The sequence below is a fragment of the Ezakiella massiliensis genome, assembly GCF_059862345.1.
In genome coordinates this window covers 57672-110511 of the sequence record NZ_JCBCEO010000005.1, presented here as the reverse complement: position 1 = coordinate 110511, position 52840 = coordinate 57672, and the positions used below count along the sequence as shown (strand labels likewise).

At 40.0% G+C, this 52840-nt stretch carries 45 protein-coding genes, 1 tRNA gene and 1 riboswitch (1 of these 47 running past the window's edge); of the genes, 19 read left to right on the top strand and 27 right to left on the bottom strand.

What is annotated here, in order from left to right:
• From AC6FXG_RS07585 to AC6FXG_RS07545, 9 genes are all read right to left on the bottom strand, one after another.
• On the bottom strand, positions 1 to 1095 hold a 1095-nt coding region (locus AC6FXG_RS07585), incomplete at its 3' end, for an ABC transporter transmembrane domain-containing protein (protein ID WP_500572208.1).
• A gap of 150 nt (positions 1096 to 1245) precedes the next feature.
• Positions 1246 to 1626, bottom strand: a complete 381-nt coding sequence (locus tag AC6FXG_RS07580) for a hypothetical protein (protein ID WP_500572207.1) — start codon at positions 1624 to 1626, stop codon at positions 1246 to 1248.
• Between the two features lie 48 nt (positions 1627 to 1674).
• Positions 1675 to 3276, bottom strand: a complete 1602-nt coding sequence (locus AC6FXG_RS07575) for an ATP-binding cassette domain-containing protein (RefSeq protein WP_500572206.1) — start codon at positions 3274 to 3276, stop codon at positions 1675 to 1677.
• Between the two features lie 258 nt (positions 3277 to 3534).
• Positions 3535 to 4881 (bottom strand): M56 family metallopeptidase, encoded by a 1347-nt coding sequence (locus tag AC6FXG_RS07570; protein ID WP_500572205.1) that lies wholly within the window; start codon positions 4879 to 4881, stop codon positions 3535 to 3537.
• A 45-nt stretch (positions 4882 to 4926) separates the two neighbouring features.
• Positions 4927 to 5295 carry a BlaI/MecI/CopY family transcriptional regulator gene (locus tag AC6FXG_RS07565; protein WP_500572204.1) on the bottom strand — a complete coding sequence of 123 codons (369 nt, stop codon included), beginning with the start codon at positions 5293 to 5295 and terminating at the stop codon, positions 4927 to 4929.
• 231 nt (positions 5296 to 5526) lie between these two features.
• The gene (locus tag AC6FXG_RS07560) at positions 5527 to 7074 is read right to left on the bottom strand and encodes an ATP-binding cassette domain-containing protein (RefSeq protein WP_500572203.1); all 1548 of its coding nucleotides are present in this window, start codon (positions 7072 to 7074) and stop codon (positions 5527 to 5529) included.
• Positions 7075 to 7195: 121 nt separating this feature from the next.
• Complete coding sequence (locus tag AC6FXG_RS07555) at positions 7196 to 7972, bottom strand: ABC transporter permease (protein WP_500572202.1); 777 nt, start codon at positions 7970 to 7972, stop codon at positions 7196 to 7198.
• A gap of 1 nt (position 7973) precedes the next feature.
• Complete coding sequence (locus AC6FXG_RS07550) at positions 7974 to 8765, bottom strand: ABC transporter permease (protein ID WP_500572201.1); 792 nt, start codon at positions 8763 to 8765, stop codon at positions 7974 to 7976.
• Positions 8746 to 9630, bottom strand: coding sequence for an ATP-binding cassette domain-containing protein (locus AC6FXG_RS07545; RefSeq protein ID WP_500572200.1), 885 nt, complete (start codon positions 9628 to 9630; stop codon positions 8746 to 8748). Before AC6FXG_RS07545 ends, AC6FXG_RS07550 begins: the two co-directional genes overlap by 20 nt.
• A gap of 538 nt (positions 9631 to 10168) precedes the next feature.
• Here AC6FXG_RS07545 and AC6FXG_RS07540 point away from each other — a divergent pair.
• The 3 genes from AC6FXG_RS07540 to AC6FXG_RS07530 all read left to right on the top strand — a co-directional run bounded on the left by AC6FXG_RS07540 (position 10169) and on the right by AC6FXG_RS07530 (position 15425).
• Entirely contained in the window at positions 10169 to 10846 is a 678-nt protein-coding gene (locus tag AC6FXG_RS07540; RefSeq protein WP_099951433.1) for a phosphoribosylaminoimidazolesuccinocarboxamide synthase, read from the top strand.
• 108 nt (positions 10847 to 10954) lie between these two features.
• Positions 10955 to 13378, top strand: a complete 2424-nt coding sequence (locus AC6FXG_RS07535) for an S-layer homology domain-containing protein (RefSeq protein WP_500572199.1) — start codon at positions 10955 to 10957, stop codon at positions 13376 to 13378.
• Between the two features lie 103 nt (positions 13379 to 13481).
• Positions 13482 to 15425, top strand: coding sequence for a YcdB/YcdC domain-containing protein (locus AC6FXG_RS07530; RefSeq protein ID WP_500572198.1), 1944 nt, complete (start codon positions 13482 to 13484; stop codon positions 15423 to 15425).
• Positions 15426 to 15477: 52 nt separating this feature from the next.
• Here the strand turns inward: AC6FXG_RS07530 and AC6FXG_RS07525 are convergent, their stop codons facing one another.
• From AC6FXG_RS07525 to mgtE (AC6FXG_RS07470), 12 genes are all read right to left on the bottom strand, one after another.
• Positions 15478 to 16806, bottom strand: coding sequence for an ATP-binding protein (locus AC6FXG_RS07525; RefSeq protein WP_500572197.1), 1329 nt, complete (start codon positions 16804 to 16806; stop codon positions 15478 to 15480).
• 511 nt (positions 16807 to 17317) lie between these two features.
• Positions 17318 to 18694, bottom strand: coding sequence for an MATE family efflux transporter (locus AC6FXG_RS07520; RefSeq protein WP_500572196.1), 1377 nt, complete (start codon positions 18692 to 18694; stop codon positions 17318 to 17320).
• Positions 18695 to 18936: 242 nt separating this feature from the next.
• Complete coding sequence (locus AC6FXG_RS07515; protein WP_500572195.1) at positions 18937 to 19785, bottom strand: transglutaminase domain-containing protein; 849 nt, start codon at positions 19783 to 19785, stop codon at positions 18937 to 18939.
• A gap of 970 nt (positions 19786 to 20755) precedes the next feature.
• On the bottom strand, positions 20756 to 23383 hold the full coding sequence (alaS, locus tag AC6FXG_RS07510; RefSeq protein WP_500572194.1) for an alanine--tRNA ligase: 2628 nt from the start codon (positions 23381 to 23383) through the stop codon (positions 20756 to 20758).
• Complete coding sequence (locus tag AC6FXG_RS07505; RefSeq protein WP_075574273.1) at positions 23370 to 24608, bottom strand: AI-2E family transporter; 1239 nt, start codon at positions 24606 to 24608, stop codon at positions 23370 to 23372. The genes alaS and AC6FXG_RS07505 overlap by 14 nt, the downstream gene beginning before the upstream one ends.
• Positions 24609 to 24841: 233 nt before the next feature.
• Positions 24842 to 25474, bottom strand: a complete 633-nt coding sequence (locus tag AC6FXG_RS07500; protein WP_500572193.1) for an HAD family hydrolase — start codon at positions 25472 to 25474, stop codon at positions 24842 to 24844.
• A 539-nt stretch (positions 25475 to 26013) separates the two neighbouring features.
• Positions 26014 to 26520 (bottom strand): NYN domain-containing protein, encoded by a 507-nt coding sequence (locus tag AC6FXG_RS07495; protein ID WP_500572192.1) that lies wholly within the window; start codon positions 26518 to 26520, stop codon positions 26014 to 26016.
• Between the two features lie 8 nt (positions 26521 to 26528).
• Positions 26529 to 27236: a 23S rRNA (guanosine(2251)-2'-O)-methyltransferase RlmB gene (rlmB, locus tag AC6FXG_RS07490; protein WP_500572191.1), complete on the bottom strand. Its 708-nt coding sequence runs from the start codon at positions 27234 to 27236 to the stop codon at positions 26529 to 26531.
• Positions 27236 to 27619 (bottom strand): Mini-ribonuclease 3, encoded by a 384-nt coding sequence (locus AC6FXG_RS07485; RefSeq protein WP_500572190.1) that lies wholly within the window; start codon positions 27617 to 27619, stop codon positions 27236 to 27238. The genes rlmB and AC6FXG_RS07485 overlap by 1 nt, the downstream gene beginning before the upstream one ends.
• Positions 27604 to 28992, bottom strand: coding sequence for a cysteine--tRNA ligase (cysS, locus tag AC6FXG_RS07480; protein ID WP_500572189.1), 1389 nt, complete (start codon positions 28990 to 28992; stop codon positions 27604 to 27606). The genes AC6FXG_RS07485 and cysS overlap by 16 nt, the downstream gene beginning before the upstream one ends.
• A gap of 8 nt (positions 28993 to 29000) precedes the next feature.
• Positions 29001 to 30374: a magnesium transporter gene (gene mgtE, locus AC6FXG_RS07475; RefSeq protein ID WP_075574279.1), complete on the bottom strand. Its 1374-nt coding sequence runs from the start codon at positions 30372 to 30374 to the stop codon at positions 29001 to 29003.
• Positions 30375 to 30382: 8 nt separating this feature from the next.
• Positions 30383 to 31750: a magnesium transporter gene (mgtE, locus tag AC6FXG_RS07470; protein ID WP_500572188.1), complete on the bottom strand. Its 1368-nt coding sequence runs from the start codon at positions 31748 to 31750 to the stop codon at positions 30383 to 30385.
• Positions 31751 to 32249: 499 nt separating this feature from the next.
• Between mgtE (AC6FXG_RS07470) and AC6FXG_RS07465 the strand changes: the two genes are divergently transcribed.
• From AC6FXG_RS07465 to AC6FXG_RS07455, 3 genes are all read left to right on the top strand, one after another.
• A tRNA-Pro gene (locus tag AC6FXG_RS07465) sits at positions 32250 to 32326 on the top strand.
• Between the two features lie 20 nt (positions 32327 to 32346).
• On the top strand, positions 32347 to 33162 hold the full coding sequence (locus AC6FXG_RS07460; protein WP_500572187.1) for a GDSL-type esterase/lipase family protein: 816 nt from the start codon (positions 32347 to 32349) through the stop codon (positions 33160 to 33162).
• Positions 33163 to 33666, top strand: a complete 504-nt coding sequence (locus AC6FXG_RS07455) for a DUF4358 domain-containing protein (RefSeq protein ID WP_500572186.1) — start codon at positions 33163 to 33165, stop codon at positions 33664 to 33666.
• A gap of 552 nt (positions 33667 to 34218) precedes the next feature.
• Here the strand turns inward: AC6FXG_RS07455 and AC6FXG_RS07450 are convergent.
• The 6 genes from AC6FXG_RS07450 to AC6FXG_RS07425 all read right to left on the bottom strand — a co-directional run bounded on the left by AC6FXG_RS07450 (position 34219) and on the right by AC6FXG_RS07425 (position 40458).
• The gene (locus AC6FXG_RS07450; protein WP_500572185.1) at positions 34219 to 35286 is read right to left on the bottom strand and encodes a methyltransferase domain-containing protein; all 1068 of its coding nucleotides are present in this window, start codon (positions 35284 to 35286) and stop codon (positions 34219 to 34221) included.
• A gap of 57 nt (positions 35287 to 35343) precedes the next feature.
• Positions 35344 to 35667, bottom strand: coding sequence for an ArsR/SmtB family transcription factor (locus AC6FXG_RS07445; protein ID WP_500572184.1), 324 nt, complete (start codon positions 35665 to 35667; stop codon positions 35344 to 35346).
• A 1146-nt stretch (positions 35668 to 36813) separates the two neighbouring features.
• On the bottom strand, positions 36814 to 37398 hold the full coding sequence (locus AC6FXG_RS07440) for a hypothetical protein (protein ID WP_500572183.1): 585 nt from the start codon (positions 37396 to 37398) through the stop codon (positions 36814 to 36816).
• Positions 37399 to 37471: 73 nt separating this feature from the next.
• Positions 37472 to 38236 carry an ABC transporter ATP-binding protein gene (locus tag AC6FXG_RS07435; protein WP_500572182.1) on the bottom strand — a complete coding sequence of 255 codons (765 nt, stop codon included), beginning with the start codon at positions 38234 to 38236 and terminating at the stop codon, positions 37472 to 37474.
• On the bottom strand, positions 38233 to 39252 hold the full coding sequence (locus AC6FXG_RS07430; protein WP_500572181.1) for a FecCD family ABC transporter permease: 1020 nt from the start codon (positions 39250 to 39252) through the stop codon (positions 38233 to 38235). The genes AC6FXG_RS07435 and AC6FXG_RS07430 overlap by 4 nt, the downstream gene beginning before the upstream one ends.
• 3 nt (positions 39253 to 39255) lie before the next feature.
• The gene (locus AC6FXG_RS07425) at positions 39256 to 40458 is read right to left on the bottom strand and encodes a helical backbone metal receptor (protein ID WP_500572180.1); all 1203 of its coding nucleotides are present in this window, start codon (positions 40456 to 40458) and stop codon (positions 39256 to 39258) included.
• 110 nt (positions 40459 to 40568) lie between these two features.
• Positions 40569 to 40750: riboswitch (cobalamin riboswitch) on the top strand.
• Between the two features lie 73 nt (positions 40751 to 40823).
• Here AC6FXG_RS07425 and AC6FXG_RS07420 point away from each other — a divergent pair.
• The 13 genes from AC6FXG_RS07420 to AC6FXG_RS07360 all read left to right on the top strand — a co-directional run.
• A complete protein-coding gene (locus AC6FXG_RS07420; RefSeq protein ID WP_500572179.1) occupies positions 40824 to 41549 on the top strand; it encodes an energy-coupling factor ABC transporter permease in 726 nt (241 codons plus the stop codon).
• Entirely contained in the window at positions 41533 to 41817 is a 285-nt protein-coding gene (locus AC6FXG_RS07415) for an energy-coupling factor ABC transporter substrate-binding protein (RefSeq protein WP_099951403.1), read from the top strand. The genes AC6FXG_RS07420 and AC6FXG_RS07415 overlap by 17 nt, the downstream gene beginning before the upstream one ends.
• Positions 41817 to 42494 carry a cobalt ECF transporter T component CbiQ gene (gene cbiQ / locus AC6FXG_RS07410; RefSeq protein ID WP_500572178.1) on the top strand — a complete coding sequence of 226 codons (678 nt, stop codon included), beginning with the start codon at positions 41817 to 41819 and terminating at the stop codon, positions 42492 to 42494. Before AC6FXG_RS07415 ends, cbiQ begins: the two co-directional genes overlap by 1 nt.
• Positions 42495 to 42501: 7 nt before the next feature.
• On the top strand, positions 42502 to 43299 hold the full coding sequence (locus AC6FXG_RS07405; RefSeq protein ID WP_500572177.1) for an energy-coupling factor ABC transporter ATP-binding protein: 798 nt from the start codon (positions 42502 to 42504) through the stop codon (positions 43297 to 43299).
• Positions 43300 to 44037: 738 nt separating this feature from the next.
• A complete protein-coding gene (locus tag AC6FXG_RS07400) occupies positions 44038 to 44802 on the top strand; it encodes a ParA family protein (protein ID WP_075574339.1) in 765 nt (254 codons plus the stop codon).
• 10 nt (positions 44803 to 44812) lie between these two features.
• A complete protein-coding gene (locus AC6FXG_RS07395; RefSeq protein ID WP_075574340.1) occupies positions 44813 to 45640 on the top strand; it encodes a ParB/RepB/Spo0J family partition protein in 828 nt (275 codons plus the stop codon).
• A 21-nt stretch (positions 45641 to 45661) separates the two neighbouring features.
• Positions 45662 to 46543, top strand: coding sequence for a PhzF family phenazine biosynthesis protein (locus tag AC6FXG_RS07390; RefSeq protein WP_500572176.1), 882 nt, complete (start codon positions 45662 to 45664; stop codon positions 46541 to 46543).
• A gap of 74 nt (positions 46544 to 46617) precedes the next feature.
• Positions 46618 to 47259: a cyclodeaminase/cyclohydrolase family protein gene (locus AC6FXG_RS07385; RefSeq protein WP_075574342.1), complete on the top strand. Its 642-nt coding sequence runs from the start codon at positions 46618 to 46620 to the stop codon at positions 47257 to 47259.
• 1 nt (position 47260) lies between these two features.
• Positions 47261 to 48382, top strand: coding sequence for an aminotransferase class V-fold PLP-dependent enzyme (locus AC6FXG_RS07380; protein WP_500572175.1), 1122 nt, complete (start codon positions 47261 to 47263; stop codon positions 48380 to 48382).
• 17 nt (positions 48383 to 48399) lie between these two features.
• The gene (locus AC6FXG_RS07375; RefSeq protein ID WP_500572174.1) at positions 48400 to 48900 is read left to right on the top strand and encodes a DUF4446 family protein; all 501 of its coding nucleotides are present in this window, start codon (positions 48400 to 48402) and stop codon (positions 48898 to 48900) included.
• A 13-nt stretch (positions 48901 to 48913) separates the two neighbouring features.
• A complete protein-coding gene (locus AC6FXG_RS07370) occupies positions 48914 to 49429 on the top strand; it encodes an adenine phosphoribosyltransferase (RefSeq protein WP_075574345.1) in 516 nt (171 codons plus the stop codon).
• A gap of 691 nt (positions 49430 to 50120) precedes the next feature.
• Positions 50121 to 50777, top strand: coding sequence for a hypothetical protein (locus AC6FXG_RS07365; RefSeq protein WP_500572173.1), 657 nt, complete (start codon positions 50121 to 50123; stop codon positions 50775 to 50777).
• Positions 50767 to 52840, top strand: partial view of a DUF3160 domain-containing protein gene (locus tag AC6FXG_RS07360; protein ID WP_500572172.1) — the 5' portion only. The gene runs 158 nt beyond the window's last position; only the first 2074 of its 2232 coding nucleotides appear in the window; the start codon lies at positions 50767 to 50769; its stop codon lies off the right edge, out of view. Before AC6FXG_RS07365 ends, AC6FXG_RS07360 begins: the two co-directional genes overlap by 11 nt.

Here is a 52840-nt window from a genome sequence, read left to right as displayed (position 1 = left end):
CTTGCCGGACTCGCCGACTATGGCATAGGTCTTGCCCTTTTCAAAAGAAAAGTTAAGGTCCTCCAAAATGGTTCTTTCGCCAAAGGAATATCCATCAGACGTGAAAGTAAGTTCTTTAAAGACTGGTCCACCTACTAGCATGTGCTTGTAATCGGCCTTGGGTTCTTGGGCTTCCAAGAGATTTTTGTCCTTAGAAAGCAGGCTATCGGCGACTTTCTTTTTGCTCAAGAGGTCACCAATGTAAGTGATCGGCTCTGTCAAGGCACCGGCTATGGATAGGATTGCAACCAATTGCCCAACTGTCATTTGCCCCTTGGTTACATAAATAAGTGAGATTAAAACAGTTGCAAAAGGCATAATGTTGCTTACAAACATAAAGACGTCAGCGTAAATTGCAACTTGAACGGCGAGTTTCTTTGAAACGCCAAGTTTTTCATCCAAGATTTCCTTGTAGTCCTTGTAGAAATATTTTTCTTTCTTCAATTGCTTGACAGTTCTAGCCCCATCCATAGTTTCAATTATTTGTGAGTTTTCAAGGCCAGCAACCCTTTGCAAGTCCACGCTGTATTTGGCAATCTTTTTGGATGTCATATTGGAAATCAAAGCACCAACCACCACGCAGGCCAAGGCAAAGATAGTAACATAAAAATTATAATAACTAATAAGCCCTAAGGTTACAAAAAACTGGGTCGCCATAATAAACAACTTCACCGTAGACTGAGCATACATATCGGAGATTCTCTCCGTATCGCTGGTAATTACCGTAAGTACATCGCCAGATTTAAATTTGGCTATATCCTTGTAGTCGTGGTTAAAAAGATTTGAAAAAATCGTCCTTCTAATTTGGAATGATCCAGTCTGAACGATCATCCTCACATAATATTGGAAGGCAAAAGTAACCAAGAGAAAGACTGCCAAGAGGATAGTAAATTGCATGGACAAATCCCACACCAAATCCAACTCATTGCTGATAACAGCATCCACAATCTTTTGAATCATTGCCGCACTCAAAACAGCGCAAACGGCATTGATCATACCCAGAATAATGGTTAAAATCTGCTGCTTCCTAATTTCTGAAAAGTGTTTGTTAAACATAAGTCCCTCCTTTTGTTTTGTTCATTATAACATATAGATAGTGGGATTACATGAGTAAATACTGCAAAAAATAAATCCCTCCTATTGTTCTACTTTATTCTACCATATATATCAACTGCGTACATAAAAGAGGCTTAATCCTCCTTCCTGTCACTCTTCTAAGTCAACGATAATCTCATATCCAAATGTTCTGATTACTTGCTCTTGTTTTCCATCATAGTCTGCCATTGACATTTTAGCTTTTCTTACCTCTTCGCCATCTACTCCAAGGATGCTTACATCTTTTGTATCTGAGTACTCATCTTCAGGCCTTTCTTCTAAAATCTGCTTTGATCCAGGTCTTGCTTTGATCTTTTGTCCATCTAAATTAATTGAATCCATGCGACCAATAATATCATTAAAAGCTGCAAATTTAGCAGTTTTAGAAAAGTGTTTGTCATATATAGTGACTTTAAATACTAAAACTAAAACAAGGGCAATGACTATCGCTAGAAAAATTTTATTTATTTTATTTTCGCTTTTTTCCCACATTCTACTAACCTCCTTATTAAAAACGCCTAATCCTCCTATTACTTTATTTTATTTCATCTCTTTAATTTTATTTAAATCCAAGACCTTATTACATATATCAATGAAGTTTTCATCATGGGATATAATAATTATTATCTTGTCCTTAGCCAGAGTTTTTAATTCTTTTTTTAGAATTTCCCTTGTCTGATGATCTAAGGCCGATGTCGGTTCATCCATAAATAAAATATCAGATTTTTTTAGCAAAGATTTCATAATATTAATTTTTTGCTTTTGTCCACCAGATAGCATGGACTGTGAAACTATTTTCCCATTATCAAAGCTAGCAATATCAAACAATTCATACAGTCGTTCATATTCTTTTTCTGAAAATCCATCTAGACCCAATTCTATATTTTCTCTAATTGTCATCCTCTCTATGATAGGCTCTTGCTCAACATACGCTATAATATTTCTTCTAATATTTAATGTGTCTAAAGTATTTATATCTTTATTCTCATATAAAATTGACCCTGATCCTGGTTGAATTAACCCCAACATTATGGTAGTAAGAGTTGTTTTTCCTGTACCATTGGTTCCCTTGATTTGGTAAATATTTCCTTTTTCAAATTCATAATTTAAATTGTCAAATAGCTTTTCATCTTTTGCATAAGCAAAGTCTAGATTTTGAATTTTAATATTATCTATATCATTTAAATATTCTGTCCCATTTATATCTTTTTCTACCTTGCAAAATTTATCCATTCTTTCATAGTTAACCCTTACATCTCTATATTCCTTGTTAAAACCAAGCAGAGAATTTAGTGATGGCATTAAAATATTTAATAACATAGCAATTGATACAAATTCGCCCACGCTTATATTTCCATTGCCAATTAAATTTACCGACTGTACGCATATAAACAGAATTACAATTCTAATGACAAAGAATGATATATTATTAATTCCAATTGTGGCTTTTTCATTTTTATCTAGTACTCTCAAAAAATTGTCATTAGCCTTATTAAAAAGGGTTCCCAATTCATCATAAAGACTATTAACTTTTATTGAAAAGATGTTTTCGAGCATAGAAAACATTGACCTAAAATAATCCGACTGCCTATCCCTAAACTCAGCATGAATTTTGGTAAGATATTGTCTTAAGAGGAAATACATTAAAGACAAGGAGGCTATACCAATAAAAAGTATTACAAATAATCTTGGACTTAATTTAAATATATATGCTGATATAAAAGCTACTACAATGGTATTATTAATTGCATTTGTAGCTTTCCCACATATAAAATTTGTAATTTCCCAAGAATCGATGTTAATAGTCTGAATAATATTATTTGTAGATTTATTTGAAAAATATAATATATCTGACTTCTGTAGCAATGTTAAAACTTCATAGTTAACATCATGCATCATCTGATTATTTTTATAAGTTTTTATCCTGTCCCTAATTGCAATAAATACAATCGTAATAATACTAACCATAATAAGATATTTTATAATCTTGTTTAAATCTCCACCAGATATTATCGCGTCTGCAATCTTTCCAAAGAGTATATTAAAAGCTATTTGCGAAATCCCAATGGCAACAGTAAGAATAGTAATAGGGATTAGTACACCCAGATCTTTCTTTAATATCCCTCTAATAATCTTCTTCATAATAATCCCCCTCAGTCAAATAATGGTAGATAGTATCTTTAAGCTCATCTTTATTTATATGATTGGTCTTTTTAAGCTTGTCTATGTATTCCTTTTCTAACATTCCAAGAGGACCTTTATAGATTGGACCAAAAGCTAATAATCGTCTAATAGTGAAGTTTTTCAATCATTAATCCGTACATCGCACTCATTATATAAAATATATCTAATTTAGATATGATGCAAAAAACTATTATTCTCATAATGAGTATATGCTCTTTATATGTTTTTGTCAAGTTTTTTTGTGTAACTTTTGATTTGGATTTTATATTTAAGTTTATGAGATGAGGCGTTTTGTATTAATAGTTCATAGCTGAGCTTTGGTCTAGTCTCTACTTTAAGATTTACTGAATCACTAAAAATTTCTCTATATATAGTTTTGCCAGTTTCTTTTAAAATAAGATTATAGTCTGCTCCTTTTGCAGGATATACATCAGATATTTTAATAACGAGTCCATCATGATTAGTCCCTTTACAGGTGCTCATATCAAAAGAGTATGTCTTATATCCATATCCATCTATGCTTTCTGATTCGTCAACATTTGCAGATCTAAGTCCAGTTTGCTTAAATTCCTGAAGATTTAGGCTTTCATAGTCTTCATCACTTATGATACTAACAATTGAATCATTTGCAAATTCTGCTCCTGCTTTTTCTACAATTAGATTTACCTCTTCATCTGCAACTAGCTCTGTACAAATTGCTAGCGATAAAAATATAGCTAGTATAAGAACAAGCACACCGCTTATCTTTTCTTTCCAATTTTTTATAATTAGCATTCTTTCCATGGTCGGCCTAAATTCTATATTTTGATTGAATTCACTTGTTCCTAACCCTAAGAGCTTACCCATTGATAGGCAATATTCCTTTCGATTTTCTATATTGTCACCAAGTTTATTGACAACAAGTTTGTCGCATAGGATTTCTATGTCATTTTGTATATATCTGGATGATATCCAAATAAAGGGATTGTACCAATGCAAGCATAATGCTAAATTCTTTATATAAGAGAAAACTATATCGTATTTTTTTATATGGGTCATCTCATGATAAATTGTGTGTTTTAACAAGGCATCATCTTTTAAAATTTTCTCCTGTAAAATTATTTTCGGCTTAAATAGACCATAGGTTGCAGGCACTTTTACCTTATCATTTAAATATACTCTAACCTTTCTTTTTATATTAAAGCTCTTAATATAGCCTTCTATTCTTTTATCCCCAGCAAGTAAAACAGAATCTTTCATCAGCTTGTTTAGTTTTATAACTTGTTTTATCAGGTAAATTAAAAATATTATTCCTATAATAACCCTATAATATTTCCAAAGATATTCACTAAAGCTATTATTTATCGCCCACAGCATTTGATCGAAATTAAATAGAGCCTTAAAAAATATATTATCTTTAATGGGCTCAGGTATTCTTATCATAAGGGTAAAAGGTATAATTAAATAGACAATCATTATCGTCCACAATATTTTATTAGCTCTTTTTATGCTATTTAAATTTAATTTTTTTCTTATTAGCAGTATTAATGCTAATAAAAATATGGCTTTCAAACTTCTTTGCATGCCATTAGATTTAATTATGCTTAAAATCATTTAAAAATATAAACCTTAAAAATTGTCAAGCAGGTCTTTTATAGCTTGAGCTTCGTCCTCATCAATTCCTTTAGTCTTTAAAAATGTCTGAGCTACATTTAATAAAGAGCCTTGAAATAATTTTTCTATAGCGCTTTGTCTTTCGCTTTCTAAACCTTCTTCTCTGGTCACTATGGGTTTTAATGTGTATTTTGGATATCTTCTACTGATAGCACCCTTATCCAAAAGTCTGCTTAAAAATGTGTAGCATGATGTCTTTGCCATTCCATGTTTTTTATTAAGTTCTTTCCATAACTCTAAGGCTTGAATTTCTCCATTTTCATCCAGGCATTCGCCATCCCATAACATTTCCATTACCATTAATTCTCCATCTGAAAATTCCATTTGATTCCCTCCTTTTATTGTTTTTTCATCATGAGTATATAATATTTTTGAATTTTAATCAAGAACCGAATTTATTTTTCTTTTTAATTTTGCTCAACATAAAATTAACCGCTTGGCTTGCGGTAATTCAGTTATGTCCGCGATTCTCCTTGTGGGGTAAGGGTTTGCGGAACAAATATATACACAAAAAAATTGTGGGTTTTTAGGCCCACAAATTATTTTTTATATTTTTTACAGATTGATTTCTTTATTGGATATTTCTCCCGGCAGGTCGTCGTGGGAGATTATAAAGGTTATCCTTTTGTTTCTCTCTTCATTTACCCGGGCGTAGATTTCACGGGCCGACTTGTCGTCTATGTTTGATGTAATTTCGTCTAGGATCAAGACATCTGGGTCTCGGTAGATGGCTCTGGCGAAAGCTATTCTTTGTTTTTCTCCGCCAGATAGGTTGGCGACTGCCGGATTTATAATTGTATCCACAGTTTTGTTTGCAAAGATTGGGGCCAGGAGTTTTTCATTTTCAATTTTATTTCTCATTTGCCCTTGCTTATTTTTATCTATAATTATATTGTCCAAGATGCTTGCGTTATAAATCGAAGATTGCTGGCTGAGGTAGATTACCCTTTCTCTCAAGTCCTCATTGGCAAGATCCATCATGTCCACGCCGTTGTATTTGATAGTTTCGATTGGCCTAAACTTGGTCAGGTATTTTACCAGAGTCGACTTGCCAGTTCCGCTGTCACCCTTGACCCAAACTATGTCGCCCTTGTTGAAAGTCTCGTTAATATTTACTCTTCTTAAAAATTCTCCGGCACCAATGTGGTCTAGGTCGATTTCCATGTTTTGAACTGGGTCTAAACTCTTTTTGCCATTGGCTTCTGCCAGGCTTTTGACCTCGTCAATAAATCCTGTGGCAACTTTGTAGTCTCTCTTGTTTAAATTTGAAGAGACGATTGACGAAACGGCTGAGAAATAAACCGGGATAAGGAATATAACTATCATAATAACCCCTGCTTGGTATTCGCCCTTGGTCGCCATAAAGAGCATGTAGAGCATGATTATAGACCTGACGACTTCGTTAAAGCCGTGGATTATATAGCTGACGCTTTGGGCGTAGACATTTACATCTGCCATTGATTTAAAAATCTTGTGGACGTCGTCATCGATTAAATTTTCTATATAGGAAAACTTGGATAGCTGTTTGAAATCATCCACATTGTCTATAAAGGACAAGACCTTTTGCCAGCCGGCGCTCGTCTGTTCTTGCATGACCTTGGATTTTTCAAAGAGTTTTTTGTTTAGGGCCTTGTAACCCAAGATATTTATGGGGAGAACCACAGCCATGGCAAGGGCGATGACCCAATTTACCTTAAATAAAATGGCGAGAGCTCCCAAAATTATAATTATATTTGACCAAATATTTATGTAGTCTCCGGTCATAAATGAATAAGTCGAGTTGACGCTCATTATAATTCTTTCAAGGACGTTTAATGGGCCACGATTGGTGAGTTCATCATATTGCATCTTGTGGGCTTGGCCAAGAGAATTAAAAAAATTATTTTTGTTAAACTCCAGGGCAAATTTCTCCCTAACATAAATCAAAAGCACCCTAATCAAATATGAGGCCACAATAATTCCTGCCAGAGTGTAGATCATAGCGTTGTCAATGTTGATATTATTGGCCTTCCAGTATTGGATAAGGGCTGGCGGCACCAAAGTAATTACCGCACCAATAATTGCAATCAAAAGCATGGTTATAAAAAATTTTTTATATTTCATGTTTTCCTCCTTTTGTTTTATTGTTTTATCCTATTATATCATAAAAAAAAAAAAAAAAAAATAAAGCTACATTTAAATTCTGCAAAAAATTGTGGGCTCTTAGGCCCACAACTTTAAATCTCTATCCTCCTTGGACGGTTTTATTTTTACCAAACTTATAGAGGGCTTGGCAAACAATATACAAGATTATAATCCAAATTATTTGAATGACTAATCCCTTGCCGTAATTTTGGTCCATGGCCCCTGACAAAATCTTGCTTGGCAGGTAATAGATATAGGCGAAGGGCGAATAGAGGGAAAGTTTTTGAATTAAATCCGGAAAGAAATCGATTGGCATGAGTGACCCGCCTAGGATTGCAAAGATTTCAAAGATCAGGTCCCTCATGGTGATGGTCTTTTTCACCCAAAAACTCAAAAGCCCTATTAGCATTTGGACCAAGAATAAAATTACATAGCCGGCCAGGGCTGACAAAATTCCAAAAAATATGTGCCTGATCTGACCCTTGTAAAAAATTGTGTAGATCAAAACATAGGCGGCCATGGGCAGGGCTGATGTCGTGATAAAGATGCCGAGCTTTTCAAAAAATTTCATCAATATATAGTTGACCGGGCGCGATATCCAGATAATTATCTCCCCTGAGTTTATGCTGGTCCAAGTTTCATAGCAGATGTACATGGCCGGGGTAAAGACGAGTGTCAATATGGACAGGGCCAAAAAATACATCATTATGCTGGATAAGGTAAAGTCGCTAGCCAGCTGGTCAATGTTTGCAAAGCGCCAAAAGTAAAAGCTAATAGCAATTTGGATTCCAATCGAAAGGTAGGAAAATTTGTAATTGTGGGCGAAGGCCTTGCGTTCCAGCTTGCCCATTTTAAAAAGTCTCAAATATTTTTTCATCTTAATTACCTGCCCCCGAGTATAGGCTCATTGCTTTTTTAGAAAAAATCTTAAATAAAATTTTCATCAATACAAAGGACAAAAAGCTGACCAGCAAATAAATTTTGTAATCCACCCTTGCAAAGGCAATCTTGGTCGGAAGAGTGCTCATAAGTGCCAGAGGAATTATATAAATAAAAAACTTGTAAAGGCCCTTGGGGAAAATATCCGTGGGATAGGACTTGGCCTTTAAAAATGAAAAAGTTAAGTCTCTGATATAATAAATTTCTCCTAATTTAAATGCTAATAAAGAAAAAGAATTGTACATAAATTGCAAGGTCAGGGTCGCAAAAATTGATATTGTTAAAGCGACCAAGACCAAGTATGCAGACAAGCCATAGGTTATAAACGAATAAATGATAATGGCGAGGCCAAGACCAGCGTTAAGTAAAATATAAATAAAATTCATCCGACTAAGGACCAAAATCGCAAAGGGACTCAGGCCCTTGGTCATCATAACATCAAATTCGCCAGAGATAATCTTGTATTCCAAGTCTCTAAAGCCAAAAAATATTTCGCTAACAGCCAGGGACACCATATTAAAACCGACCATAAGGCTGATTTCCTCTACTCCCCATCCGACGAATTTAACTCCCATGCCCTTGATGGATAGCCAAAAGACCAGGGTCGACATGATGGAAATAAAAAAATCGAAAACGCTTAAAATCGCATCGCTTTTAAAAACGGTCTTTTCCTTTATATATAATATAAAATACCTGCGTAAAATTTTTAGCCTATGGCTGATAGTAGTCATACAAAATATCCTCCAAGTCTGGCTTAGAAAAAGTGTAGGAGCCTATGTCAAAATGAGCGGACAAAAACTCGCCCGCGGATTTAGCTTGGTCAGCAGGCAAAATATACTTGTATTCGCCTTGGATTTCTTCCACAAAAGATTCTTTTAGGTCGTCCAATTTGATTTGAGATGTCAAAACCACCTTCTCAGCCAACTTTTCCTTGAGCTCGGTCCGAGTCAGGTCGATTAGCTTGTGGCCCCTGTTGATTAAAATAATTTTATCGCAAAGCTTCTCCACGTCAGTCAGATCGTGGGTGGTGATTAAAATCGTCTTGCCCTCAGTCCGGATGCTGGATAAAATTTCACGGAAGGCGAGCTTGGCCTGGATGTCGAGGCCTAAGGTCGGCTCGTCATAAATAAGTAAATCAGGTTCGTGGATCAGGCTGGTCAAAATTTCGATCTTAATCCTCTGACCCAAGGACATGGTCCTAACGGGCTTGTCTAGTAAATCGCCTGCGGATAAAATCTCCACGTACTTGTCCAGGGTCCGCTGATAATCTTTGTCGGAAACATTGTAAATGTCCTTCATCAAAAGCAGAGACTCCTTGGCCTTTAGATTAAACCAGAGGGATGACCGGTTGCCAAACATAAGTCCATAGTGCTTGGACAAGTCCTTGATGTCGGTGCTGGGTTTATAGCCCATTACGTCTAGGTGGCCAGAGTCCGGCGTCAGTATGCCAGCAATCATCTTTATAATTGTGGACTTGCCAGCCCCGTTTGGCCCAATCAGACCAGCAATGGATGCTTGGCCGACATCAAAAGAAATATCCTCCACGCCCAGCTTGCCCTTGTATAATTTTGTAACCCCGTCAAAAGAAATAACCATAAAGCCTCCTTGTTGAATTTATTATAGCATAAGTGGGGGAAATGTAAAAATGTTTTATATAATTAAAATTGACAATCGGCCTTGTAGCGTCCGATTTATTTCGGACAAACCGATTGTCAGTTTTTTTGCATGCAGGCGTCAAATTTTTTTCATCTTTTGCGGACAAGTGCAATTATTTTTTCATCTTTTGATAACGATCGCAATTATTTTTTCAAATTTTCCGTGCATAAAAATCGAAAAAAATTCCCCATTCGTAATTCAAATCACAAAAAATATTATCAGATTGACAATCGGCCCTGTAGCGTCCACTTTATCGTGGACAAACCGATTGTCAATCTTTTGTGCATAAATGATAAGCGATAAATTTCTTGGCGACCATTTGCGTACGAGGCGGAAGTTGTAGAGGTTACCTTTATGGTAACCACCGCCTCGTGTGCAAGGATCGCCGCTACAGGAAATTGACTGCTTGGAAAAATTGCACAAAAATTTTCTTGCATTTTTCGGGCTTTAGTATTAAAATATAGGCGAGGTGATATTGATGAAGAAGTTATACACTGGCAAGACCAAAGATGTATATGAAATTGATGACAAGACTGTTCTTTTAAAGTTTAAGGACGACGTAACTGGCAAGGATGGAGTTTTTGATCCGGGCGAAAATCACGTTGGCCTAACTATGGAAGGCGCTGGCAAGAGTGCTGTTACTATGACAAAATATTTTTATGAAAAGTTAAACGCTATGGGCGTTAACACTCACTTTGTTTCAGCTGATATTGACAAGAACGAAGCCGTTGTTAGAAAGGCTAAGGTTTTTGGCAAGGGCGTTGAAGTTATCGTTCGCTACAGGGCTGTGGGTTCTTTCATTAGACGTTACGGTCTCTATGCTGAATCTGGCGATAAGCTTCCTACTTATGTTGAAATTACTTTGAAGGACGACGATAGAAACGATCCTCTCATTACAAAAGATGCTCTAGCAATTTTGGGCATTATGTCTAATGACGAATACGAAGAGCTTGTTAAGCTTGCTGCAAAGACTGGCGATTTTGTTAAGGAAGAGCTGGCCAAGAAGGGTCTTGAACTTTACGATATCAAGTTTGAATTTGGTATGGTCGATGGCAAGGTTGCCTTGATCGACGAAATTTCAGGCGGCAATATGCGCGCTTACAAGGACGGAGAATACGTTGAACCTTTGAAACTCGAAAAGATTTTCTTGGGTTAATATTACATTTATATTAAGTAGATAAGACTAGCGTTTACGGACGCTAGTTTTTGGTTATATATGTATTATAAATACGAATATGTATTATAAGATACGAGGAGGTATATTATGAGAAAAACTTTAAGCATTATGCTGGTTAGTTTGCTTGCTATTTTTGCTTTTATGTCAACCGACGTTAAGGCAAATGATATGGTAGATTACCTAGTAGAAAAGAAAATCGTTGAAGGTGATGGAAGTGGCGATTTGAAATTGGATTCACCTATCGACAGGGCTTCATTTGCAAAGATCGTTGTCTATGCAATTGACCAAGTCGAACTTGCAGAAAAATTAAAACCTGCTGCTCCTATTTTTAAGGATATGAAGGCTGGCGGCTGGGCAAATGGTTATGCCAATGTTGCAGCTACCAAGGAAATCGTAAATGGTTACCCAGGAAATCTATTTGCTCCAAATGATTTCGTTACTTACGAACAAGCTATCAAAATGCTAGCAGTTGTTGCAAATGGTGCTGACCTTCCAAAGGTTGAAAAGGCTCCTGGTCAAACTTGGGCTACTCCTTATATTGAAAAGGCTAGCGAACTTGGAATTTTAAAACACTTAAATGTTACAGACTACAAGGCAAATGCAAAACGCGAAGACGTTTTCAACATGCTTTATGAAGTTTTACAACTTAAAAATCCTACACCACAAGCTTTAAATATCAGAGCTATTGTTAGCGAACTTACAGATGAAGGCGCTAAGCTCCACATTTTAAATGCTGGCGATGCCAAAGACTTAAAAGTTGGCGACGAAGTTGCCTTTAAATTTGCCAAGGAAATCAATCCTGCAAATTATTTGGGCAAAGCTATTGACTTCAAATTTGAAGGAAGCGAAGTCAAGGAAGTCAAAGTTGCCAAGGAATACGAAACTCTAACCGGTTCATTTACTATTGGCAAGGACGGCAGCCTCTACATGAACGGCGAAAAACGCGGCTATGTTATCGACGAAAAAGAAAATGCCGAAGACAGGCTACTAAACATTGTTTACAATGGAAAGAATTATTCACTTGCAAACTTTAGAGCTGATGCAAATGACAAGGCCGACTTTGGTCAAGTTACTGTTCACAACTCAAAGGTTGTATTTATCAACGCTTTTAACTTCAAAGAAGCTACACCTGTAGTAGATTTCAAGGGCAGAGATATCTATGTTGTTAGAGATGAAAATCCTAAGCAAAGAAAGAAATTAAACCTAAGCGAAATTTGGGTTTATGACCGCAACGAACTTACAAAGGGAACTGACACTTCAATTTCTATTGACGACGTTCTCCACTTCTATGACAATGACAAGGTTGTCGTTACCAAGAAGACTCTAAGGGATGTTGAATTTAGAATTCAAAACGGCATTATTATGGTTGACGGCAAAGAATTCCCACTTGCTGACAAGGATGGATTTAGAGCTGTTCTAAACCTACAAGACAACACTTATGACACAGTTGTTCCTACCAAGATTAATTCTATGCCAACACTGCTTTCAATGGCAGGTCAAAAGAACACAATCGCTGTTGATATTTTTGGCAATGTTCAACTTATCAGGGGCGACCTCTCACAAAAAGAAGAGTTCATGATCGTTGATGCTTTGACAGCTAGCGAAGTTCGTCTAAAAGATATGACCAACCGCACTATCGAAGTTAAAGACAGCCTAGGCATGTCAATCAAAGATAGCAACAGAGTTATCAAACTTTCAGACTTAAATGTAAATGACCTAGTTTACGTTTTCTCAGACAAAGATGGCGTTAAAAAGATTGCTAAGGTTTCAACTCTAGGCGAATCAGCCAAAGTTGACAAGGCTGGAGACAATTTCAAGATTGACCTTGCTCCAAGTCGTGGACGTTTTGCCCTAATCAATGTTGATGGCAAGACCTATGAACTCAGCAAAGACAGCTTTGTCCTAATTAAATCAGGCAACACTTACAAGTTTACAGACCTAGACTTTGTAAGCAAATACGCCAACAAGGACAAAGACCTAATGGCATCAATCGTTACAACTGCTGATTTCGAAGCAGCAAACACAGGAGTTAAGCTCCCACTATCAGCTCGTGATGATTTAATCTACGCTATCCTCTTTGACAACTTTGAAGAAACTCAAACTGTTAAAGAAGAAGTTGTTGTAAAAATGACAAACGGCTTTGACCAAAAGCTAGACAAGGCAATTATTGCTGAAGACATTAACGGCAATGCTGTTTCTTATGAAATTTTCAAAAACGCTAATATCGAAATGTTAAATCCAAACGACATCGTAAAGCTTTCACTTGGCGAAGATGGCAAGGTCGTAAAGGCTGAAAAGGCAATTACTCCAGATATGAGAGTTTACCTGATCAAATCTGTTTCAGAAAAAGACGGCATTACAACTGTTGAATTCACACGCGAAGAAACAAATGAAGAATTTACAAAAGTCTTGGCAAGAGATGCAAAAGTATTTGGTCGCCTCGAAGAAGGTGCCAAGATGCGTATGATGGTCGTAAACGACGACATCGCAGTTCTTGAAATCGTAAAATAAATCTAAGATAAAAAATATAAACGGGGCGAAATTTTAGGCCAGCTTTTCTGGCCTAGCCTCATTTTTTTGTCAGAAAAATTAAAACGCTTTAAAGGAGGAAATTATGAAAAAACTATTAGCCATAGCTCTAGCCAGCCTCATGGTCTTTAGCCTCATGATACCGGTCAAGGCTGCCAAAGAGGACTCGGCCAAGCTGGAAGAGTTAATGAAATTTACAAAAAAAATATTTTCTATCGCCAATGACTTTGACGATATATCGACAAGTGTAAAGGATGATTCCTATTCCATCGTTTGGGCTTACAAGGACGAGAAAAAATCCGAACGAGTCCGGGTTCAATACGACAAAAAGGGAAATCTCATAGACTTTTATAATTATATGAACACTGACGCCAAGACCAAGTCAGTCATAAATAGAACTGACGCGGAAAAACTGGCCACAAAAACCCTAAAGGCTCTTTATCCAAAGAAGGCCTACGATTTTTACCTGACTGACATCCAAGCGACTGGCGAGACTTTTACTTGTGAATTTGGCTACAAGTACAAGGACACTCCGATTTACATGGCCAAGATCTATGTGGAAGTCAACAGGAAAAACGGAAAAATCCGATCGGTCTACAGTCAGTCTCTGGGCCGCTTAGTAAATGATATTGACTTCAAGGACCTTGACTTTAAAAACCCTGCAGACAAGGCCTATGAAAAAATGTTGGAGGCAAATCCCCTTTATCTTTTCTTGGAAAGAAACGACGAAGACAAACTTTATCCTTACTACAGCTTTTTAAATACGACTCCAATTGTCGACGCAAATACTCTGGAACTTTTGGATATGCCAATGTACTTTGGCTATGGGGCAGCGGAAGGTGCAAAAGACATGAATGCTATGGATTCCCTTAACAAGGAAGAGGTTAAAGAGCTGGACAAAGTTAAAAATTTAAAATCCAAAGACCAGGCCATCAAAAAAGCCCAGGACTTCTTCAATATAAAATACGACAAGACCAAGTACCTGAACCTTTGGAAAAATGCTATATCAGATAAATATGAATACAATATCGAATTTGATACGGGCAAAGACTCCAAGGAATATATTTCCGCTGGCATCCGTGCAAACGATTTGTTGCCTCTAAGCTACCACAGAAATGTATACGAGGAGCCAGGCAAGTCAGCAAAAGTCGACAGCAAAAAAGCCGCAGATATTATTGAAAAGTTCAACAAAAAACTGGGATTAAATTATGACATGCTTATAGAAAACACAAGCGACTACAATGTCAGCCGTGAATACTACAAGAAACGTGACGAATACTATTTGAAGAACGAAAACTATACCCTCATGGCAAATGATAAGTTCCTGACCGACTACACTTTGAATTTGTCCAAGGACGACACGACTGCCCCTTACACCAAGAAAAAGATTGACCAAAAGGCAGCCGAAGCCGATATCAAGGACAAGGGCAAATGGCAAAAGGTCATATATGTAGAAACATATAGGGACGACGACCAAGGTCCAAACAACAAGGTCAAAGGCATCAAGGCAGCCTACGCTTTTATGGAAAAAATAAATCCATACGACGCAGTTACCGGAGACTTTAAGACTTACGAATACAAGAAACCTTTGAACGAGCCCAGTGGAGATGTGCCTAAAGACTTGGTCGACATCATCGACGCAGGTTTTGGGGTTGCCAGCGAAAAATCCTACGACGACTACTTCGATTACAAGGATTTGCTCTTAAATATCTATAAGCTCGCCAATGACTTTGTGCCTGACCTTGATAAAACCTTGGAAGACCTGGCCTTCACCAAGGTCTTTGACGAGAAAAAATTGGATGCAAATATACCATCAGGCGAAATCTTTAGGGCCTATTACAAGGCAAAACTAGATTTATCCGATGAGCTCGACCCATCCTACTTTGCAAAGACAAATGAAGACGCAAAGTTTGCTTCATATCTGCAAATCGCCCGAGCATCCAAAATCATCGATAAATCTTACAAGGCCACCGACAAAATCAAAGTCAAAGATGCATTAAAAATAATCTCAAAAATATATTTCAAATAAAAAAATAAAAGGAGGCGGAAAATAAAAACCGCCTCCTTTTTTGTGAAATTTGCTATAGAAATTGTGCCATATAAAATGGAATTTTAATAATATTTCCATCCTTCCTATAATCCTTGGTGTGAATTATATATTCTTTACCAATCCTATCTGAATATTTTTTTGAAAATTCATCCAGGGATCGGTGGGACCGATAATTTGACGACTTTACTTCTATAGGATTTATTTTATTTTTATCGGTCAAAAGAAAATCTACTTCAAAAGTTCGTTTTTGGTCTTTGTCATAATAGGAATTAAAATAAAGCTTATGCCTATTAAAAGCCAGGGTCTGGGCAATAACATTTTCGTAAACCATTCCCAAATTTTTTGATAAATTATTTGCCAAAAGTTTTTTATAAATAAGATTTTCTGTGAAATCCTTATCCTTAAACATAAGACTTACCATAAGGCCCGTATCTGCTAGGTAGATTTTAAACTTATCCAAATTTAAATTGCTGGACAGGCCTACATTTGGATCGTCAGCATTGTAGGCAAAGAGGACAGTTTTTGAGGCCTTAAGCTCAGCCAATTCCTCCATAATTGAACTGGCCCTATGGTTGTTAAGGACGCTTGATACCTGGTATCTAGAGGAATTTCTGGCGAGTTCAGCTGGTATGGACTCAAACAAAAGCGATATCTTACCTGTTGGATCAATCTTATAAAAATCCTCCAGATACAAATTCAAAATATCCCTTTTTACATCATCAACAATCCTAAAATTATTTTCTTCTACATAAGCCTTAACGGCCTGGGGCATTCCGCCCACCAAGATATAAAGCCTAAATTTTTTCATCATATTATGGTTTTGATCATCTCCCAAAGAAATCCCCTGGTCAAAGGCCTGCTTTAAGAGATTGTTGGTAGTCTCATCTCCAATGGCCCACAAAAATTCCTCAAAATCCATGGGAAACATTTCAATCCGCCTCTCCTCGCTAGGAATCAAAATATCCTGAACATTTTTCTTAATAGAAATCAAAGACCCCGTCTCAATGTAATCGTAACGTCCGTCTGCAACTAGTCTTTTAACAGCCTGTCTGGCCAAAGAATTAAATTGAACCTCATCAAAAATTATCAGAGAATCTCTCTCGTGCAAGTCTACACCATATTGCAATTGCAGTTGTAGAAAAAAATAATCCAAATCATGCAAATCATCAAACAAATCCTTGATAGCCTTTGGAGCAAAAGCAAAATCAATTAAAATATAAGACCTATATTCATTTTTTGCAAATTCTTCTACGATTGTGGACTTGCCAACCCGTCTGGCCCCCTCTACCAAGAGGGCAGTCTTGCCATTAGAGTTTGTTTTCCATTCCATCAGGTCTTTATAGATTTTTCTCTTAAACATGCGCCCTTCACCTCCATATACTAGAAAAAAACAAATCCGCACTTCATTTACCTACATTATACCACAAATCCGCATTATAATATAGGTCGTTTTACCACAAATCCGCATTATAATATGGCCCGTTTTACCACAAATCCACATTATAATTCTGTAATTTGCTGTCTAATTTGCGATATTCTTGGGAAATTGAATCGGTTTGTCTACCATAAAGGTAGACGCTACATGACCGATTCAATTTCCCCCTACGAATCTTATCAAATTTTCCTGCGAAATAACATTGTACATAAGAGTCTTTCACTCCACCATAATTTTGCTCTATGTTCTTTCCAAAAATTTCGCATTATAAAACCCCCAGGCATATTTTTTCCTGGGGGTGTTTTAAATTACCAATAATCTTCACTCATAATTCGCTCTGCGGGTAGCGGCGATCCTGAAATGGTCGCCATTCCACAAGCCTGATCCTCCTTGTGGGGTGAAGGTTTGTGGGTCATGCATACACAAATGTTTTTACCTAGTCTTCTCCATCCCAAGCTTCTTTTTGGTCCATCATTTGGAAAACTTTTTTGGCTAAAATTATGGCTAGTACAAATGATAAAAAGTCCGATATTGGTCCTGTGTAGACCAGGCCCATTATGCCAAAGAATTTTGGAAGTATTAGTGCCAATGGGATAAAAAATATTACCTGCCTGGTCAGGGACAAGAAGGCCCCCCACTTGGCTTCTCCAATTGAGGTTAAGAGATTTGTCGTGATAGGTTGGATTGGTATTAAAAAGGTCATCATTAGATTTATCCTAAAATAATATCTGCCGAATTTAAAATATTCTTCGCTGCCGTCTCCAAATAAATGTAAAATTTGATTTGGGGCAAATTGGAAGAGCAAAAATGCAAGAGTAAGGATCCCCATTGCCCACTTGGCACTTGTGAGATATGCTTCCTTTACCCTCTTATAGTTGCCGGCCCCGTAATTGTAAGACACAATTGGCTGCATGCCTTGGGAGATTCCAAGGGCAAAGGCAAAAAATATCATAAAGACCTTCATGCAAATTCCCACAACTGCAAGTGGAATTACAGGGCCAAATTCACTTTGGGCTCCGTAGTGGACCATGGAGTTGTTCATAATTATTTGCACGAAGAGCATGGAAACTTGGTTTATAAAGGGTGCAATGCCCAGCTTTAAAATATTTGCCATATAGTCCGGCCTAAATTTAAAATCATCTTTTGTTAAATCGACCGATTTAAAGTGGCGACTGTAGGAAATTACCATAAGGGCCGAGAGGACTTGGCCAATAACGGTTGCCCAAGCGGCTCCAGCCATACCCAAATCCAAGGCAAAGATAAAAATTGGATCCAAGATTATATTTGCAATGCAGCCCACAAGAATGGCATACATAGAATACTTTGGCGATCCGTCCGCCCTGATTAGGGCCGTGCCTGCATTAGTCAGGATTAAAAATAAAAATCCGTAGGAAGTTATGTCCGTATAGGTCTTGGCGTACTCATAATTTTCTGCTGTCGCCCCAAAAATTGTTAATAGAGTTGGCAAAAAAATTTTTACTAGAACAGTTAATAATAATCCTGAAATTATAATCATCAAAAAGCCAGACCCCATATACTTGCCTGCCTCTTCTTCTTTTTTCTCGCCCAAAGATAAATTAAATCTGGCCGCAGCCCCAATGCCAATCAAAAGCGACAGTCCAATGCACATGGTGGTTAAAGGAAAGGACACATTGGTCGCAGAATTTCCCACAACACCTACGCTGTTTCCTATGTAAATCTGATCGACGATATTATAAAAAGCCCCCACAATCATTGCAATGACAGATGGCAGAGCAAATTTAAAGAGCAGCTTTGAAATTGGCTCCGTGGCCAAAACATTTTCTTTTTTCATATTCGCCTCCGTGTAAGTATTATAGGAAGTATTATAACACAATTAGATCTTTTAAAAAAGTCATGTCCGCCTTTATATTTGCAGGATAAAAAAGATTATCCACACAGAGGCTCTGGCAAATTATTATCTAAAAAATCTTTATAATCTTTTCTATACTTTTATACTCAGCACATATTGTACAAGCAAAAATTTCCAACAAAAAAAGATGGCCGCTGCCATCTTTTGATTTACATTATTTGTTTTTATTTCAATGCTAGGTAGGTATTTCCTAGAGTATGGTTAAAGGCTGCTTGATTTAATTTAGCATCCATTTGATTTAACTCGTTAAAGTTAAGGTTAAAGTAGAGTTTTTCTTGATTTAGATAATCGTTCCAAGTTGTATCAAAGTGTCTCCATTCGCCATTAATCTTGACTACGTTCCAAGCGTGGATGTCATTGCTGACGACCTTGGATTCAAGGCCAGCGAGCTTTGCCATTAGGTCAAATAGTTCTGCATATCCGCTGCAAAGAGCTGTGTTCATTTCGTAGGCAGCTGGCCAAGTATTTTGCCAATAGCCAGATGGCGATTGCAACTTATAAACGTCTTGGGTTAATCCCACTTCGTTGTAGGTCAGCTTGTCAATTATAAAGCGATTAATTTTTTCTAGCTTTTGTAGGTCGGTTAAACCCTGTCCCCAAGAATTGATGACTGCTTGCATTTCTTTTTTGTAGCCCCTGGTTTGATTTTGCAGGGCCTTGGTCTTTTCTTCATCGTGAGGAGAGTGGAAGCAGTAGTAATAGTTTCCATTTTCTTCCCTAATGCTGTATGTTTTAAAGAGACCAGCTGAATCAACTTGGTTTAAATTTTCCTTAAGGCATTCAGCTATTTCTTTTTTATCTTTTTTATCTAGACTTACACAATGCATGTTGTCCTTTGATCCTATATAATACTTTTCAACATAAACGCCTTCAGGTTTGCCCTTTATATTGTATTCAACACCACACTCAACCTTGCCAGCCTTGGCTGTGTAATCTTTTATTACATTTTTATATGCAGTTTGACTAAAACTTAATAATATCGATGCATATAATAATACAAATTTGCCTAACATCCTTAACTCCTCCTTACTTAAACACTATATATTGTGCTTACCCTTTCTTTAGTTATTACTTTATTTCTTATAATATATATGTCGTCTGAATTTTGTAGTTATTGTTCATATTTTTTAGAAAATCCTTGTAAAGCTTTATTTATAGCTCTTTTATTAGTTTAATCTTACCCTTTTATTCTGGTAAAGTCAAACGATTTTTCTAATTTTTTCTTTAAAAAATTATATTTTCTATGGATAATCTCCTAACATTTGTCCCTAGATTAATTTTTTAGTAAGGAGATAATTAAGAACTAATTCTAGATATAGTACTATATATTGTGGTGAGTTTTTTAAAAAATACTTTCCTTTTATCTTAAAATACGGGATCCATTTCCCGATTTAGACTTGGTTTTTCTTCAAGTTTTCTTTAATATTTGATTTTTATTTCAAAAATCCTCTTGATTTTATGTAAATATAAATAGTTTTTAAGATTATCCTATGTTTTTGCCTAAAAATAAAATCATGTTAGCAGTTGAATAAATATTCGCCTAACATTTATTTTCCCAATAAAAAAGAGCCAGGGGATCCTGACTCTTGCCTATATATATTAAATTCAAAAAAACGAGGCGGTTTTTATTTTCCGCCTCCTTTTTTAATTGACCTCTTGGGCGTGGGTGCAAGAGGACGGTAATTACTACAAAAATATTCATAGGTTAAATAGATTCGATTTTAGATCGCTCTGCGGCTGTAGGGGCGACTTTATGTCGCCCAAAAGTCTAGCTCGAACATACATAAATTTTATTTTCTTAGGCAACATTTGCGGGAGTGAGCATACGCCAATCGGTCAATTTTTATCCGAGGCGGTGGTCACCATAAAGGTGACCGCTACAATTTTCCGCCTCGGTTTTAATTGACTTCGGTCGATTTTTCATACAAAAAAGGAGGCGTTTTTTATTTTCCGCCTCCTTTGTTTTTATATATTAAATTCTATTTATAAATAAGATGTGATGTCATCAAAGACGGATGATAATTTTTCTGTGTCCTTGGCGCCTGCCATGGCCATGTCTGGCTTACCGCCACCATTGCCGCTCAGGGCTTGGGCGATTTTCTTGACGATTTGTCCAGAATTTACCCCTTCCTTGACTAGCTTTTGAGTTGTTGAGACGAGGAGGTTGACCTTGTCGCCGTTTTTTGCGCCGAGGATTACCAGGATGTCGTCAAACTTGCCCTTCATTTCGTCGGAAATGCTTCTGAGCTCATTGGCATCCACATCTTCAAATGTTTCAGCAAGGAGTCTGTGGCCCTTGTAGTCGACAATCTTGGATTCCAAATCGCCTGCAGCTCCAGCTAAGAGCTCTGCCTTTAGGCTTTCAACTTCTTTTTTAAGTTCGCGATTTTCTCCGACCAGGTCTTCGGTCTTTTGCAAGATATCTGTAGGATTTGCCTTTAGCTTGCCTGCTATATCTTCGATTAGTTTTTCATTATTCAAGACATACTCATAGGCTGCGTGGCCTGTGATGGCCTCGATCCTGCGAACGCCTGCAGCTGTGCCCGTTTCCATTACGATTTTGAAGAGGCCGATTTCGGATGTATTTTTAACGTGGGTGCCTCCGCAGAGTTCCATAGAAAACTTGCCCATCTTTAAAACACGGACGATTTCCCCATACTTAGATTCAAAGAGACCCATAACGCCTTCTTCTTTGGCTTCCTTAAGAGATTTTTCTTCAGTTACAACTGGGATTGCTTCCAAGACTTTTTCGTTTACAATTCTTTCGACCTTGGCAATTTCTTCCTCAGTCATGGCTTGGTAATGGCTAAAGTCAAAACGCAAGCGGTCAGCTTCTACCAGTGATCCAGCTTGGTGGACGTGAGTGCCCAAGACTTGACGAAGGGCTGCGTGCAGCAAGTGGGTGGCAGAGTGGTTGCGTCTGATGTCTTCCCTGCGGAAATTGTCGATCTTTGCGAAGACCTTGTCTCCTACCTTGGCTGAACCTTCAGTAACTTTGACGCTGTGGAGGAAGAGGCCGCCCTTGGTCTTTTGTGTGTCTATAACGTCCATGGCAAAACCATCGCCTGTAATAGTACCCACATCGCCAACTTGGCCCCCGCTTTCCCCGTAGAAAGGAGTGTTTGCAAGGACAAGAAGTGCCTTGTCGCCAGATTTAATGGAGTCGACTTTTTTGTCATCCATAAAGATATTTGTAATCTCTGTATCGCCTTCAACTTCACTGTAACCAGAGAAATCGTTTGACAGGCCTTTGAAGATTTCGTCGTTACCATCCTTCTTCCAACCTGAGTCGGACTTGTCGATGGCTTCGCGTGCCCGAGTTTTTTGCTCTTCCATGGCGGTGTCGAATTCTTCCTTATTATAAGTTAATTTATTTTCGCTTAAAATTTCCTCAGTAATTTCAGCTGGGAAACCGTAAGTGTCGTAGAGTTCAAAGACGTCTGCCCCTGACATTTCAGTTTTATTTTGAGCTTTTAGGTCTTTCATCTTGGCATCTAGAAGTTCTGAGCCTGTAAAGATTGTGCGTTTAAATCTTTCTTCTTCAGTTTGGACAACTTCCAGGATAATTCTCCTGTTTTCGTCGAGTTCTGGATATGCTTCCTTCCAGTCATCGATGAATTTGTTGATAATTTCAACCAAGAACATATCCTTGATGCCAAGGAGCATGCCGTGTCTTACCGCCCTTCTCATAAGTTTGCGCAAGACATAGCCGCGGCCTTCGTTTGAAGGAACAACCCCGTCTGAGATGAGGAAGGTCATGGCCCTGGTATGGTCAGCGATGATCCTCATTGAGGTGTTGATCTTTTCTTCGACATCGTATTTTTTGCCCGACAGCCTTTCAACTTCGGTGATAATCTTTCTAATAGTAGAAATATCGTAGACTGATTCTACATTTTCCATTACGCAGGCAATTCTTTCAAGGCCCATGCCCGTATCGATATTTGGATTTGGGAGGGGATTGTAATTGCCATTAGCGTCCTTGTCAAATTGGGTGAAGACCAGGTTCCAAACTTCTAGAAAACGGTCACAGTCGCAGCCAGGTTTGCAGTTTGGATCTCCGCAACCAAATTCCACGCCCTTGTCGTAGTGGATTTCAGAGCAGGGACCGCTGGGTCCAACTTCTAGCTCCCAGAAGTTGTCTTCCTTGCCCAAGCGGACAATGCGTTCTTCCGGGATTCCGACCTTGTCCTTCCAAATGTTGAAAGCCTGGTCGTCGTCCTTGTAAACGCTAACCCAAAGTCTGTCCTTGTCAAGGCCCATAACCTCAGTCAAAAATTCCCAGGCCCAAGTGATGGCTTCTTCTTTGAAGTAATCGCCAAAGGAGAAGTTGCCCAACATTTCAAAAAATGTAAGGTGCCTGAGGGTCTTTCCAACGTTATCTATATCGCCAGTGCGAACGCACTTTTGCGAAGTGGTCATCCGTGAAGCTGGCGGTGTGGCCTCCTTGGTAAAATATTTTTTAAGTGGAGCCATACCAGCCCCGATCAATAATAAGCTCTTGTCGTCTTTTGGTATTAGTGAATATGATGGATGAACGAGATGGCCCTTGGATTCAAAAAATTTTAAAAATCTGCGTCTTATCTCGTGCATACCAATTTTATTTTCTGTCATTTTCTATCCTCGATTCTTCTTTAATTTTATTTTTCCTATAATCCTTGTATTCGTTGTAAACAACCTGGCCAATAATCACAATCGGCAGGGCAAAGATCATGCCCACAAAACCGAAGAGGAAGCCCCCAATCAGTATTGCTATAAGCACTGTAAAGGGGTGCATGCCCAAAGTGTCTGCAAAAATCTTTGGCATAATAATGTTGTTTTGTAGCCAGTTAGAAACTGGGAATATAATTATAACAGCCAGCGCCTTGGCAGGGCTGTCTATAATGGCAAATATAAAGGCTGGTATAAATCCAACCAGGGGTCCAATATAGGGAATAATATCCGCAAACATGGAGATAATCCCGATTACAAAGGCAAAGTCTACTCCAGCTATGGTTAAGAAAATGCTAATCATAATCCCTAGGGCCAGGCAAGACAGGAGTTTACCCTTTACATAATTGCCGACCTGTTTATCGATCTTGGATAAGACTTGCAGGGTCTTTTCCTTGCGTTTTTCTGGAATCAAAGCCTTGGCCTTTGCCACAAACAATTCCTTGTCCTTCAAAAGATAAAAGACAAATAGAGGAATCAAAACGATCATCAGGGTCTTGGAAACAGTTGTCTTAACCCCAGACAAAACTCCTCCCATGTTCTTCCTGGCCGTTTGAATCATATTTTGTATAAATTCTCCCCAATCAACCGTCTTGATATCAAAAAGCTCCTTGCCAGCAATTTTGACAGACAAGTCATTTACCAGCTGTTGGGCTTGGTTTACATATGAAGGTAGGTTATTTATAAGCTTTTTAAATTCTTGGACCGTCTTTGGCAAAATTGTAAGAGAAAAAATTACCAAGATAACCAAAACTATCAGATAAATAGCAGCAATAGCCCGGGTCCTATTCATATATTTTCTCTTCTCCAAGCGCCTAACCGCCGGATTTAATACATAGGCTATGATGAGCGATGCAATAAAGGTGTTAAATAAATACCTAAGGCTCGCATTGGTCTTTAAAATCAAATAAAAAATAAAAACTGCCAGGGCAATTAAAAACCATTTAAAAACCTTTTTTGTCGAGACCCTAATCTGCTTATCCTCATCAACGTGCTTGTTGGCAATCTGTATCAGATAATACAAACTTGTCAGCATCAAAATACCAAGGATAATCCAAATCGCCCTTTGGACCACAACGTCAAAGGTGAGTTTGTTAAGAGATTCTCTTATCAAATCCAAAGCGTCCATAACCGTTACCTCCTTAAACTCAATATATAGGTAAATTATACTCCATAAAAGGCTTTCCGTCAACAAAAAACCAATTGTCAATCGCATTTTGCCTTGCATTTAGTAAAAAAATTAGTAAAATAATTTACAAAAAATAAATCAAAAATAGTTTTAAAAATAAATCACAAAAATTTCCCAAAATTTTTCTCACAAAAAAATTGTGGTCGGTCCCACAATTTAAATTAAAATTAATTTTACTTTTCCAAGAGCTTTAAAATATCAGCCGGCTCCTTTAAAAGAATTTTATCGTGCTTTAAATATTCGTCCGTCCCCCACTCACATGCTCCGTAGGCTATGCCAGCGTCGATTGCAGCCAGGTGGTCGCTAAGGGCGTTTCCTATATAAATGGTCTGGTCGGGGTCTAAATTATTTTCTTTCATCAAAAGGACCAGCATGTCGCCACTGGGCTTGGGATTTTCGACATCGTCCTTGCAAACAAAAGTATCAAAAAATTTATCCATGCCATTTTGGTCCAAGACAATATGGCTTCCAGTTCGGTCCCGGTTGGTAGCAAAGCCCATAAAATTCGCCTTACTCTTAAGCTCTGTCAAGACCTGGTCCATGCCAGCGAACATTCCAATCCCGTGGGCCAGCTCGTCAAAATGCGCAAAAAGCTCACCCATATTCTCTGCATTTGCCTCGATTTTAAGGGCCGCCAAGACATCTATTACAGGCAAGTGAAGGGTAATAGCCTTCTCCTCTGCAGTCAAAGGCCGGCCGATCTTTTTCATAGTCATCCGCTCAAAGGCCTCAATGGTAGCAAAACGCGAATCCAAAATCGTCCCGTCTATATCAAAAATAAAATTCTTAAAAAATCTCTGGTCCATAAAAACTCCAAAATAAAAATTTCAGTAAAAATAAATTAACTGTAAAAAAATATTCTAAAAACATTCTATATGCTCTAATTATAGCTAAGTATAATAATGAATAAGTAAAAAAATTACAATTTAAGATAAAATATTCCTCTAATAAAAATTATAATTTAAAATGGTCCTAAAACTATCTTTATATACTCCTCAAATAATAATAAATAAAAAAAGATTTCTGCTAATCCAGCAATTGAAAACTTTTATCAATTGCCTTTCTAGAACTTTTTCATTTAATATTTGAACTCTTTTTTTACATGTTGATAGGAAGAATTTTTTAACATAAAAATAAAAAGTATTAAAAAGACTATAAATCTTGATAAATTATATCCGCTGATAGTAAGTCTTAAAAATATAGAAAATCAAACTGCAGATAAATTATACTTTTAAATAGTATTTCAAAAGAATTTAGGCGAGTTCAAAATCTTAAATCAACTTAAATTTTGCCTCTTTCACAAATAGCTGAGTTAAAATTTTTAAAAATAATAAAAAATTAACTCTTACTCGCCCTTGCCTTCCAGCCACTTTTTGAGTTCTCTTTCCATTTCGCTTTCCTCTACCAGGTGGTCGTTTTTGATTTTTTGCCTCTGGTGCATTTTTTTCTCCAGCTCTAAGCTGTCTTCGATCATGGCAAAAAAGGCTCTTGACCCCATCCGACTTGCGCCCTCATTAAAGGCAAGCGTAGACTCGGCCAGGTCATTGGTCACCACGACCATCTTGTAGCGGTCTGCGTACTTGTAGGTCGCGGCTTCTATAAAGGAGTCGGCGGTTTCGTTTTCACGTGTAAAGACAATAGTGAGGTCGTCCTTCTCGTAAGTTTCCCCCCGATTGTCCTTGACCATGTGGCCATCGTAGACCACGATAATCTTCTTGCCGATGTATTTGCCGTAGCCAGAGAGGATGGTCTCCAGCGACCGCCTGCTCTCTTCCAAAGATATTTCCAGGAGGTCTTTTAGGTGACTTGCGTGTATTAAATTGTAGCCATCAACTATAAAAATTTCCTTCATAAGCTATTTTAGATTTGTTTTTTGTGGTATTCGTAAAAAACTATTGAGGCGGCAACTGCAGCGTTTAAGGATCCAACACTCGATTTTTTATCCATGGGTATGGTTAAGATTTTGTCGCATTCCTTTTTTACGCCCGGTCTCATGCCTGAGTGCTCGCTGCCAATTACCATGACCACGTCTGAATCAAAGACTTCACCGACGTCGTCGCCCTCCATATCAGTGCCCAGAATAAAATAGCCTGCGTCCTTTAAATCTCTGAGGGCACGGGATAGATTAACTACCATTATAATAGGCAGGTCCTCAAGTCCCCCTTGGGCAGTCTTGATAACGGCCGGTGTAATGTGGGCCGACCTGTCCTTGGTAATAATAATTGCGCTTATGCCAAAGACCGATGCAGATCTAATTATAGATCCAAAGTTCCCCACGTCTTCAACTCCGTCAAGGGCAACTATAGCCTTTCTGTCTTCTTTTGGCCTTGACAAAAATTCGTCCAAGTCCATGTACTCGTATTCGGGCACTTCCAGGCAAACGCCTTGGTGAGAGGATTTGAACTTATAAAAATAATTCCTGTCTTCTCTTACTTCTATACCTTGGTCGTAGGCCAAATCCAAAATTTCCTTTAATTTTGGGGCTTTTTTATCTTGAACTATTAGGCGAATTTTTTTGCCATCTGCTTTCAAGGCTTCGCTAACGGCTCTAATTCCAATTATCTCCACTATCTTCTCCTTTTTATCTCCTCATAAAGATATTCCAGTCTATCTTTGGCCCCCGACAAATACAGGGCGCCAACTAATGCTTCAAAGCCAGTTGCAATTCTGTAGACCTGAATCTTGGTGTGCTTGGGCGGGTGCTGGCTCTTATTTCTGGCCCTTCTAACCAGGTCCAGCTCCTCTTCGGTCAAGAGCTCTTCGATGTTTTTAAAGTCTCTGCACTGGGCGTTGGCGGATACATAGCGAACGGCCTCCTTGTGAAGGTCGGCCACGTGCCGGTCCTCCTCGACCAAGTCCCGCCTAACCATGAGCTCATAGACAGCATCGCCCAAAAAAGCCAGGTTAAGAGCATCCATTTGTGCGTACTCTTTCTTTAAAGCCTCTGCCACTTAACACCGTCCTTGGTATCCTTGAGGACAATACCCTCAGCCTTGAGCTGGTCTCTGATCTCATCAGCCCTGGCGTAGTCCTTATTTTTCCTAGCCTCTTCTCGTTCTTGGATGAGGGCGTCTATGTCCGCATCAATCGTTGTTTCTTCGTCTTCAATAACGCCAAAGATCAAAACAAAATCGTCAAAGGCAGACTTTAGGTATTTTAAATCTTCAAGCGAAGTAGATTCATCCAAGCTTGTGTTTATTAATTTTGCCAAGCTGAGCCAGTCAGTCACAGCGTCTGGCGTATTTAAATCGTCGTCCATGTGGGTTCTTAAATCATTTTTAATTTGATCAACAGAAGCCCTTAGGTCCTTGTTTTCTGGTCCTTCACTTGCTTTTTCAATCAGGCCTTTTAGCCTGTCCTTGGCGTTTCTCAAACGACTTATCATGGCCCTTACAGAATCGATGGCCTCCTTGGAATAGTTGAGGGGCTTCCTGTATTGGGCGTTTAAAATGAAAAATCTGAGGAGCTCGGCCCCTTCTTTTTCTATAAATTCATGGGCGTAGAAAAAATTGCCCAGGGACTTACTCATCTTGACATCGTCGATATTTATCATACCGTTATGCATCCAGTAATGGGCCAGAGGCGCGTCGTTTAATGCCTCTGATTGGGCGATTTCGTTTTCGTGGTGGGGGAATTTCAAATCCTCTCCACCAGCGTGAATGTCAATGGTCGACCCAAAGCGAGACCGAATCATGGTCGAGCACTCTATGTGCCAGCCCGGCCTACCCTCAGACCAAGGGCTATCCCAATAGGGTTCGCCCTCCTTCTTTTCCTTCCACAGGGTAAAGTCGAGCGGATCTTCCTTCTCGGTGTTCTCCTCAATGCGGGCGCCGATTTCCAGGTCTTCGATATTGCGGTTGGACAAGCGGCCGTAGTCTTTGAGTTTGCGGACCCTAAAATAAACCGATCCATTGGCTTCATAAGCAAAGCCCTTGTCAATGAGCCCTTGGATAAAATCAATAATATCGTCCATGTGGTCCGTGCAAGTTGGGTGCTCGATTGGATATTCGTAAAGCCCTAAGTCCGTGTAATCGCGTTCGACCGATTTGATATAGCGGTCGGAAATAGTCTTGATATCAACGCCTTCTTCGTTGGCCTTATTTATAATCTTGTCATCCACGTCAGTAAAATTGGAAACATAAGTTACATCGTAGCCCTTGAAGATAAAATACCTTCTCAAAACATCAAAGGCAACTTGGGGTCTGACATTGCCCAAGTGCATGTCATTGTAGACGGTTGGCCCGCAAACATACATGGTCACTTGGCCTTCTTTTATGGGTTTAAAATCTTCTTTTTTTCCGCTATAAGAGTTGAAAATTTTCATAATTCCTCCTAAAATCCTATAATGTTAGATGCTAGGGTAAAGTAAACTACAAGGGTCGTCGCGTCTGCGATTGTCGTGATAAGAGGTGAGGCCATAATAGCCGGATCCATCTTTAGCTTGTAGGCTACAAGTGGCAAAAGGCCGCCCAAGAGCTTGGCCGCAGTCACTGATCCAATAAGTGTCAGGGAAACTGTGAGGGCAATATTTGCCGGGGCCCCGTCGATGTATATAATCTTGAAATAATTTACCACAGCTAGGGCCAGGCCACAGATTATGGCCACCTGGAGTTCCTTAAAAACGATTTTTAGCCAGTCTCTGGTTTCGATCTCCCCAGTTCCCAGGCCACGAATAACAAGGGTCGACGATTGTGAACCCGAGTTACCGCCGGCGCCCATTAGCATGGGTATAAAGCCGGATAAAAATGCAGTCGAGGCCAAAAGCCCTTCGTAGCCGTTGATAATCCTCTGGGTAATAGAAGCCGAAATCATGAGGACAAAGAGCCAAATAATCCTGTGCTTAGCGTGAGTGACGACCCCCGTTTCCAAATACTTATCGTCAGTTGGCGTAATAGCAGCCATGATTTGGAAGTCTTCATCAGCCAATTCTTGCATCAAATTAAGGATGTCATCAACGGTGATAATGCCGACGATCTTGTTTTCTTTATCGCAAACTGGCAGGGCCTCAAAGCCATATTTTCTAAAAGTCTCAGCAACCGTCTCTTCGCTGTCATGGGTATTTAAATAAATCACATCTGGATTCATCAGATCTTTGATATGTGTCTCTGGTGAGGCGACAATTAGCTCACGCAATGAAACAATTCCCTCTAGCTTGCGATTTTGGTCAGTAATATATAGAGTATAAACTGTTTCCTTCTTGATGCCCTCGGTCTTGATCTTGTGGAGGGCCTCCTTGACCGTCATTTCCTTCTTTAATGAAATATATTCTATTGTCATAATCGATCCTGCAGAATCTTCAGGATATTGCAAGAATTGATTTATAAGCTTGCGGTCTTCGGGTGATGAATACTTTAAAATCCTATCCACCAGATCAGAGTCAACCTCTTCCAAGAGGTCCACCTTGTCGTCCATGTACATGTCCTCGATAATGCTCTTGAGCTCAGTATCTGAAACAGTGCGGACAATTTCCTCCTGCTGGTCGTAGGACAGATTATAAAAAACCTCGCCAGCCATATCCTTGGGCAGGGTCCTATAAATAATTGCCCCCGTCTTGTCGTCCAAGGTGTCGATCAAATCTGCCACGTCAACCTCGTTTAAAACCGAAAGTAAAACGCGGACGCCTTTGAAATCCTTGGCCTCCACAAGCTCCTTCAATCTCTTCTCTATCCTGTCAAGCTCTACAGTTTTGTTGTGTAAGTTTGACATAAAAACTCCTATTTAATAATTATTTGAGCGAATATAAAATACGCAGTTAAACTCGTTGCGTCAGCAATAGTCGTAATAAGTGGCGAGGCCATAATAGCCGGGTCCAGCTTGAGGGCTGCAGCCGCTATAGGAAGTAGTCCTCCAACCAGCTTTGCACCAAGGACAGCCACCACCAGCGAACAAGAAACGGTCATGGCCACATCTGCCGGAACCCCGTCAAGGTAAATAACCTTAAAATAATTTACAATAGCCAGGGTGAGGCCACACAAAAGTGCAATCCGCATTTCCTTCCACAAAACCTTGAGCCAATCCTTGCCCCTGATGTCGCCAGTGGCCATACCGCGGATAACCAGAGTCGACGATTGGGACCCCGAGTTACCACCCGTATCCATTAGCATGGGGATAAAGCCAGCCAAAAACGGAATCGAAGACAAGAAATGCTCGTAGCCGTTAATAATATTTTGCGTAATAGTCGATGAAATCATCAGAACCAAAAGCCAGGGAATCCTGTGCTTGGCCAGGGTAAATGGCGAAGTCAAAAGGTATGGAGTCTCGTTTGGTGTGGTAGCAGCCATCTTTTGGAAGTCTTCCGTGGTCTCGCTTTCCATAACATCCATAATATCGTCAACAGTAACGATCCCAACCACCCTGCGTTCATTGTCTACAATAGGCAGGGCCTTGAAACCATACTTCCTAAAAAGATTAGCAACATCCTCCCTGTCGTCGTGGGTGTGGGCGTAAATAACATCCGACTCCATCAAGTCTTCAATCACATCGTCATCATTTGCCACCAAAAGCTCTCTTAAGGACAAAATCCCCTCTAAACGACGCTCCTTGTCAGTTACATAAAGAGTATAGACAGTCTCCTTATCAATACCCTCGCGGCGGATCTTTTCCAAAGCCTCGGCAACCGTCATCTTCTTCTTCAAAGACACATACTCAATAGTCATAATAGAACCCGCAGAATCCTGAGGGTACTTCAAAAACACATTAATCAGATTTCTCTCCTCTGGAGAAGTATATTTTAAAATCTTGTTGACAACAGAAGCCGGCATCTCTTCAAGCATATCGACCATATCGTCCATGTTTAAATCATCCAAAATATCCTTGATTTCAACATCGGTTGACACATCTATAATGGCCTTTTGTTGCTCAGAGTCGAAGTATGCAAAAACCTCAGCCGCCAAATCCTTGGGAAGCATCCTATATAAAACGGCACCCGAAACCGGGTCCATCTCGTCAATAAGATCAGCAATATCAATCTCATTTAGAGAAAGCAAAAGCTCACGGGCCGCCTTTAAGTCCTTCTTTTCAATCAAAGCCCGAAACTCATCTGAAAGCTTCTCTAACTCTAACATTCTCTTGTTTTCACTCATTGTGCACCTCCTTCTTATCCTATCATTATAACATATAGAAGAAAGGCATTCAATCAAAATAAAATTAAAAAAAGAGTTTATTTTCTCCTACGGATATTTATATAGCCATGTACCGTCCACTTTATTGTGGACACCTCGGTCACGGAGACTCGATGTCCCGTGACCGAGATTTGAACCTGCAAAAGCCATTTTTATTTCAAAATGTGCAGGCGGAGAATTTGAAAAATAAATTGCAATTTGAATTTCAAAAGTCGAAGGCGAAAATTTTAAAAAATAAAACGCAATTTTTATTTCAAAAGTTGAAGGCGAGAATTTTGAAAAAGAAAATATTTTTTATTCTTTGTAAAAACTGCTTGACAAAGACTAAATTCTTATGTATAATAGTTTTTGTTGGTTGGGAAAACTAACCAATGGCAATGAGACGAGCCGACAAAGGACAGAATTTCTTTACACCTGAGGTGTAAGGATTCTGAATTTGTCAAAATAAATATTAAACTATCGGGGTGTAGCGCAGTTTGGTAGCGCACGTGCTTTGGGAGCATGGGGCCGGGGGTTCAAATCCTCTCACCCCGACCATTTTTTTATAGGGGGTATTTATGAAAAAATTTCTAAAATTTGTTCCCCTATGTCTCTTGGTAATTTTAGGATTATTTATCCATAGTTCAAACACCCGCTTTGTGAATGAAGCACTTGCAAAAGGCCTTGAGGTTAAAAATAGCCTTGACCTTGAAAAGACTTACGGCATAGTTTTAAAAAAATCTGTGCAGGCAAGTCAAAGAGAGCAAAAATCCGCTGAACAAAGCGTAAAGAAAGCTAATATACTATTACAAGCTGAGGGTTCTGGTCCGAATTACGATGTAAATCCGTCAGATGGGACGGATTTCAAGGAGGTCTACAAGGACTCTTTATTTATTGGAGATAGCATTTCAAACGGTCTGATGTACTACAAGCATGTTAAGGCCGAAAATGTTTTAGCCGATATCGGACAAGACCTTAAAAAATCTTTAAGAAGTATAGATAAAATTACAAAGAAAAATCCCAAGTATATTTATATAATGCTTGGCATGAACGATTCAATTTACGTGGATGATGTAGATGTCTTTATCGAAAGGTACAGGAGCCTGATTAGTCAAATCAATGAAAAGCTCCCCAAGACCAAGGTTGCAATCACCAGCATCCTGCCAGCCGACAGCTCAAATAAAAAAGCTATGGCCAGGATCAACAACCAAAGGATCAGCGACTACAATGCGGGGCTAGCAAATTTGGCAAATGAATTTGGCATACCCTTTATCGACCTAAGACCCTACCTCAGAGCCCATCCCGACTTTTATGAGGGAGACGGCATCCATCTGAATAGAAATTTTTACCGCTATTGGTTGAAGTTTATCCAAGAAAATTACAAGGAGGCATAGGTGAGAAAAACAGCACTAATCTTGGCAATCCTGCTAGGACTATTCACACTTGGCTGCGGCAACAAGACCGCCAGCAATCCAGAAGATAAATCAGAAGACAAAGCAGAAGACAAGTCCGAAAAGCCTGCAAAAACACTCGATGAAATCTTTGAACTCGCCAAAGAAAATATGGACACAGCCACCATGGACGACAAGGATTCAGACATGTTATCCCTTGTTATTGGCTTGGACGAAAGCCTCTACAGCGAATACAAGTACATGTATCCAGAGACAAACTTAAACAACAACCAAATCCTGGTCATCAAAGGCTCAGACAAAAAAGCCCTCAAGGACGCCCTGGACAAATTTTTGAAAAACCAAATCGAACTCTACTCCAGTTACCTGGCAGCCGAAGCCGAAAAGCTAAAGGCAGCAGAAGTCTTCGAAGTAGACGACTACGTGGTCCTCTTGGTGGGCGACACAAAGGAAGAAGTTCAAAAAGCCAAAGCGGCAATAATAAAATAAAAAATATAATATATGTATTCAAACAGCCTGATAAGGGCTGTTTTTTTGTGGGATTTTCCTACGAATATGAATATAGCCATGTACCGTCCACTTGCAGCCCTGCCCAAGAGGTCAATTTCCTGTAGCGGCGATCCTTGCACACGAGGCGGTGGTTACCATAAAGGTAACCCCTACAACTTCCGCCTCGTACGCAAATGGTCGCCAAGAAATTGACCGATTGGTATGCAGCGACTCACGCAACCTCTTATTCAATCATTAGACCGAAGGGAAAAACGATTGAGGACAAGAGTCTGAGGAGAATCGTGGACACCTCGGTCACGGAGACTCGATGTCCCGCGACCGAGATTATGTGGACCGAATTTTTTCTGAGTGAGGACAAGAATCTCAAGGAAAATGTGGAGCGAATTTTTCCTAATTGCCTGCAACAATTCTAAAGGAGAATGTCGCCCAAGATTCTTGCCCCATATATTTTACAAATCACAAATTTAACTACAAAAAGGCGGTGGCTACAATAAATGTATCCACCGCCTCGGTTTTTCTTTTGTATTTACTTTAGCAGCAGCCTCCTCCACAGCAGCCGCCTTCTTCTTGGTCGGATGTTGATGGGGCTGTAGAGCATCCTTGGAAGGCTCCAAAGTGCTTGGTCCTGTCGCCAATAATGTCAAAGTATTTGGCCAGACGAGTGTTTTCAATCATGGCAGAGGTATTGCCACAGACGGCCAGGGGTAGGTCCTTGTAAAACCTGTGGTGGTCGTCCAAATCAAAGTAGTTTTCCATGCCGGTTATGCCGCCCCTGTAGATGGCGACTTGCCCGTAATTTTCGCAGATGTCTTCTATCAGGTCTGGGAGCTTGACAGCCTTAATGGTGTGTGAGTAAAATTCTACATTACCCACCATGTCTTCGATTTCTGGGTTGCCTATAATGGACTTAAAGGATTTGATATACCTAAAGTCTTCCCAGCCGATTTTTTTGAGCAGGCGCCTAAAGTCCTCTATATACATAGCTCCGCCCAGGCATTCGCCCCTGAGAATCAAATCCATAGAGATTTCTTCGCCAAAGCGTCTGTCGGCAAATATGTCTGAGAAGAAGAGCTCGCCACCCGGCTTTAAGACCCTCCAAATTTCCTTGAAGACTTGTTCCTTGTAAGGGCTGAGGTTGATAACGCAATTTGAGACTACAATATCCACGCTGGCGTCCTCTATGCCAAGAGATTTGAGGTCTTCGATATAGCCTTTTTTAAATTCCACATTGGATTTTTTGTAGGCCAATTTTTCTGCCATCTGGTCTTGGTATTTTCTGGCTATAGCAAGCTGGTCGTCGTTCATATCAACGCCAATTACCCGACCGTTTTCTCCTACCAATTTGGCCAAGGTGTAAACATCATAGCCTGTCCCGCATCCCAGGTCAAGGACGGTCATCCCTTCAAGGGCAGCTGGAATTGGCGAGCCGCAACCGTAGAAATGCTTGACAATTTCGTCAGGAACCAGGGCCCTGGCCTCGCTTACATACTTAGGTAGATCGTCCAAGGCGCAAGAGCAAATCTTGGTCTCCATTATACCGTCTTCTTCGCCAGTAATCTTTGAATAATACTTTCTAACCTCTTCTCTAATGTCTGTCATAATTTACCTCCTTATACATAGACATATTTAAATAATTCTATCTATTCTATAAAAAAATTAATAATCCATCCGCTCTTTTGAGTGGCAAATGCAATCGGGGCTGTCAGAAAAAATGCTTGTAAGCTGGTCCAGCAAATGGCCCAAAACCTTTTGATTTAAGCTGTAGTAGACATTTTTGCCCTCCCGCCTGCTCTTAACCAACTTGGCCTCTTCCAATTTTTTCATATCAAATGATAAGGTCGGCTGACTGATATCAAATTTTTCCAAAATCTCACAAGCGCATAGCTCGCCGCAAGAAAGCATGTCGACAATCTTCAAGCGTTTTTGATCAGAAATTGCCTTGAGCTTGGTGGATATATTTTCATAAATGTTCTCAGCCATTAAAAGTCACTCCTTTCTTAATCTAAATTTATTATAACATACATATAGAAAAAATTCAATATGTTTTTGCTAAATTTTTAAAAATTTTTTTCATAGCTAGGGCCATGACAGCCCAGCCATAAAACTAAAATCAAAATCATCCTTTAGAATTGCGTACACCTCAAACAGGAAGGTTCGATAACCCGCGCTTGACTTTCTAAATACCTCCTCGCCAGGCATATACATTTCGTTCATACACATACACAGCTCACCATACACAAGCCTTCATACACATACACATAATTTATACACATACGCAGCTCACCATACACATACTCAAGTCATCATACACATACACAACTCATCATACACATAAGCTATACACATACACACATCTTATACACATACACAGCTCATGGTACACACATTTCACACACTTACACATTGCTCACTCATACATATAGCACGCATATATTCACCCCATCCTAGTCCGCCGCCTGATAAAGCGTTACGCTTCACTGTGGATTGGAGTAGAAGAATGGTTATTATTATTAGTGATGAAGGAGCATTCTAATTGTACAGAGAAAGAGGAAATTTAAAAAGTGTAGGAATAGAGAAAATAGAATAAGAAGATAAAAGTAAAGAAAAATATATAGAAGGAGCTGCAATAGGAATAAAAAAGGTAAAGAAACATATATAGGAGGAGATGCAATAGGAAGAGACAAATAAAGAAAAGTGTTATTAGTAGAATGTTATTAAGAATATTTTCCACAAATAAAAAAGGCACTCTACTGTGCCTTAAGGATTCTCTGCGCTTTTTTATATTTTTCGACTCTTTCCAAGTCTTTGTCTGTGATCGTCTTTAATCTTTTTAAATTCATATTGTCTGCCAGGTCGGACAATTTTACCTGCCTGGCGATAGAGTTTTACCCTACGGATATGAATATAGCCATGTAGCGTCTGGTTTATCCCAGACATAAGGCGAATGTGATTGCCCCTTGTAGGCATGAACATTCGGCTCAAAACCCATTCTCCTACGAACATTTTTCAGCACGTATGTATGCACTATCCACCTAATGGCAGTGGCGTAACGGCGATCCTGAAATGGTCGCCACTCGTTCGTGCGGACTCGATGTCCCGCGAACGAGCCTTCTTCTTCGAATATTTTTATTCGCTTTCTTTGAACATTTTTTCCAGTCTTTCCCTCCGGCTTCTCATGTCCATGTTGTTTTTCATGAGGTGTTCGTTTTGTTTTTTCATTACAAAGGTCGAAGCGACTCTGACCACGTACATGAGGACGCTGTAGAGGACTGCCTTGAGGGCTGATGCAAATAGATAGGTGCCGGAAAATGTGTTTGCGTGGCGGGCTACTAATAATCCGTTCATTTCAAACATCCTGCCGATTGTATCTATTCCGGTAAAGGCCATCATGACTCCCAGGGCCACCATAATCACCGTAAAGATCAGGGGCGAGTAGGAGTGGTGAGAGGTCATAAAATCAAAGGCGTCGTAGACTCCAAGCGACGAGTAGAGCATAAAGTAGAGGCTGTAGACAAATACAAAGATGCTCATTAAATCCAGGTACTTGCCGACTTCGCTGGTCCTGAAGTTTAGATTATAAGTATGGAGGCTCTTGCTATCTATGATTTTGATTCCTATAAATATTACTATCATGGTAATTGCAGTGTATATTATCCTGCCCTTAAGACTGGTGTAGCCAAGGGCTTTTATTTTTTTCTTATCTTTTTTCATTGTAATCATCCTTTTTTAGAAAATTCTATATTTATTCTACCATAATTTAATAATTATTGCCAGAATTTATCTCTTATTTGTATTTTGGGATGATAAAGGGCCTGCCGTCTTTAATTATTACGTCCACTTGGACTTCGTAGACCTGACGGATGTTTTCCGCATTTATAACTTCCTCTGGCCTGCCAAGGGCGACTATCTGCCCGTCTTTCATAAGGGCAATCTTATCTGCAAAGGCCGAGGCTAGGTTGAGGTCATGGAGGACGATTATAAAGCTCTTGTCCGAGGTTTTTTCTATGGTCTTCATGAGCTTTATCTGGTGGTTTATGTCCATGGCTGCAATGGGTTCGTCCATTAGGATGAGCTTGGGCGATTGGGCAAAGGCCCTGGCCGTCATGGCCCTCCCCTTTTCTCCGCCGGAAGTTTCTAGGATGGATTTATTTTTTAAGTCTGCCAATTCCATTATATTTATTTGGTCGTCCACGATTTTTTGGTCGGTCTCGCTCAGTTTGCCCGTCCAAGATAAAAATGGATAGCGTCCCATCTCGACCACTTCTTCGACTGTAAAATCAAAAGAGCTGTTTGGATTTTGGTGTTGGACGGAAATAATTTTCGCCCGGTCTTTTATAGTATAAGAATCCAAGTCCCTGCCGTCCAAAGTTATTGAACCAGAATCTGCCTGTAAGTAGGCTGAGATGACCTTTAACAAGGTGGTCTTGCCGCAGCCGTTGGGGCCAATAATTATTAATTTGTCTCCTTCTTCAAGGGAAAGATTAATATTTTTTAAAACCTGATTTTTTCCATAGCTGAAGTTTAAATTCTTGATTTCTAGTATGCTCATTGGAGGCTCCTCTTGTGCTTGATAAGAAGGACCATAAATAGGGGCCCGCCAATTAGTGATGTGATAATGCCAACCGGGAGTTCAAAGCCTGAGATGAGCGACCTGGCCAAGGTATCGGCCAAGAGCATAAAGATTCCCCCCACTATCATGGAGGCCGGCATCAAAAACTTGTGGTCGCCGCCAAAGATTAGCCTGATAAAGTGTGGGACTATAAGGCCGACAAAGCCGATGATTCCGCTCACTGAAACCGCCAGTGATGTTAAAAGTGCAGATAGTAAAAGAAGATTTCGCTTTAATTTTTTTACATCCAGGCCCATGGATATGGCCTCTTCTTCGCCCATTACCAGGAGATTTAAATCCTTGCCGTGGTAAATTGTAACTATAAAGGCAATTAGGGTCGGTATAAAAATCGTTCCAACGTGGATCCAGCTCTTGGCGTTAAAAGACCCCATTGTCCAGGTGATAATGGCAATAGCCTCGTCCCTGTGGACCATCATTATAAGAGAGATGGCCGAGGAAAGAATAGCCGAGATGACAATACCTGTAAGTAAAACCGAGTAGTTGTCCACTCCCCTCTTGGTCCGCGAGACCGTGTAGACTATAAGCGATGTGATTATTGCGCAGGCAAAGGCCGATAGGCTCACAAGGGTGTGGCCAAAAAAGCTGGTGGCCGGCAAAAATACAATTGCCATTGTCGCACCAAAAGCCGCCCCTGATGACACGCCCATTACAAAGGGATCGGCCATGGGGTTTTGGAAGATGGCTTGATATGAAGCCCCTGCCATTGCGAGTAAGCCTCCTGTTAGAACCGACAAAATAATCCTAGGCAGCCTTACCTCAAATATGATAAAGTGGATGGGATCAGTAAAATCAATCCCATCCACCCCATTTCTTATTAGATTTTTTATGGCAGCAATTATGGTCGCAAAGCTAATATCAATCGAGCCAAAGCCGATTGCCAGTAGCATTAGGCCGATTAAAGCCGCCAAGGCCAATAAGAGAAAAGTTTTTTTCATAAATTAGAATTCCAAACTCTTTAGAACTTCTGGGTGGGCAATCTTTAAGAGAGCCTTGATTCCTTCATCAACCACGCGGGCTGATGGTCTAGAGAATACGTCTGCATCTATTTCTATTACCCTGCCTTCATTAACAGCTGATAGGCCCTTGTAAACCTTGTCTGTCTTGACTTGGTCGATAGCAAAAGCTGGCACTAACATGTAGTGTGGGTTTAGGGCGATTAATTTTTCCAAGGTATACTTAAAGCCTTCTGCATCCCTTGGGCCATTTGTAAGGCCGGCAATTCTTAGGATATCATCCATAAATGAATCCTTGCCGTGGGTGTATTCACCGTATTCACCTGTGCCTACTACTATATATGCAGTAGGAGCTGATAATTTTTTGGTGTATCTTTCAACGCTTTGGAGCTTTGCCTTCATGGTTGCAACTAGGGCTCTGGCTTCTGCATTTTTGCCTGTAATTAGGCCAATTGTTTCGATTGACTTGTAAGTTTCTTCCATTGACTTTGGTGTTTCCATGGCAAAGACCTTGATGCCAGCCTTTTGTAATTTGGCCAAAACTTCTTCCTTAAAGTGAGTTTGTGCAAGCACACAAGTTGGCTTCAAGCTAATCACTTTTTCAATGTCAGGTTCCATCATTGAGCCGACTGATGTTACTTTTTCAGCTTCCTTAGGGAAGTTGCAGTAGTCAGTTCTGCCTAAGGCCATGTCCCCTGCTCCGATTTCAAATAATGTTTCAGTTACTGATGGAGCGATTGATACAATCTTGGAATGAGTTTCTTTTATTTCGTACTTGTCGTTTTTGACAGGAAGTTTAGCTTCTGCTTTCTTGTCAAGAGTGACAGCTTTTGCAGCCTTGTCCCAGCCAACTTGGTAGTTTAAAGTTTCAAATAAAATCCTAAATGGAACATATACCTTGCCGTCCTTAGCGATTGTCTTGGTATCCATTGTAAAGTCAGTGCCGTTTACGGTCATGACATTGGATCCAGCTGTAAAGCTGATTTTGTCTTCCCCGTCAACGACGGTTAGAGTTTTTTCTTTGGCTTCAACTTCGAGGCCGTAAGTTTTAATTTGGTCGCCATCAATAAATGAGCGAGCATTTTGTGTTAATAGGTCCTTGGATTCGACCTTTTGTGGTGCAGCGCTTAATCCGATTGAGAAGATCATCATAAAGGCTAGCACTAATGCGAGTAGTCTTTGTTTCATTTCGAAACCTCCTTTTCAAATTTGCCTACATTGTAGCACAAGAGTTTTTTAATTGCAATTAATTTTTGCAGAAATTTTTACAAATAAATGATAATTCCCTATCAATTTGCTTGCAATAATTTATTTTTCGTGTTAGAATGAACTTGTTGATAGCTAATCGATATCAGGGAACCGGTAAATCCGGACAGCCCCCGCTACTGTATAGGCTGAGCGACCTCTTGCCACTTAAAGGGAAGGCAGGGTCAACGCTGTGACGCCGAGTCAGGATACCTGCGACTAGTTAGAGACGCTTCGGTGGGAAGGGTCTAATTTTTTTAGTACCCTCCATTATATCTGTCGGAGCAGAATATATAGGAGGTTTTTTTATGAAGAAAATTCAAAAGAGACTGGCAGCTTTTCTTCTCTTTGCAATGGCTATCATGGTCCCAAATACCACCCACGCCATGCACATAGCAGAAGGATTTTTGCCAAAGGTTCACGCGGCTATTTACTTTGTAATCGCTATCCCCTTTGTGATTTACGGGATTAAGTCAATTAAAGACATCACAGTAAATAAGCCTGAAAAGAAAATGCTCTTGGCCCTTGCTGGCGCATATGTATTTTTGCTATCATCGCTTAAATTACCAGCAATGACAGGATCATGCTCACACCCAACAGGTATTGGCCTTGGGGCAATATTGTTTGGCGCAGGCCCAATGTTTGTCCTTGGAACAATTGTTCTAATCTTCCAAGCCATCTTACTTGCACACGGTGGACTGACAACTCTAGGTGCTAACGCCCTATCAATGGCCATTATTGGTGCCTATATAGCTGTTGGTGTTTACAAGCTAATGAAGAAAATGAATGTAAGCGACCTAGTAGCTGTATTTTTAGCAGCATTCTTATCAGACTTAGGGACTTACATCGTAACCTCAATTGAGCTCGGTCTGGCCTTCCCTAATCCAACATTCGGTGCATCAGTCCTAAGCTATTTGGAAATTTTTGCAATCACCCAACTTCCAATTGCTGTAATGGAAGGTATCCTAACCGTCCTTATTTACAACGCAATTGTCAAGTACGAAGGAGGCATTTTATATGAAAAAGTCAACTAAGATAATCCTCATCATCTTAATGGTGGCTCTATTTGTAGTGCCTTTTATGATTCAAAAAGACGCAGAATTTGGCGGAGCTGATGACGCAGCCGAAGAAAGAATAGCCGAAGCAAACCCAGATTTCGAACCTTGGTTTGAAAGTATTTACGAACCAGCCTCAGGCGAAATCGAAAGCTTTTTGTTTGCCTTCCAAGCAGCTATCGGCGCAATTGTTATAGGCTATTACTTTGGCTATAACAAGGGCAAAAAACAAGGAGCAAATAAATAATGACGATTGACCAAATCGCATACAATAATAATTTTACCAAGAAAAACCCGAGAGTGAAAATGCTCTTGGGTTTTGCCTTACTTATTTTATCCCTGAGCATTAATAATCTCTATGCCCAGGCTCTAATCGCTATAGCCGTGGTTCTAGTCATGATTTTTGGGGCAAAAATTCCGGCCAGACCACTTTTTAAATTATATAAATTACCCCTTGGTTTTATTGTTATTTCATTAATCGCAATGGTCCTTACAATAGCAAAGATAAAGGAAAATGTCGAATACTATATTATAATAGGAAGACTTTACATCGGCACCAATTCCCAGGCCCTTACAAGTGCCTACCAGACCTTTGTGAGGAGCTTTGCATGTATAACTTGCACATACTTTATGGCCCTGACCATACCCATCAACCAAACCATTATGATCTTTAAGGACCTCCACCTACCCCGAGTTTTTGTGGAGCAGTTTATCCTTATGTACAGGTATATAAACTTTTTTATGATGGAATTTAAAGACATGCATGTGGCCATGGAATTAAAACACGCAAACGATACCAAGTGGATGATGATTAAATCCTCTGGCCTCATGGGGTCCAAGCTCTTTATAGACATGCTAAGTTCTTACGGCGAATGGGAAGATGCCCTTGACTTAAAACTCTTTGATGGAAATTTTTATTATTAGGTGAACAATGTTAGAAATCAAAAATTTAAACTACTCTTACCCCCAAAGCAAATTTGGGATAAAGGATATAAATTTAACAATTGAAAAATCAACAGTCCATGCTCTGGTGGGCGAAAACGGTGCGGGCAAATCCACGCTCTTCTTCAATATACTGGGATTAAATACGCCCGGCTCTGGACAAATTTTCTTGGAAGGCAAAGAAGTCATTTTCAAAAAGAAAGAGCTAAGGGACTATAGGACTAGGGTCAACCTTGTCATGCAAAATCCAGACAAGCAGATTTTTTACTCAAATGTCAGAGATGACATAGTATTCCCTCTTAGAAACCTTAAAAGGTCAGATGAATATATCGAGGCCAAACTAAAGGTTCTTGCAAACAAACTCGAGATAGAAGATCTGCTTGACCGCCCTGCCCACGCTCTTAGCTACGGGCAGAAAAAACGGGTGGCCATAGCAGGAGTCCTTGCCATGGAGCCCGACTATATACTATTTGATGAACCCACAGCGGGCCTGGACCCCCGACTAACGGAAAACATGACCCAGCTGATCAAAGCCTTGGCAAGTGAGGGCGTTGGCATTCTAATTTCTTCCCACGATATGGATTTTATCTACGACATATGCACCCATGCCAGCGTTCTCAGCCAGGGGCAAATAATCGCATCTGGGACAAAGGACCAAGTCTTCTGTCAAAAAGAACTTTTAGAAGAAGCCGGCCTCAGACAGCCGACAATAGCCAGGATAAAATCCGAGTGCAAGCTCCCAGATATAAATACAATTGAAGACCTTATTAAGATTTTAAACAAATAATGTTCCACGTGGAACATTATTTTTATTTATGTTTTATCTTGTGCTCTATCTTTTGTTGCAATTACCTTTGCTTATGTGTTTTATATTATTCATATCTTCCTTTGTTTTTATTTTTATCGCTCACTTGCATTTTTATTTCTAGTCGTGCTTGACGATTAGTTTTCTTTGTTTTTAACTTGCATTTAAAGTCTGACTTTTATTTGCATTCTTGTCTGCATTATAAGTTGTTACTTATTAATTGTTCCACGTGGAACATTTTTTATTTTATATGCTCTTGTGCTTGTACTTTTAATTTTAAATGGCAATTTGTTTTTCAAGTTTTGTCGCTTTTCATCTTTGTTTAATAATTAAAATTTTATTTCAACTTTCCTGCCCATACGCTTCTAATTTTAAATCACAGTTTATTTTTCCAATTCTGTTGATTTTCATCTTACATTTGAAATTGTTTTTTTATTCCTAATATGCTAGCAGCGTGCCTTCAATTGCAAATTGCGTTTTTCATTTAACTTTACACGGCCTTATGTTCATGATTTTTAATTAAAATTTCTTCTTTCAATTCTGTTGTCCCACATCTTTGATTTGCAAATCGCATTATTATTTCAAATTTCCTGGCCGTATGCTCGCAATTTTAAATCACAATTTATTTTTCGATTGTTCCACGTGGAACAATTTAAAAAATAAATCCCATTAGTCTTTTATTCTTGGTCCTTTTATGGTATTATAATTATAGGAGGGCTTATGGCAAATATTTTATCTTTTTTTAATCAAAAGGGCGGCGTTGGCAAGACTACAACGACCTTGAACTTAGCTGCAGCCTTGGTTGACAAAGGCCGCAAAGTTTTAGTTGTCGACGTGGACCCCCAGGCAAATTTATCCTCGGGTCTCACAGATGATTCCACGAAAATCGTGGGCAATATTTATGAGCTCATCATGGAGGATGCAGATATTTCTTCTGTGATTTCCGATACCACTCACAAGGGCCTAAAGCTCATTGCTGGGTCAAGTGATTCTGCAGGTATGGAAATCGAGCTAGCTGTAAATGGCAACTGGCATTATCTCCTCCGAAATAAATTGCAAGAGGTCAGTCCTCTTTACGACTACATTTTTATCGATTGTCCGCCAAGTCTGGGCATACTTTCGCTTATGAGCCTAAATGCTAGCGACGGGGTTATATCGACCATCCAGTCTGAATACTACGCGCTTGAAGGCGTGACCCAGCTGATGAAAACGGTTAACTTGGTCAAGGAAAATTATAATTCTGGCCTTGAGATCAAGGGCATCTTACTCACCATGCATGACACCAGAAACAATCTGGCCCAGGATGTAGAGGCAGAGGTCAGGGGATTTTTTAAGGACTTGGTCTTTAAAGCTTCCATCCCCAGAAATGTAACTCTGGCGGAGGCACCCAGCCACGGTCTATCCATTTTTGACTACGATAAAAGATCTGCCGGTGCCCAAGCTTACAAGAAGTTTGCAAACGAATTCGACAAGCGCTTTAGATAAAGGAGTCTATATGAGAAAAAATAAATCACTGGGCAAGGGCTTGGATGCACTTTTCGAACAAGTCGAAGAGACTAAGCACATCCCTAAGGAAGAGATCCAAGAAATAGAGCTAAGTAAAATTAAAGCCAATCCCGACCAAGTTCGCAAGGACTTTGACGAAGATGCGATCAAAGAATTGGCCGAGAGCATAAAGTCTCACGGACTTTTGGAGCCAATCCTGTTAACTCCATTTGAAGATGGGTATATGATAGTTGCAGGGGAGAGGCGGTACAGGGCGACCATTAGCCTGGGCAGGGACAAGATCCCAGCAATTGTTAGAGACTTCCCCAAGGAAGACATCAAAAAGCTTTCCTTGATTGAAAATATTCAAAGGGAAAATCTAAATCCAATTGAAGAGGCCCTGAGCTATGAAGAACTCATGAAAGAAGCTGGCCTAACTCAGGCTGACTTTGCCAAGGAAATTGGTAAGAGCAGGAGCCATGTGGCAAATGTCCTTAGACTCTTGAAGCTTGACCCCCACGTAATGGAAGATGTTAGGTCTGGGGCTATTAGCTTTGGCCACGCTAAAGTGTTATCTGGCCTGCCTCTAAAGGACCAGCAGGTCTTGGCAAAGAAAATTAAAGAGCTTGGCTTAAATGTCCGTCAAACTGAAAAAGAGTCCAAGAAGGCCAAGGGCACAGTAGAAAATATTTTTATTAAAGAGATTGAAGAGGACCTGCAAAATAAATTTATGGCTAAGGTCCGCATCAATGACAAAAAGGGCAGAGGGTCGATCGTCATAGACTACCATTCCATGGACGAGCTTGACCGACTAATTGAACTATTAAATCACATTTGATATAATAAGAAAGGTGATTATATGAATTTAATGGACTTAAGGCTAATTACAATTGATAGCTTCACGCAGTGCCGCTTTGGCGGTAACCCGGCCGCAGTTGTGCCGGAGTGCGAAGAAGTCCCTCAAATGTATTATCCGCAAATTGCAAATGAGATCAACCTCTCACAAAGTGCTTTTATCCACAACCGTGAGGGCGGCAGATTTTTTATAGAATTTTTTACCCCGACTCAGGAGATTAAATTTTCTGGCCACGCAGCTATAGGCGCCTTTTATGTCCTGTCTAACATGGGCTACATCAGGCCTATAGAAGAGGGGACCAAGAGGGCAGAGCTGGAGCTCAAAGACGGGGAAATCCTAGATGTAAATATAGATTATATGGACTATGAAGTCGAGAAGATCGGCATAGTTATGGATAATAAATATTTTAAACTAGAGAATGCCGGCGTCGACAAGTCCAGGATTGGACAGATTTTAAGAATCGAAGAAGACAAGCTTGGCGACATTCATCTGGGCGGTTACTTTAACCACGACCTGATTGTCTTTGTCAAAGACAAGGAGACCTTAGATATGGCAAAGCCCGATATGTTTGACCTGATAACTTTGAGTGAAGACCTCAAGGCATCTGGCTTATACCTAGTCTACGCCTCAGTTGACGGGGACAAGAAATTTGCCTACACCAGGTATTTTTCACCGGCCATTGGATTTTTTGAAGAAGCGGCCACAGGTTCTGCAGCGGCTTCAGTTGGAAAAATCCTCTTGGATAAAATCGGGAGAGACCACATTACAATCTACCAAGGCCAGGCCATGAAAAGGCCCAGCCTAATTGAGATTTACAGGGAAGATGGCCAAATCGTAATGAGCGGAGTTGGCAGGATAGTTACTGATAGCGTAATGCATTTATAAATTGCAAAATACGTTTATCATATATATAATAGGAAGAGAAAAGCAAAATATTTTTATAATTATAGGAGGACAATATGAAATTAATTGATTTAAGCTTAAGAGATTACAATAAGGAAGTTTTTGGAGAAGCTCCAGCACCAGGCGGCGGAAGCGTTTCAGCCTATGCAGGTTCACTCGGTGTTGCCCTAACTCAAATGGTTGGCAGCCTCACAATCGACAAAAAAGCTTTTGAAGGTCTCACAGAAGACGAAAAAGCTGAAATGAGAAAAATCCAAGCTGAACTCGATCCAATCAGAGAAGAGCTAGAAGAAATCGTTGACACAGACGCATCAAGCTTTGATGATGTTATGGCAGCTTTCAAACTTCCAAAGGAAACTGACGAAGAAAAGAAAGCTAGAAGTGCAGCTATCCAAGAAGGCTACAAGAAAGCTCTTGAAATTCCTCTAAGAGCAGCTGAACTCTGCTTAAAGGCTCTAAACCTACAAAGCATTTACGCAAACTGCGGTAACAAAAACGCTATCACAGACGTTGGAGTTGGCACACTTCTACTTCAATCAGGACTCGAAGGCGCTCTCTTTAATGTACTAATCAACGTAAATTCAATTAAAGACGAAGAATACGCAAACGGCATCAGAAAGAAAGCAGACGAACTTCTAAAAGAAGCAGCAGATAAAAAAGCTGAAACTCTAAAGATCGTTTACTCAAAACTCCAATAATATGATTTATCTGGACAATGCAGCAACCTCTTGGCCCAAGCCTCCCTCTGTAAAGGAGGCTGTGGCCCAGGCTTTTGACTATGCTGCAAACCCGGGCAGAGGAGCTCACCAGCTGGCTATGAAGTCAGCTCGTGAGGTCTTTAAGGTGCGCGAAAAAATAAAAGACCTGATAAATGCAGAGTCTACAAAAAATATAGCCTTTACAAAAAACTGTACTGAAGGCTTAAATATCGCAATGTTTGGGTCTCTCCAAGCTGGAGACCACGTCATTACAAGTGTATATGAACACAATTCCATCCTCCGCCCCCTCCACGTTTTAGAGGAGAGGGGTATTGAGCTGGATATTTTAGATTGCCCAATTGATGACCTTGCGGATAACATACTAAGAGCCATCAAGCCAAACACGCGGATGGTTGCAATCTCCCACGTGGATAACTTGGTCGGCAGGGTCAAGGATATCAAAAAAATTGGCAACAGCCTATCCAGGGATATTTTATTTTTGGTCGACGCAGCCCAATCCATTGGCCACATGCCAATAGATGTGGAAGAGGCGCGGATTGACCTCTTGGCAGCACCTGGCCACAAGGCCCTTATGGGGCCCATGGGAACAGGCTTTTTGTATGTGCGCGATGAGACTGCTATTTTGCCCTTTATGGTTGGCGGCACGGGATCACGCAGCCAGTCCCTGGTCCACCCGGACTTTGCACCCGACAAGTACGAGGCGGGCACTGAAAACCTCCACGGAATTGTGGGTCTGGGCGCAGGTATAGACTGGATCAATGAAGTTGGTATAGAAAAAATCGAAGCCCATGTCAAAGACTTGGCCAAGACTTTTTATAAGCTGGTAAAAGATATGCCTGGAGTAATAGTCTACGGGATTGAATCCGATGACCAAATCACCAGCATAGTAAGTTTAAATATAAGTGACAGGGACAGCGCCGAAGTGGCCACGGCCCTAGACAGGGAAGGGGAGGTTGCCGTTCGCAGCCAAATGCACTGTGCACCGCTTTCCCACAAACACTTCCATACCCTAGATCAGGGCATGGTAAGGTTTTCATTTGGCTACTTTAACACCATGGATGAGGTCCAAGAAGCCGCAAAAATTTTAGAAAAAATAATTTAAGATAATTAGGTAAAAACATGTTAGAAAAATATCAAATGGAAATTATCTACGGGCTAGGCGGATTGTCGGCAATACTTTTAATCCTGGTTATAATAAACATGAATCGAATCAAAAAACTAAAAAATCGCTTCGACAAAATGGCCGGCTACGAAGATATAGACCTTGAAAAGCTACTGGGCATACTTAGAAAAGATATAAATGACATCCACACGGGAAATATCTTGAGAGAAGAAAAGATTGCAAAATTGGAGCAGGCCTACAGCTTTACTATAAACAAGGTCGGCTTTTACAGGTACAATGCCCTGGCCAACGAAAAATTAGGGCGAGGTGGCGACCTGTCCTTTTCGATTGCATTTTTGGACTCCTATTACAACGGCTTTATTTTGACCAGCATCTACGCTGGCAGCCAGTCCATCAGCTATGCCAAGCCAATTAGAAACAAGGGATCCAATATCCCCCTCTCAGAAGAGGAGCTAATCGCCATAGACAAGGCAATACGCGGCGATATTATAGAATAGAAAGAGTGAAATTATGGATTTAAAAAAAGAAATAGCAGTTATAGAAAACTTTCCCAAAGAGGGCATATCCTTTAAGGACATTACAACCCTCTTGCAAAACCCAGAAGCCTACAGGGAAGCGGTCAAGCAACTCGCAGAACCACTAAGAGGCAAGGGGATCAAATACATTGTAGCCCCTGAAGCTCGCGGCTTTATCTTTGGATGCACAGTCGCAGTTGAGCTGGGCATAGGCTTTGTCCCTGTTAGGAAAAAGGGCAAGCTCCCAAGGGAAACTGTATCCTACAAGTACGAAAAAGAATACGGGGAAGACGAACTCTTCATCCACAAGGACGCCATCAAACCTGGCGACAGGGTTGCGATTGTCGATGACCTACTGGCAACAGGCGGAACCATTATGGCCTGCGAAAAACTCCTCAAAAATATGGGAGCAGAAGTTGTGGATATAGGATTTTTGATTGAACTAACCGGCCTCAAAGGCAAGGACAGATTGGAAACCGAAACCTATTCCATTGTAAAATATGAATTCTAATAAAAATTTAAAGTAGTGGCTGACTTAATGTCGGCCATTTTTTGTGGGAAAATTTAGGAAGGGTTGATAATTGCTTTGGAAATAATTTTTATATTTAATATTTCGACCGCTGGATATCGAGTCTCCGCGGCTGAAATGGCCACCATAAAGGATGGCCTCTACCTTAGTTCTGACAAGCATCCGTAAGAAATCATCTTCATCGGAAAATCGCTCTGCGGTGTAGGGGGCGCGGTTAATCTCGACCATTTCAGACCCGATACCAGGTTTATCCCGGTTGAAGAGACGAGCTTAAATGTATTTATAAAATTAAAATAACATTATATAAATAAATCCTCAATTCATTAGGAACATTAATCATAGCTTTTCCTAATCCAATCCACGGTGAAGCGTAACGCTTTATCAGGTATCGGACTAGGAGGGGTTAATATATATGTATAATGAGTTGTGTATGTGTATAATTTGTGTCAATCGAAGTATCGCTCTGCGTTGTAGGGGTCGCGGTTAATCCCGACCATACGAGAACCTGAACCCCATTTATGGGGTGAGGGTTCGCAAGTTTGTATGGTTCATGATTATTATTTTCAAAATATAATAATATTAATCTGCATATATTCTAAAAAGTTTGCACCCAATCTGAAAATTTTCTCCTGCCTTGCAATTATTATGCTAAAGTACTATAATTATCTTAGATATGAGATATAAATTCACTAGGAAAAAATTAATATGGGTATTTTTGCTTTTGCTTGTATTTATCTGGCTTATATTTTTTGCAAAAAAATCTCAGACTTACGAAGTTTATGACGAAGACAATCGCCCTTGGCAGATGACTGTGGTCCGGCCCCTTTGGTCCAAGTACTCAAACAAACTTATTTTTGAATCGGGAGATGAAAAATTCATCCGTGACTTTAAGGGCAAATACGAGCACAATATCTATAAGGTCCAGACCGGCCGGGTGAACGACGAGACCAACTTTGACATTGCCTTCGGGGTTTACAACAAGGCCCCCTCTCACCAGGTCTATGCCAAACGCATGTTCATCTACTATATCGATGACGGGATCCTGCGGCCCAAGTTCCGCTGTTCGCGTTTTATCAGGCCCATGGTGGACTTTGCCTTGGCCGACTTGGACGGCGACGGCTTTGACGAGATCTACACCATAGAGAAATATAAGGACCAGTATTCTTTGAATATGTACAGGCAGTACGATTTGAAAATCGAATTGATTTCATCATTTGATTTGGATTTCAAGGCAGATTTTTTCCTAATAGACCAAGGCCTATTTATTGTAGGCGACCAAAAACATCAAGTGTACTTAAAAAATGAGGAGGTAAGTATATATGAAAACTAAGAGAATTATCGCTCTAATCCTGGCACTAATGCTAGTATTTGTATCCTGCAAGCGCCATGACGGGTCTACGAGCGGAGACAAGGAAAAAGATCCTGACCCAGTAGAGGTTAAGGAAAAGGAAGACAAAGACAAAGACCAAGATAAAGATAATAGTAAGGCCGAAAATAAAATTAACGAAGCCCAGCTCTTGTCCTTTTTTAAGCTAAAGGGTCCCAAGCAAGGCGATTACGCTTTTGAAAAACCCCAAGCTAATGTCGAGCCCTATGTAATAGAAAAAAACCTGGCCAATGTAGATGGCGTTAGCGATTACATGCGTGAAAAGCAACCAGACGCCATTAAGTCAATAGAAAAAGACGGTTTTGCTGTCACTTACGAGCTTTGGCAACAGCCATTTTCCGTCTATGAAAACAACCAATACACCTTTAGAAATTCCTTTGTAACGACGGACTCAGTCCTCCACCTTTATAATATAATCTATCTGGGCCTTCTGGAAAATATGGAGGCAAATGGCCTAAGATCCAAGCTCCTGGCCATGACAGAGGGCCTCTTGGAGACAGCTCTTGATGATCTGGACGAGGACCCAGCTTCTATTAGAAATGCTGCTTTATTTTACACTGGCCTCAGGCTCCTTGGCGAGGATGCCGATGTGCCAGCAGAGGTAGAGGAAATATCTGATGCAGAGATGGCCAATATCGATGGTGAATCCATGGCCATATCCAATATCACCGGAGCCCGAGTCGACTACTCTATGTTTAAGGTCCGCGGCAACTACACCAAGTCTGAAGACTTAAAATCATATTTTAAGGCCAATATGCTCTATTCGCAAAACTTTTTTAGAGTCTTAGATTTCTCCAATGAACCCGAATATGAAGCCATTCGATCAGCCATCCTCTTGTCCAGACTCTTAGTCATAGATGAAAAGGCTGCAAATCTGTGGAAGGAAATCTATGAACCCATCAGCTTTATGGTGGAATCAACAGAAGATTTAACTCCTTTAAAGCTCGCTGAAATCGTTTACGATGTTACTGGCGACAGCAATTTTGATAAGGAAAAAATTAGCTCAGACATAGTCGTGAAAAAGGTTGCCGACGTTTTAAAGTCCATGGAAGGGCCGAAAATCAATCCGACCAAGGGCATGCAAATGTCCTTGCTCCCACAAAGGGCGGTTGTGGATAACATCTGGCTCCAAGGACTCATCGACGATCGTCCAGCCTCCATGCGCCCAGTCGCATCTGGCGTTGATGTGATGGCAGTCATGGGTAATGACCTGGCCTACAATATTTCATCCACAAATGAAAAGAATTTAAAATGGGATGAATTTTTAGACAGACTCGAAACTATTAAGACCCAAGTCACTTCCAGGACTGATGAAGAAAAAAGATCCAATATCTACCGGACCTGGCTGTGGACACTTGAGGGCTTTAACAACCAAGATTTAACTGGCTATCCGACCTTTATGCAAAATGAAAAATGGGCCTACAAGGACCTAAACACAGCCTTAGCATCATGGGCCCAACTCAAGCACAATACAATTCTTTACTCCAAGCAATTTGGGGCAGAAATGGGCGGCTTTGAACCAATCCCAACCCACCACTATGTAGAGCCCAATGTCGAAGTCTATCAAAGACTCATTTGGATGACCGATTACACAAGGGAAAACGCAGAAGCTTATGGAATTCTTGACGCAAAGAAAAAGAAAACCCTGGAAGATTACAAGGACCTCTTGGAATTTCTATCGGCAGTCAGCGAAAAAGAACTACGTGAAGAAGCCATTAGCCAAGCCGAAAACGATAGGCTAGAAGCCATTGGCGGAGAAATGGAAAACATTTTCCTAGGCTTCTATGTACCACCAGAAGATGAAGAATTTTCCATAGGAGCCAGCGAAAGGGAAACCCAAAATATAGCCGACATCCAAAGGGTAGGATCCAATGCAGTAGGCGAACCTGAAGGCTCTTACCTAGAAGTGGGCAGCGGAGTATTCTCGGATATATATGTAGTCTTTAGGTCAAACGGCCAATACTATCTGGGCAGGGGTGCGGTCTTTAACTACTACGAATTCCTCT

Excerpts from the sequence above, each read along its gene's own strand:
- AC6FXG_RS07580 (WP_500572207.1), bottom strand. The coding sequence starts at position 1,626 with ATGTGGGAAAAAAGCGAAAATAAAATAAATAAAATTTTTCTAGCGATA.
- AC6FXG_RS07575 (WP_500572206.1), bottom strand. The coding sequence starts at position 3,276 with ATGAAGAAGATTATTAGAGGGATATTAAAGAAAGATCTGGGTGTACTA.
- AC6FXG_RS07570 (WP_500572205.1), bottom strand. The coding sequence starts at position 4,881 with ATGCAAAGAAGTTTGAAAGCCATATTTTTATTAGCATTAATACTGCTA.
- AC6FXG_RS07565 (WP_500572204.1), bottom strand. The coding sequence starts at position 5,295 with ATGGAATTTTCAGATGGAGAATTAATGGTAATGGAAATGTTATGGGAT.
- AC6FXG_RS07560 (WP_500572203.1), bottom strand. The coding sequence starts at position 7,074 with ATGAAATATAAAAAATTTTTTATAACCATGCTTTTGATTGCAATTATT.
- AC6FXG_RS07555 (WP_500572202.1), bottom strand. The coding sequence starts at position 7,972 with ATGAAAAAATATTTGAGACTTTTTAAAATGGGCAAGCTGGAACGCAAG.
- AC6FXG_RS07550 (WP_500572201.1), bottom strand. The coding sequence starts at position 8,765 with ATGACTACTATCAGCCATAGGCTAAAAATTTTACGCAGGTATTTTATA.
- AC6FXG_RS07545 (WP_500572200.1), bottom strand. The coding sequence starts at position 9,630 with ATGGTTATTTCTTTTGACGGGGTTACAAAATTATACAAGGGCAAGCTG.
- AC6FXG_RS07540 (WP_099951433.1), top strand. The coding sequence starts at position 10,169 with ATGAAGAAGTTATACACTGGCAAGACCAAAGATGTATATGAAATTGAT.
- AC6FXG_RS07535 (WP_500572199.1), top strand. The coding sequence starts at position 10,955 with ATGAGAAAAACTTTAAGCATTATGCTGGTTAGTTTGCTTGCTATTTTT.
- AC6FXG_RS07530 (WP_500572198.1), top strand. The coding sequence starts at position 13,482 with ATGAAAAAACTATTAGCCATAGCTCTAGCCAGCCTCATGGTCTTTAGC.
- AC6FXG_RS07525 (WP_500572197.1), bottom strand. The coding sequence starts at position 16,806 with ATGTTTAAGAGAAAAATCTATAAAGACCTGATGGAATGGAAAACAAAC.
- AC6FXG_RS07520 (WP_500572196.1), bottom strand. The coding sequence starts at position 18,694 with ATGAAAAAAGAAAATGTTTTGGCCACGGAGCCAATTTCAAAGCTGCTC.
- AC6FXG_RS07515 (WP_500572195.1), bottom strand. The coding sequence starts at position 19,785 with ATGTTAGGCAAATTTGTATTATTATATGCATCGATATTATTAAGTTTT.
- alaS (WP_500572194.1), bottom strand. The coding sequence starts at position 23,383 with ATGACAGAAAATAAAATTGGTATGCACGAGATAAGACGCAGATTTTTA.
- AC6FXG_RS07505 (WP_075574273.1), bottom strand. The coding sequence starts at position 24,608 with ATGGACGCTTTGGATTTGATAAGAGAATCTCTTAACAAACTCACCTTT.
- AC6FXG_RS07500 (WP_500572193.1), bottom strand. The coding sequence starts at position 25,474 with ATGGACCAGAGATTTTTTAAGAATTTTATTTTTGATATAGACGGGACG.
- AC6FXG_RS07495 (WP_500572192.1), bottom strand. The coding sequence starts at position 26,520 with ATGAAGGAAATTTTTATAGTTGATGGCTACAATTTAATACACGCAAGT.
- cysS (WP_500572189.1), bottom strand. The coding sequence starts at position 28,992 with ATGAAAATTTTCAACTCTTATAGCGGAAAAAAAGAAGATTTTAAACCC.
- mgtE (WP_075574279.1), bottom strand. The coding sequence starts at position 30,374 with ATGTCAAACTTACACAACAAAACTGTAGAGCTTGACAGGATAGAGAAG.
- mgtE (WP_500572188.1), bottom strand. The coding sequence starts at position 31,750 with ATGAGTGAAAACAAGAGAATGTTAGAGTTAGAGAAGCTTTCAGATGAG.
- AC6FXG_RS07460 (WP_500572187.1), top strand. The coding sequence starts at position 32,347 with ATGAAAAAATTTCTAAAATTTGTTCCCCTATGTCTCTTGGTAATTTTA.
- AC6FXG_RS07450 (WP_500572185.1), bottom strand. The coding sequence starts at position 35,286 with ATGACAGACATTAGAGAAGAGGTTAGAAAGTATTATTCAAAGATTACT.
- AC6FXG_RS07445 (WP_500572184.1), bottom strand. The coding sequence starts at position 35,667 with ATGGCTGAGAACATTTATGAAAATATATCCACCAAGCTCAAGGCAATT.
- AC6FXG_RS07440 (WP_500572183.1), bottom strand. The coding sequence starts at position 37,398 with ATGAAAAAAGATAAGAAAAAAATAAAAGCCCTTGGCTACACCAGTCTT.
- AC6FXG_RS07435 (WP_500572182.1), bottom strand. The coding sequence starts at position 38,236 with ATGAGCATACTAGAAATCAAGAATTTAAACTTCAGCTATGGAAAAAAT.
- AC6FXG_RS07430 (WP_500572181.1), bottom strand. The coding sequence starts at position 39,252 with ATGAAAAAAACTTTTCTCTTATTGGCCTTGGCGGCTTTAATCGGCCTA.
- AC6FXG_RS07425 (WP_500572180.1), bottom strand. The coding sequence starts at position 40,458 with ATGAAACAAAGACTACTCGCATTAGTGCTAGCCTTTATGATGATCTTC.
- AC6FXG_RS07420 (WP_500572179.1), top strand. The coding sequence starts at position 40,824 with ATGAAGAAAATTCAAAAGAGACTGGCAGCTTTTCTTCTCTTTGCAATG.
- AC6FXG_RS07415 (WP_099951403.1), top strand. The coding sequence starts at position 41,533 with ATGAAAAAGTCAACTAAGATAATCCTCATCATCTTAATGGTGGCTCTA.
- cbiQ (WP_500572178.1), top strand. The coding sequence starts at position 41,817 with ATGACGATTGACCAAATCGCATACAATAATAATTTTACCAAGAAAAAC.
- AC6FXG_RS07405 (WP_500572177.1), top strand. The coding sequence starts at position 42,502 with ATGTTAGAAATCAAAAATTTAAACTACTCTTACCCCCAAAGCAAATTT.
- AC6FXG_RS07400 (WP_075574339.1), top strand. The coding sequence starts at position 44,038 with ATGGCAAATATTTTATCTTTTTTTAATCAAAAGGGCGGCGTTGGCAAG.
- AC6FXG_RS07395 (WP_075574340.1), top strand. The coding sequence starts at position 44,813 with ATGAGAAAAAATAAATCACTGGGCAAGGGCTTGGATGCACTTTTCGAA.
- AC6FXG_RS07390 (WP_500572176.1), top strand. The coding sequence starts at position 45,662 with ATGAATTTAATGGACTTAAGGCTAATTACAATTGATAGCTTCACGCAG.
- AC6FXG_RS07385 (WP_075574342.1), top strand. The coding sequence starts at position 46,618 with ATGAAATTAATTGATTTAAGCTTAAGAGATTACAATAAGGAAGTTTTT.
- AC6FXG_RS07380 (WP_500572175.1), top strand. The coding sequence starts at position 47,261 with ATGATTTATCTGGACAATGCAGCAACCTCTTGGCCCAAGCCTCCCTCT.
- AC6FXG_RS07375 (WP_500572174.1), top strand. The coding sequence starts at position 48,400 with ATGTTAGAAAAATATCAAATGGAAATTATCTACGGGCTAGGCGGATTG.
- AC6FXG_RS07370 (WP_075574345.1), top strand. The coding sequence starts at position 48,914 with ATGGATTTAAAAAAAGAAATAGCAGTTATAGAAAACTTTCCCAAAGAG.
- AC6FXG_RS07365 (WP_500572173.1), top strand. The coding sequence starts at position 50,121 with ATGAGATATAAATTCACTAGGAAAAAATTAATATGGGTATTTTTGCTT.